At 71.5% G+C, this 55,149-nt stretch carries 50 protein-coding genes, 1 tRNA gene, 2 pseudogenes and 1 riboswitch; of the genes and pseudogenes, 35 read left to right on the top strand and 18 right to left on the bottom strand.

What is annotated here, in order from left to right:
• Positions 1–94: 94 nt before the first annotated feature.
• A complete protein-coding gene (locus tag JL475_RS27520) occupies positions 95–280 on the bottom strand; it encodes an antitoxin (protein WP_202280654.1) in 186 nt (61 codons plus the stop codon).
• 260 nt (positions 281–540) lie between these two features.
• Between JL475_RS27520 and JL475_RS27515 the strand changes: the two genes are divergently transcribed.
• The 3 genes from JL475_RS27515 to JL475_RS27505 all read left to right on the top strand — a co-directional run bounded on the left by JL475_RS27515 (position 541) and on the right by JL475_RS27505 (position 3,663).
• Positions 541–1,290, top strand: coding sequence for an HNH endonuclease family protein (locus JL475_RS27515; protein WP_202280659.1), 750 nt, complete (start codon positions 541–543; stop codon positions 1,288–1,290).
• Between the two features lie 160 nt (positions 1,291–1,450).
• Positions 1,451–2,128 (top strand): hypothetical protein, encoded by a 678-nt coding sequence (locus JL475_RS27510; RefSeq protein WP_202280653.1) that lies wholly within the window; start codon positions 1,451–1,453, stop codon positions 2,126–2,128.
• Between the two features lie 38 nt (positions 2,129–2,166).
• Positions 2,167–3,663 (top strand): serine/threonine-protein kinase, encoded by a 1,497-nt coding sequence (locus tag JL475_RS27505; RefSeq protein WP_272932977.1) that lies wholly within the window; start codon positions 2,167–2,169, stop codon positions 3,661–3,663.
• A 75-nt stretch (positions 3,664–3,738) separates the two neighbouring features.
• Here the strand turns inward: JL475_RS27505 and JL475_RS27500 are convergent, their stop codons facing one another.
• Together JL475_RS27500 and JL475_RS27495 are read right to left on the bottom strand one after the other, a co-directional pair.
• The gene (locus JL475_RS27500) at positions 3,739–3,954 is read right to left on the bottom strand and encodes a DUF397 domain-containing protein (protein ID WP_202280651.1); all 216 of its coding nucleotides are present in this window, start codon (positions 3,952–3,954) and stop codon (positions 3,739–3,741) included.
• A gap of 8 nt (positions 3,955–3,962) precedes the next feature.
• Positions 3,963–4,799 (bottom strand): helix-turn-helix transcriptional regulator, encoded by an 837-nt coding sequence (locus JL475_RS27495; protein WP_202280650.1) that lies wholly within the window; start codon positions 4,797–4,799, stop codon positions 3,963–3,965.
• 230 nt (positions 4,800–5,029) lie between these two features.
• Between JL475_RS27495 and JL475_RS27490 the strand changes: the two genes are divergently transcribed.
• The 12 genes from JL475_RS27490 (at position 5,030) to JL475_RS27435 (ending at position 18,422) form a co-directional block, all read left to right on the top strand.
• Positions 5,030–5,449 (top strand): ATP-binding protein, encoded by a 420-nt coding sequence (locus JL475_RS27490; protein ID WP_202280649.1) that lies wholly within the window; start codon positions 5,030–5,032, stop codon positions 5,447–5,449.
• A gap of 193 nt (positions 5,450–5,642) precedes the next feature.
• Positions 5,643–6,287: a SurA N-terminal domain-containing protein gene (locus tag JL475_RS27485; protein ID WP_202280648.1), complete on the top strand. Its 645-nt coding sequence runs from the start codon at positions 5,643–5,645 to the stop codon at positions 6,285–6,287.
• An 83-nt stretch (positions 6,288–6,370) separates the two neighbouring features.
• Positions 6,371–7,375: a nucleoside triphosphate pyrophosphohydrolase gene (locus JL475_RS27480; RefSeq protein ID WP_202280647.1), complete on the top strand. Its 1,005-nt coding sequence runs from the start codon at positions 6,371–6,373 to the stop codon at positions 7,373–7,375.
• A gap of 79 nt (positions 7,376–7,454) precedes the next feature.
• Positions 7,455–8,735 (top strand): cytochrome P450, encoded by a 1,281-nt coding sequence (locus JL475_RS27475; RefSeq protein WP_202280646.1) that lies wholly within the window; start codon positions 7,455–7,457, stop codon positions 8,733–8,735.
• Positions 8,736–9,070: 335 nt separating this feature from the next.
• Entirely contained in the window at positions 9,071–10,081 is a 1,011-nt protein-coding gene (locus JL475_RS27470) for a transglycosylase family protein (protein WP_202280645.1), read from the top strand.
• Positions 10,082–10,286: 205 nt separating this feature from the next.
• Positions 10,287–10,454: riboswitch (cyclic di-AMP (ydaO/yuaA leader) on the top strand.
• A gap of 4 nt (positions 10,455–10,458) precedes the next feature.
• The gene (locus JL475_RS27465; protein WP_202280644.1) at positions 10,459–11,193 is read left to right on the top strand and encodes a transglycosylase family protein; all 735 of its coding nucleotides are present in this window, start codon (positions 10,459–10,461) and stop codon (positions 11,191–11,193) included.
• Positions 11,194–11,516: 323 nt separating this feature from the next.
• The gene (gene eno, locus JL475_RS27460; protein ID WP_202280643.1) at positions 11,517–12,800 is read left to right on the top strand and encodes a phosphopyruvate hydratase; all 1,284 of its coding nucleotides are present in this window, start codon (positions 11,517–11,519) and stop codon (positions 12,798–12,800) included.
• Between the two features lie 98 nt (positions 12,801–12,898).
• On the top strand, positions 12,899–13,375 hold the full coding sequence (locus JL475_RS27455; protein WP_202280642.1) for a septum formation initiator family protein: 477 nt from the start codon (positions 12,899–12,901) through the stop codon (positions 13,373–13,375).
• A 169-nt stretch (positions 13,376–13,544) separates the two neighbouring features.
• Positions 13,545–14,096, top strand: coding sequence for a DUF501 domain-containing protein (locus tag JL475_RS27450; RefSeq protein WP_202280641.1), 552 nt, complete (start codon positions 13,545–13,547; stop codon positions 14,094–14,096).
• Positions 14,093–15,052 carry a Ppx/GppA phosphatase family protein gene (locus JL475_RS27445; RefSeq protein WP_202280640.1) on the top strand — a complete coding sequence of 320 codons (960 nt, stop codon included), beginning with the start codon at positions 14,093–14,095 and terminating at the stop codon, positions 15,050–15,052. The genes JL475_RS27450 and JL475_RS27445 overlap by 4 nt, the downstream gene beginning before the upstream one ends.
• Positions 15,053–15,473: 421 nt before the next feature.
• Positions 15,474–16,889, top strand: a complete 1,416-nt coding sequence (locus JL475_RS27440) for an NAD(P)/FAD-dependent oxidoreductase (protein WP_202280639.1) — start codon at positions 15,474–15,476, stop codon at positions 16,887–16,889.
• Between the two features lie 234 nt (positions 16,890–17,123).
• The gene (locus tag JL475_RS27435) at positions 17,124–18,422 is read left to right on the top strand and encodes a cyclopropane-fatty-acyl-phospholipid synthase family protein (RefSeq protein ID WP_202280638.1); all 1,299 of its coding nucleotides are present in this window, start codon (positions 17,124–17,126) and stop codon (positions 18,420–18,422) included.
• Between the two features lie 113 nt (positions 18,423–18,535).
• Here the strand turns inward: JL475_RS27435 and JL475_RS27430 are convergent, their stop codons facing one another.
• Positions 18,536–21,064, bottom strand: coding sequence for an ABC transporter permease (locus JL475_RS27430; protein ID WP_202280637.1), 2,529 nt, complete (start codon positions 21,062–21,064; stop codon positions 18,536–18,538).
• Between the two features lie 123 nt (positions 21,065–21,187).
• Positions 21,188–21,985, bottom strand: coding sequence for an ABC transporter ATP-binding protein (locus JL475_RS27425; protein WP_202280636.1), 798 nt, complete (start codon positions 21,983–21,985; stop codon positions 21,188–21,190).
• 452 nt (positions 21,986–22,437) lie between these two features.
• On the opposite strand from JL475_RS27425, the gene JL475_RS27420 reads away from it, so the two are divergent.
• Together JL475_RS27420 and cutA are read left to right on the top strand one after the other, a co-directional pair.
• Positions 22,438–22,522, top strand: a tRNA-Leu gene (locus JL475_RS27420).
• Positions 22,496–22,816: pseudogene (cutA, locus tag JL475_RS40340) on the top strand (divalent-cation tolerance protein CutA); the annotation flags it as partial. The gene JL475_RS27420 and the pseudogene cutA, both read left to right, overlap by 27 nt.
• A gap of 182 nt (positions 22,817–22,998) precedes the next feature.
• On the opposite strand, the pseudogene JL475_RS40335 reads toward cutA, so the two are convergent.
• A pseudogene (locus JL475_RS40335) lies at positions 22,999–23,124 on the bottom strand (HAD family hydrolase); the annotation flags it as partial.
• Positions 23,125–23,323: 199 nt separating this feature from the next.
• On the opposite strand from JL475_RS40335, the gene JL475_RS27410 reads away from it, so the two are divergent.
• Entirely contained in the window at positions 23,324–24,229 is a 906-nt protein-coding gene (locus JL475_RS27410) for a Bax inhibitor-1/YccA family protein (RefSeq protein ID WP_202280635.1), read from the top strand.
• A 58-nt stretch (positions 24,230–24,287) separates the two neighbouring features.
• Here the strand turns inward: JL475_RS27410 and JL475_RS27405 are convergent, their stop codons facing one another.
• Entirely contained in the window at positions 24,288–24,545 is a 258-nt protein-coding gene (locus tag JL475_RS27405; protein ID WP_202280634.1) for a DUF4287 domain-containing protein, read from the bottom strand.
• 100 nt (positions 24,546–24,645) lie between these two features.
• On the opposite strand from JL475_RS27405, the gene JL475_RS27400 reads away from it, so the two are divergent.
• Entirely contained in the window at positions 24,646–24,957 is a 312-nt protein-coding gene (locus JL475_RS27400; RefSeq protein WP_202280633.1) for a hypothetical protein, read from the top strand.
• 25 nt (positions 24,958–24,982) lie between these two features.
• On the opposite strand, the gene JL475_RS27395 is transcribed toward JL475_RS27400, so the two are convergent.
• The 3 genes from JL475_RS27395 to JL475_RS27385 form a co-directional block, all read right to left on the bottom strand.
• On the bottom strand, positions 24,983–25,819 hold the full coding sequence (locus JL475_RS27395; protein ID WP_202280632.1) for a hypothetical protein: 837 nt from the start codon (positions 25,817–25,819) through the stop codon (positions 24,983–24,985).
• A 339-nt stretch (positions 25,820–26,158) separates the two neighbouring features.
• On the bottom strand, positions 26,159–27,379 hold the full coding sequence (locus JL475_RS27390) for an acetyl-CoA C-acetyltransferase (RefSeq protein WP_202280631.1): 1,221 nt from the start codon (positions 27,377–27,379) through the stop codon (positions 26,159–26,161).
• Positions 27,380–27,560: 181 nt separating this feature from the next.
• On the bottom strand, positions 27,561–28,622 hold the full coding sequence (locus JL475_RS27385; protein WP_202280630.1) for an SGNH/GDSL hydrolase family protein: 1,062 nt from the start codon (positions 28,620–28,622) through the stop codon (positions 27,561–27,563).
• 176 nt (positions 28,623–28,798) lie between these two features.
• Between JL475_RS27385 and JL475_RS27380 the strand changes: the two genes are divergently transcribed.
• Positions 28,799–30,187 carry a cystathionine beta-synthase gene (locus tag JL475_RS27380; protein ID WP_202280629.1) on the top strand — a complete coding sequence of 463 codons (1,389 nt, stop codon included), beginning with the start codon at positions 28,799–28,801 and terminating at the stop codon, positions 30,185–30,187.
• Positions 30,188–30,548: 361 nt separating this feature from the next.
• Here JL475_RS27380 and JL475_RS27375 read toward each other — a convergent pair whose 3' ends face one another.
• Positions 30,549–30,986, bottom strand: a complete 438-nt coding sequence (locus tag JL475_RS27375; RefSeq protein WP_202280628.1) for a hypothetical protein — start codon at positions 30,984–30,986, stop codon at positions 30,549–30,551.
• A 218-nt stretch (positions 30,987–31,204) separates the two neighbouring features.
• Between JL475_RS27375 and JL475_RS27370 the strand changes: the two genes are divergently transcribed.
• On the top strand, positions 31,205–32,047 hold the full coding sequence (locus JL475_RS27370) for a MurR/RpiR family transcriptional regulator (protein ID WP_202280627.1): 843 nt from the start codon (positions 31,205–31,207) through the stop codon (positions 32,045–32,047).
• A 116-nt stretch (positions 32,048–32,163) separates the two neighbouring features.
• The gene (locus JL475_RS27365) at positions 32,164–32,745 is read left to right on the top strand and encodes a hypothetical protein (RefSeq protein ID WP_202280626.1); all 582 of its coding nucleotides are present in this window, start codon (positions 32,164–32,166) and stop codon (positions 32,743–32,745) included.
• Between the two features lie 62 nt (positions 32,746–32,807).
• Here JL475_RS27365 and JL475_RS27360 read toward each other — a convergent pair whose 3' ends face one another.
• Positions 32,808–34,193 (bottom strand): diaminopimelate decarboxylase, encoded by a 1,386-nt coding sequence (locus JL475_RS27360; protein WP_307825175.1) that lies wholly within the window; start codon positions 34,191–34,193, stop codon positions 32,808–32,810.
• Positions 34,194–34,433: 240 nt separating this feature from the next.
• On the opposite strand from JL475_RS27360, the gene hutU reads away from it, so the two are divergent.
• The 4 genes from hutU to hutI all read left to right on the top strand — a co-directional run bounded on the left by hutU (position 34,434) and on the right by hutI (position 40,016).
• The gene (hutU, locus tag JL475_RS27355) at positions 34,434–36,140 is read left to right on the top strand and encodes a urocanate hydratase (RefSeq protein WP_202280624.1); all 1,707 of its coding nucleotides are present in this window, start codon (positions 34,434–34,436) and stop codon (positions 36,138–36,140) included.
• Between the two features lie 77 nt (positions 36,141–36,217).
• Positions 36,218–37,420, top strand: a complete 1,203-nt coding sequence (locus JL475_RS27350; protein WP_202280657.1) for an allantoate amidohydrolase — start codon at positions 36,218–36,220, stop codon at positions 37,418–37,420.
• Positions 37,417–38,757 carry a formimidoylglutamate deiminase gene (locus JL475_RS27345; protein ID WP_202280623.1) on the top strand — a complete coding sequence of 447 codons (1,341 nt, stop codon included), beginning with the start codon at positions 37,417–37,419 and terminating at the stop codon, positions 38,755–38,757. The genes JL475_RS27350 and JL475_RS27345 overlap by 4 nt, the downstream gene beginning before the upstream one ends.
• Positions 38,758–38,846: 89 nt before the next feature.
• A complete protein-coding gene (gene hutI, locus JL475_RS27340; protein ID WP_202280656.1) occupies positions 38,847–40,016 on the top strand; it encodes an imidazolonepropionase in 1,170 nt (389 codons plus the stop codon).
• A gap of 9 nt (positions 40,017–40,025) precedes the next feature.
• Here the strand turns inward: hutI and JL475_RS27335 are convergent, their stop codons facing one another.
• Both JL475_RS27335 and JL475_RS27330 read right to left on the bottom strand, forming a co-directional pair.
• Positions 40,026–41,594, bottom strand: coding sequence for an RICIN domain-containing protein (locus JL475_RS27335; RefSeq protein WP_202280622.1), 1,569 nt, complete (start codon positions 41,592–41,594; stop codon positions 40,026–40,028).
• Between the two features lie 206 nt (positions 41,595–41,800).
• Positions 41,801–42,730 carry an RNA polymerase sigma factor SigF gene (locus tag JL475_RS27330; RefSeq protein WP_202280621.1) on the bottom strand — a complete coding sequence of 310 codons (930 nt, stop codon included), beginning with the start codon at positions 42,728–42,730 and terminating at the stop codon, positions 41,801–41,803.
• A 239-nt stretch (positions 42,731–42,969) separates the two neighbouring features.
• Here JL475_RS27330 and JL475_RS27325 point away from each other — a divergent pair, with 239 nt between their 5' ends.
• On the top strand, positions 42,970–43,347 hold the full coding sequence (locus tag JL475_RS27325; protein ID WP_202280620.1) for an STAS domain-containing protein: 378 nt from the start codon (positions 42,970–42,972) through the stop codon (positions 43,345–43,347).
• Positions 43,348–43,655: 308 nt separating this feature from the next.
• Positions 43,656–44,219 carry an ATP-binding protein gene (locus tag JL475_RS27320; RefSeq protein ID WP_202280619.1) on the top strand — a complete coding sequence of 188 codons (564 nt, stop codon included), beginning with the start codon at positions 43,656–43,658 and terminating at the stop codon, positions 44,217–44,219.
• Between the two features lie 113 nt (positions 44,220–44,332).
• Here the strand turns inward: JL475_RS27320 and JL475_RS27315 are convergent, their stop codons facing one another.
• Positions 44,333–45,829: an oligopeptide:H+ symporter gene (locus tag JL475_RS27315; protein WP_202280618.1), complete on the bottom strand. Its 1,497-nt coding sequence runs from the start codon at positions 45,827–45,829 to the stop codon at positions 44,333–44,335.
• Positions 45,830–46,342: 513 nt separating this feature from the next.
• Between JL475_RS27315 and JL475_RS27310 the strand changes: the two genes are divergently transcribed.
• Positions 46,343–47,020 carry a response regulator transcription factor gene (locus JL475_RS27310; RefSeq protein WP_109383624.1) on the top strand — a complete coding sequence of 226 codons (678 nt, stop codon included), beginning with the start codon at positions 46,343–46,345 and terminating at the stop codon, positions 47,018–47,020.
• Positions 47,021–47,058: 38 nt separating this feature from the next.
• Entirely contained in the window at positions 47,059–48,330 is a 1,272-nt protein-coding gene (locus tag JL475_RS27305) for an ATP-binding protein (protein ID WP_202280617.1), read from the top strand.
• Positions 48,331–48,382: 52 nt separating this feature from the next.
• Here the strand turns inward: JL475_RS27305 and JL475_RS27300 are convergent, their stop codons facing one another.
• The gene (locus tag JL475_RS27300) at positions 48,383–48,946 is read right to left on the bottom strand and encodes a GtrA family protein (protein ID WP_202280616.1); all 564 of its coding nucleotides are present in this window, start codon (positions 48,944–48,946) and stop codon (positions 48,383–48,385) included.
• A 214-nt stretch (positions 48,947–49,160) separates the two neighbouring features.
• Between JL475_RS27300 and JL475_RS27295 the strand changes: the two genes are divergently transcribed.
• Genes JL475_RS27295 through JL475_RS27285 form a run of 3 tightly spaced genes read left to right on the top strand, consistent with a single transcriptional unit; the run spans position 49,161 to position 52,050 of the window.
• Entirely contained in the window at positions 49,161–50,324 is a 1,164-nt protein-coding gene (locus JL475_RS27295) for a 5-(carboxyamino)imidazole ribonucleotide synthase (RefSeq protein WP_202280615.1), read from the top strand.
• Positions 50,321–50,851: a 5-(carboxyamino)imidazole ribonucleotide mutase gene (purE, locus tag JL475_RS27290; protein WP_237408437.1), complete on the top strand. Its 531-nt coding sequence runs from the start codon at positions 50,321–50,323 to the stop codon at positions 50,849–50,851. Before JL475_RS27295 ends, purE begins: the two co-directional genes overlap by 4 nt.
• The gene (locus tag JL475_RS27285; RefSeq protein ID WP_202280614.1) at positions 50,848–52,050 is read left to right on the top strand and encodes a dipeptidase; all 1,203 of its coding nucleotides are present in this window, start codon (positions 50,848–50,850) and stop codon (positions 52,048–52,050) included. The genes purE and JL475_RS27285 overlap by 4 nt, the downstream gene beginning before the upstream one ends.
• A gap of 146 nt (positions 52,051–52,196) precedes the next feature.
• On the opposite strand, the gene JL475_RS27280 is transcribed toward JL475_RS27285, so the two are convergent.
• On the bottom strand, positions 52,197–52,556 hold the full coding sequence (locus tag JL475_RS27280) for a VOC family protein (RefSeq protein WP_202280613.1): 360 nt from the start codon (positions 52,554–52,556) through the stop codon (positions 52,197–52,199).
• A 127-nt stretch (positions 52,557–52,683) separates the two neighbouring features.
• Here JL475_RS27280 and JL475_RS27275 point away from each other — a divergent pair, with 127 nt between their 5' ends.
• Positions 52,684–53,199: a CGNR zinc finger domain-containing protein gene (locus tag JL475_RS27275; protein WP_202280612.1), complete on the top strand. Its 516-nt coding sequence runs from the start codon at positions 52,684–52,686 to the stop codon at positions 53,197–53,199.
• 133 nt (positions 53,200–53,332) lie between these two features.
• Here the strand turns inward: JL475_RS27275 and JL475_RS27270 are convergent, their stop codons facing one another.
• Positions 53,333–54,676: a UDP-glucose/GDP-mannose dehydrogenase family protein gene (locus JL475_RS27270; protein WP_202280611.1), complete on the bottom strand. Its 1,344-nt coding sequence runs from the start codon at positions 54,674–54,676 to the stop codon at positions 53,333–53,335.
• A gap of 206 nt (positions 54,677–54,882) precedes the next feature.
• Here JL475_RS27270 and JL475_RS27265 point away from each other — a divergent pair.
• Positions 54,883–55,149, top strand: a 267-nt coding sequence (locus JL475_RS27265) for an acyl-CoA dehydrogenase family protein (protein ID WP_202280610.1), incomplete at its 3' end; no start/stop codon positions are given.

Raw genomic sequence — 55,149 nt, 5'->3', positions numbered from 1 at the left:
CCACACCTACAAGGCCACCATCAGCATCGACATCTTGACGTCGGCTCCCGGACCGTAAACTTCACGGCCTTGGGCTTTTGGCCCGGACGCGCGCCTACGGCTGATCGGGGCGGTCGCGCTTCATACCGAGCCGATCCTCGGCCTGCCGCTGCCCGGCGTCGATCTGCTCCTCGTACTTTCCGCCGGTCCGCTCGTTGAGCTTCTTCTCGGCGGCGTCGGAGGCTTTCCTGGCCTTCTCCTGTGCCGACTTGTTGCTCTTGAACCTGTCGAAGATGCCCATCCGGAGCTCCTTCCGAGGTGACTCAGCATCGACCCTACGCGCGACATGCGAGGAATGCTCCTTTTGTATCGATGTGGTCTGGACCTCTCCCTGGCTACGGTGGACCGGGCGCGATACCGGCCCCTCGCGGGCGGGTAAGAAGAACGTGCAGCACAGAGGAGCAAGGGAGGGGTGCCGTGACGCGGTACTCGACGTGGGACGGGGCGCGACGTGCGGGGCGGGGCGGCGGGCGAATACGCCGCGGCGGCGGACCGGGGCTTTTGCGCCGCACGGGGACCGCGGTGTCGGCGCTGGCCGCCGTGGCGCTCCTCGCCGGCTGCGAGGGTGTGGCGGACACCGGTTCCCCCGCCGGGGACAGCCCGGCGGCAGCGGACGGACACGCCGTCAGCCCCCTGGACAACCCGGACGGCACCGAGCCGGGCCTCGCGCCGCTGACCGGGGAGGCGGACCGGGCGGCGGCCGTCGGCCTCATCGAGAAGGTGACCACCAAGGGCCGCGGACCGAAGACGGGTTACGACCGGGACGAGTTCGGCTACGCCTGGAAGGACACCGCCGACGGCGTCCCCCTCGCGCGCAACGGCTGCGACACCCGGAACGACCTCCTCCAGCGCGACGGTCAGGAGGTGCGCTTCCGGTCCGGTTCCACCTGTGTGGTGGTGGCCATGACCCTGGCCGACCCGTACACCGGCAAGACCATCGAGTGGCGCAAGGAGAACGCCTCCGAGGTCCAGATAGACCACGTGGTCCCGCTCTCCTACAGCTGGCAGATGGGCGCCTCCCGCTGGTCGAAGGGGAAACGGGAGCAACTGGCGAACGACACCCTCAACCTCATCCCGGTCGAGGGCCGCGCCAACTCCGCCAAGAGCGACTCCGGACCCGCCGCATGGCTCCCGCCGAGCAAGCCCGTACGGTGCGCGTACGCGGTCCGCTTCGCGCAGGTCGCCGTCAAGTACGAGATGCCGGTGACCACGGCCGACAAGCGCATGATGCTGGAGCAGTGCGGCGGCTGACCGCCGCCGCGTGAGGGGCGGCGAAGCGATCGGTACGACAACGGTTCGGTACAACCCGGACCGGTTGTCCCCGGTGGCCTATACGCTCGGACTTCCACCCGAGTTCCGCCCCGCGCGGACTCACCCCCGTCCCATCGGCCAAACCGGTCCAGGAGCAGTCATGTACGGCCACGGCGTGGCACCGCCCACCCGCAGCACGGCAACGGTCATCACCCTGCGCGTGCTGTTCGTCGCCGCCGGTTTCCTGTCCTGCGGGCTGCTGGCCTGCGCGCCGCTGTTCCGGGTCGCGCTCCTGCGGGGACGCGCCGCCGACTGGGTGGCGGCCTGGGCGAGCCTGCCCGTGTCCATCTCCCTGCTGATGGTGATCGGTTCGCTGCCGGAGACGGACACCCGTACCGACGTCGCCCTGGCCGGGCTCCTGCTCCTCGGCACCGGCGCCGCCGCGTACTACCTGACCGTGGACATCCGCTTCCACCACAGGCTGCGCCAGTACGGGGTGCACGGCCCGCCGTCGCCCCACGCCACGACGATGCACGCGTCGGGCACCGGTGCCCCCTCCCCGTACGGCTACCCGCAGCCCGCCTCGCCGTACGCGCCCACACCCGTACCGCGGCCCCAGGCGCAGATGCCCGGGCCGTCCGCACCGCATCCCACGCCCGGACCGCACCACCCCGCGCCGTCCACCCCCGTGCCCCCGGTGCCGCAGCAGCGTCCCGGGCAGCCGGCCCGTATCGACCAGGTGCGCGCCGAACTCGACGAGCTCAGCGACTACCTGCGCAGGAGCGACGGGCACGAGGGCGGCGACCAGGGTCACGGCCACGGCCACGGTGGACGGTGAGTGTGACGGCGGGGCGTGTCATCGCCGGCCGCTATGAACTGTCCACGCTCATCGGGCAGGGCGGCATGGGGCAGGTCTGGACGGCCTACGACAAGCGGCTGGACCGGCGGGTGGCGGTGAAACTGCTGCGCCCGGACAAGGTGGCCGGGCAGGAGGCCGAGGAACTGCGCCGCCGTTTCGTGCGCGAGTGCCGGGTGACCGCCCAGGTCGACCACCCGGGCCTGGTCACCGTGCACGACGCGGGCAGCGCGGGCGAGGAACTGTTCCTCGTCATGCAGTACGTCGACGGCGCCGACCTCGGCGACCACCTCGCCGAGCACAACCCGTACCCGTGGCAGTGGGCGGTGGCGGTGGCCGCGCAGCTGTGTGCCGCGCTGAGCGCGGTGCACGCCGTGCCGATCGTCCACCGCGACCTCAAGCCGCGCAACGTGATGGTGAAGCAGGACGGCACGGTCACCGTGCTCGACCTGGGGGTCGCCTCCGTGATGGACAGCGACACCACCCGCCTGACCCACACCGGTTCGCCCATCGGCTCACCCGCCTACATGGCCCCCGAGCAGGCGATGGGCGGCGCGGTCGGCCCCTACACGGACCTGTACGCACTCGGTGTGCTGCTGCACGAACTGCTCAGCGGCGACGTGCCCTTCGCGGGCTCGACAGCGCTCGGCGTGCTGCACCGGCACCTCTACGAGGCGCCGCGGCCGGTGCGCCAGATCCGCCAGGAGGTCCCCGAGGCCCTGGAGGCGCTGGTGCTGCGCCTGCTCGCCAAGGACCCGCAGCACCGCCCCGCCTCCGCCCAGGAGGTCTACGAGCACCTGACGCTGCTGCTGCCGTCGCGGGGCACGCCCACCGGGGCGCCCCTCGACCCCACACGCCCCTTCCTGCGCCCGCACGCCCCCTGGCCGGACCTCGCGCGCACACCCGCGCCCCAACCCGCCCCCGCCACACCGCCCGCACCCGTCGCGGAGAAGGCCGATGTCGCCGCCGCCGTGGACGAGGTCAAGCGGCTGCTCGGCGAGGGCCGTATCACCCAGGCCGTGGACATCCTCGGCAGGATCCTGCCGGTCGCCGCGGAACAGCACGGCGAGCGCTCCCCGGTCGTGCGCACCCTGCGCAAGCAGTACGCGGCCACCCTCCTGGACGACGGCCAGTACCGGCGCGCGCTGCCCGAACTGCGCCGCCTCGCCTCCGAACGCGCCGCCGAGGCGGGCCAGGCCGACCCGGAGTCCCTGCGCCACCGCTACGAGGCCGCCCAGTGCCTGGAGCAGCTCGGCGACCCGGTGGCGGCGCTCGCCGAGTACCGGGCACTGCTGCCGTACTACGAGAACCGGTACGTGGCCGCGGGCGACCCGCAGCTCGCCCATGACGTCCGCCGCCGCATCGGCCACCTCCTGCTCGCCCTCGGCGACCGCCCCGCCGCGCACGAGACCCTGGTCCGGCTGCTGCACGACGTGGAGCGCGCCCAGGGCCCCGGCCACCCGCTCGCCGCCGACATCCGCCGCACGCTGGGCTGGTTGGGACAGATGCGCGGATGACCTGACCGCAGCGGAGACAAGCCCCGGCCCCAGCTCGCCCGAGCCACCGGCGACGACCGGCTGGCGCCGGGCTGATCAGTCTTGGAATCCGGCGAGGTCGGTCCCCGTCGGGCAGTCCTCGCCCTTGAGGGCTTGGACGAAGGTGTTGAAGGCGCCGGCTGGGAAGGTGAGGGTGGCCCTGGACGGGGCCTTTGAGTCGCGGACGGCTATGTGGGTGGGGGAGTTCGCTATCTCGACACACTCGTTGCCGTCACCCGGGCCCGAGTAGGACGACTTCCGCCAGGTGTCCATGGGGTTCCTCACAACTCCTTCGCCAGCCTGTGGACGAATTCACGCGACTGTTCGGGTTCGAGTGACGCGGCCTCCACCTTACGGAAACTCGTTCGGTAGGTGTTGAGCTGAGCCTCGGAATCGATGAAGGCCGAGCCGTGCAGCGCGTCGCGGACCACGGTGTCGAGCTTGGGCAGGGGGCCGCCCACGTACGTCATCGTGCTTGAGGCGCTGGCGAAGCCGTCCAGGTCGAAGGGGATGACGCGCACGGTGATGTGGTCCGCTTCGGAGAGTTCGAGTAGCCGGGTGAGCTGGGCCCTTGAGGTGGCACGGTCGCTGACTCTGATCCGGAGTGCCGCCTCATGGATCACCGCTTCGTACGGGATGGTGAACTCCTGGCGCTCCCTCCGGTGCTGGATGCGCAACTCGACTTCCTCGGGGGTCAGTTCCGGCAGCCTGGACGAGAAGACGGCACGCGCGTAGTCCTCCGTCTGCAGCAGGCCCGGTACGTACAGGACCGCCACATGGCGCAGGAACCGCGCGTGGTGCTCCAGTTCGGACAAGTCCAGGAATGACGTGGGGAGGCGACCCCGGTACTCCTCCCACCAGCCGCGCGTCCGGTCGGTGGCCATCGTCACCAGGGCGTCGATGAACTCCTTGTCGGTGCAGGCGTAGTGGGAGGCGAGGCGACGGAGGCGCTGCTCGCTCACGCCCGCGAGCGCGGACTCGATGTGGGTGATCTGGGCGGGGCTCACGCCGAGCAGCCCGGCTGCCTGGCGGGAGTTGAGGCCCGCGGTCTCACGGAGTCTGCGCAGTTCGGTTGCCAGTCGCATCTGGCGTGCCGTTGGTTCGCGCCTCTTCACCATGGTCCGGCTCCCTGACGTGCTTGTGGACGCGACTCGTTCGGCGTCAGATTACGCGACCGGCTTGCCGCGTCCCTAGATTTAGATCTACCGTCAGTGACGCGACGCACACGCTGCGGCATTCCGGGACCCTGGGAGTGCACCGCTCCGTCCTGCCATGACGGCTGCGGCGATGCCACCGCCCGCACACCGCTGTAGAACCCGACCCCTCCCCCGACGACAGGAGCTGACCCATGTCCGGAACCGGCACCACGGCCGACCCCTGGGAGTACTGCCTCTACATCCCCAACGATCCCCGCGCCGTCACGATCAGCCGCCGGACCCTCCGCCTGATCCTCACCATGCACGGCCTGATCCGTCTCGTCGACATCGCCGAACTGCTCGCCACCGAGCTGGTTTCCAACGCCGTGCGGCACACCAAGGGACCCGCCGCCCTGCGGGTGCGGTGGGCGGCGGGGGTGTTGCGGATCGGAGCGTGGGACGCGGACCCCGCGCCGCCGGAGCCGCCGGTGCCGTTGGAGCGGGTCGTGGACCTGGAGGAGGGGCGCGGGCTGGCGTTGGTCAAGGCCTACGCGGATCTGTGGGGGTGGCAGCCGCTGGCGAGGGAGGGCAACCGGGGCAAGGTCGTCTGGTGTGAGCTGGCCGCCGCCTGACCGGTGGGTCGGTGTGTCACCGGCAGCGCCGCCACGGATCGCGGGCCGCCCCGCCCGGCGGGCGCGGGGCGGCGGTGCCCGAAGTCGCGGTGAATCGTTGGTCGAATGGGTTGGCCAGAGCCCGGCCGCTGCCTACTATCGATCACCGCAGGACTTTGTGCACCGCCGCACAAGCTCTCCTCAGGAGGTTTCCTTGCACCGCCGTCGTCGCACCGCGCTCCTCCTCACCGCCGCCCTCATGGCGACGGCCCCCCTGCTCACCGCCTGCGGGAACGACGCGCATCCCGGCGCGGCGGCCGTCGTGGGCGGCCAGCGGATCACGGTGTCGCAGCTGGAGAACCGGGTCGGCGAGATCCGCGCGGCCCAGCAGGAGGCGGTGCCGGAGGCCCAGTACGAACAGGCCATCGCCCGCACCGGCAGCCTCACCCGCGACACCCTGCACGGCATGGTCCTGGACCGTGTGCTGGAGCGCGCCGCGCGCGACGCCGGGGTGACCGTCACCCCCAAGGAGGTCCAGGGGATGCGGGCCGGCCTGGAGCAGCAGGCAGGCGGAGCCGAGGCGCTGGAGACGGCCTGGCTGCAGCAGTACGGCATCCCGCCGCGGCGCCTCGACGACAACCTCCGCCTCCAGGTCCAGGCGCAGAAGCTCGCCCAGCGGCTCGGCACCGACACCAGCCGGCCCGAGTTCTGGCAGGCCCTGTCCGAGGCGAGCAGGAAGCTCGACGTCGACCTCAACCCGCGCTACGGCACCTGGGACGATGAGAAGAGCAGCCGCGTCGACGCCAGGACCCCGTGGGTCCGGGACGTCACGGTGGACGGAGTCCAGCCGATCGCCTGAGGCGGCAGGCCTACTGTCACACCGCGTCGGCCCCCTGTGGACAACTTTCGGGGGCCGGCGGCACCGTGGGTTAGTTTCGGATCGTGAACGCAACCAGTCCCGCAGCCCCCTCCGCCGCACCGTCCGGCCGCGTCGTCCTGCTCACCACCAGCCACCGTGTCGCGCCCGGCCTGCTGTCCTGGCCCGCCTGGCAGGCCCTGCACGCGGCCGACCGGGTGCTGTGCGCGGACGGCGCCCATCCGCAGCTGCCGTATCTGCGGGAGGCGGGCATAGCCGTCGAGGAGGCGGCACCGGCCGCCCAGGACCTGGTCGATGCCTGCGCCGGCGGGCGGACCGTGGTCGTCGTGGCGACGGGCGAGGGCGAACCCGCCCTGACCGACGGCCTGGCCCGTCTCGCGGGCACCGGCCGCGTGCGGATGCCGGAGCTGGAACTGCTCCCCGCCTCCTACGACCTGCCGGGCGCCCGCCTGCTCGACCTCGTCCAGGTCATGGACCGCATCCGCGCCGAGTGCCCCTGGTCCTCACTGCAGACCCACAAGGGCCTGGCCAAGTACGGCATCGAGGAGGCGTACGAACTCGTCGAGGCGATCGAGGAGGGCGACCGGGACGAACTGCGCGAGGAACTGGGCGACGTCCTCCTCCAGGTCGTCTTCCACGCCCGGATCGCCGAGGAGCATCCGGAGGAGCCCTTCTCCGTCGACGACGTGGCCGGCGGCATCGTCGCCAAGCTCATCCACCGCCACCCCCATGTCTTCGGCGACGAGACGGCGACCACTCCCGAGGAGGTCAAGGCGCACTGGCTGCGGACCAAGGCCGTCGAGAAGCAGCGCACCTCGGTCACCGAGGGCATCCCCATGGGCCAGCCCGGCCTGGCCCTCGCCGCCAAACTGGCCTCCCGCGTCCGCACCGCGGGCCTCGACGTCCCCCTGCCCCGGGTCGAGGGCATCGGCTACGAGCTGCTCGCCCTGGCGGTACGGGCCGAGGCGGAGGGCGTCGACCCGGAGGCGGCCCTGCGCGCGGCGGCCCGCGCGTACCGGGACGCGATACGGGCCGCGGAAGGAACCGGCGAGGAGACGGGCGGCAAGTGACGAGGAAGTAAGGGGGCAAGGGGGGTAAGGGGAGTAAAGGGAGGGCCTTCGAGGAGGAGGGGACAGATACGGTCGGGGCGTGACCGACCAGCACCCGCCCCAGCCCGAGAACATCGCGCCCGAACTCTTCACCTGGGAGTTCGCGAGCAACCCCTACCCCGCCTACGCCTGGCTGCGTGAGCACGCGCCCGTGCACCGGACGCGGCTGCCCAGCGGGGTGGAGGCCTGGCTGGTCACCCGGTACGCCGACGCCCGGCAGACCCTCGCCGACCCCCGCCTCTCCAAGAACCCGGCGCACCACGACGAGCCCGCCCACGCCAAGGGGAAGACCGGCATCCCCGGTGAGCGCAAGGCCGAGCTGATGACGCACCTGCTCAACATCGACCCGCCGGACCACACCCGGCTGCGCAGACTGGTCAGCAAGGCGTTCACGCCGCGCCGCGTCGCCGAGTTCGAGTCCCGGGTGCAGGAGCTCACCGACGGGCTCATCGACCGGTTCGCGGAGCGCGGCTCCGCCGACCTCATCCACGAGTTCGCCTTCCCGCTCCCCATCTACGCCATCTGCGACCTGCTCGGCGTCCCCCGGGAGGACCAGGACGACTTCCGGGACTGGGCGGGCATGATGATCCGGCACCAGGGCGGGCCCCGGGGCGGGGTCGCCCGGTCGGTGAAGAAGATGCGCGGCTACCTCGCCGACCTCATCCACCGCAAGCGGGAGGCACTGCCCGCCGAACCCGCCCCCGGCGAGGACCTCATCTCCGGTCTGATCCGCGCCTCCGACCACGGCGAGCACCTCACCGAGAACGAGGCCGCCGCCATGGCGTTCATCCTGCTGTTCGCCGGCTTCGAGACCACCGTCAACCTCATCGGCAACGGCACCTACGCCCTGCTCACCCACCCCGAGCAGCGTGACCGGCTGCAGAGGTCCCTCGCCGCCGGGGAGCGCGGGCTGCTGGAGACCGGTGTGGAGGAACTCCTGCGCTACGACGGGCCCGTGGAGCTGGCCACCTGGCGGTTCGCCACCGAGGCGCTCACCCTCGGCGGACAGCACATCGCGGCCGGCGACCCGGTCCTCGTCGTCCTGGCCGCCGCGGACCGCGACCCGGAGCGGTTCGCCGATCCCGACGTGCTCGACCTCGCCCGGCGGGACAACCAGCATCTGGGGTACGGCCACGGCATCCACTACTGCCTGGGTGCCCCGCTGGCCCGATTGGAGGGCCAGACCGCGCTCGCCACGCTGCTGACCCGGCTGCCGGACCTCAGACTCGCGTCGGATCCGGCCGAACTGCGCTGGCGCGGCGGGCTCATCATGCGCGGACTGCGGACCCTGCCGGTGGAATTCAGCCCATGGCCGAAGTGATTTCCTGAACGGTCATCGGACATTTGCCGTAGCGACCCGCCGGACGGGCCCGTGACGGCCGCCGGGTTGCCGCCGAAGTGGCTTTTGTGCAGCCTCCGTAGGCTTCCGGCGTGACCGTCGGGACCCCTCCGGACACGGTCCGTCGCCTCGTCGCCGAAGCGGCACAAACGTGACGCCCGCTCAACTCTGTGATCTTCGTGTGATCTGCGCGGCATGAACTTGTGACAAGTGATTGTCTGCGGCTACGTTCACCCCTCAAGCACGGTGCCTCGGTTGCACAGCTGCGCAGTTCGACTCGCCGTGCGGGTAACTGTTGTCCTGCGAAAGGTCTCCGCATGCTCTCCGGGAACGGTCGTCACCGTCGCCCCCGCCAGGCTCCGGCTCTCGTCGTCGCCGCCGGAGTGACCGGCTCAGCCATCGCGATTCCGCTTCTCGGGGCCAGCGGCGCCAGTGCGGCCGAGGGCGCGACCTGGGACCGGGTCGCGGAGTGCGAGTCCGGTGGCTCATGGAGCCAGAACTCCGGCAACGGCTACTACGGCGGCCTGCAGTTGACCCAGGCGGACTGGGAGAAGTACGGCGGCCTCGACTACGCGTCCAGCGCCGACCAGGCCAGCCGCGGCCAGCAGATAACCGTGGCCGAGAAGATCCTCGCCGACCAGGGGGTCGGCGCGTGGCGGGCCTGCGGCCTGCTGTCGGGTCTGAACACCGACTCGGGCAAGGCCGGTGCGGACACCGGCGCGGACGGCGGCTCGTCGTACGACTCGTCCGGTACCGGGAGCTCCGCCACTCCGTCGCCCTCGCAGTCCTCCGACGCCTCGTCGGACAACAAGGGCGACAAGGGCAACAAGGGCGGCAAGGGCGCTGAGGGCAATAAGGGGCAGAAGGCGGGTGAATCGTCCGAGTACGGCAATTCGGACGCCGAGTCCGGCGCCTCTCCCTCCGCTTCCGCTTCTCCCTCCGCCTCGGCCTCCGCCAAGGGGGATGATTCGGGCAATTCGGGGCAGAAGGCGGGTTCTTCGGACGCGTCCGCGAGCGAGGCCCCCACCGGCCGCCACCGCGGCGCCAGTGCCGAGGAGGAGGCGCACGAGGACCGCGAGGCCGGAGCCTCCGGCCGGCACACCTCGCGCGGCGGTCTCGGCTTCTCGCGCGGCCTCGACGTCTCGTCCCCGGCCGACAGGGCGCCCGCGGGTGCCGGGAGTGACTCCTCGGCCGTCTCCGACTCCCTTGCGCTCGGCGGCTGGCTCGCCCAGTACGGCGGGGGTGGCGAGGGTGCGGGCGCGGCGGGCTCCAGTCCCATCCTTCCCGGTCAGGCGCTTGCCTTCGGGTTCGGATCGGCTGAAGGCTGACGTTCGAACGGACGTGTCGATGGCGGCAGTTGAGGTCACATTTCGCGCTGAATGTCCGTTATAAAGGCGATGAGAGATAGGTCTCAGAAGCCCTGATCGTCTTTGATTATCCGCAGCGAGCGTGTCTACCGTCAGGACCGCTCGCCACCGCGGGCCCCGGCTGCCGCCACGCCGAATCCTGCCAGTGGCAGCACGGGAACAGTCGTCGCGTCATGCGCCGTAGGCAGGAGCGGGGGAACCAAGGTAGGTGCCGCATCCGGTGATTGACGCCGGATCGGCTAGGGGTGAAGCCGTGTCCCGTGAGGGACGCGGCCGGGCAACTCAACCGGCCCGAACCCGACAGCTCACCTCGTAGGCGTCGGTGAGGGGATCCTTCCATGCTGTTTTCCGGCAAGGGCAAGCACCGTCGTCCGTCCAAGGCCACCCGGGTCATCGCCGTCGCAGGCGTCACCGGTGCCGCCGTCGCCGCCCCGCTGATGGCGGCCGGCAACGCTTCCGCAGCCACCGCCTCCGAGTGGGACACCGTCGCCCAGTGCGAGTCCGGCGGCAACTGGTCCATCAACACCGGCAACGGCTACTACGGCGGTCTGCAGTTCTCCGCCTCCACCTGGGCCGGCTACGGCGGCACGCAGTACGCCGCCACCGCCGACCGGGCCAGCAAGGCCCAGCAGATCGAGATAGCCGAGAAGGTCCTCGCGGGCCAGGGCAAGGGCGCCTGGCCGGTCTGCGGCAAGGGCCTGTCCAACGCCGCCTACACCGGTGGCGGCGCCGGCCAGAGCGCCGGGAACCAGAACAACGGTTCCTCGCAGAACACCCAGAAGCAGAGCACTCAGAAGCAGAACACCGGCTCCGTCCCCGAGCGCTCCACCGAGCAGAAGGCCTCCCGCTCCGACGAGCGTCCGGCCGCCGAGAAGGAGACCGTCACCACCCCGACCGGCGAGAAGGTCGAGAAGGGCGACGGCGAGTACAAGGTCGTCAAGGGCGACACCCTCAGCTCGATCGCCGAGGAGCACGATGTCAAGGGCGGCTGGAACAAGCTGTTCGAGCTGAACGACGACATCGTCGAGGACGCCGACCTCATCTACCCGGGCCAGCAGCTGCACCTGAAGTAAGGCGGCGGCCGCAGGCTCAGGGCTCCGTCCCCACGGAGCCCCCTCCCCCTCCCCGCCCCGGTGCGTGTTCCCCGTACGCACCGGGGCGGGGCTTTTCCGTACATGGCGGATCTTTTCGGTGTTCGGCGGTCGGTGCCGACCGGAGGGCGCGAGAGTGGTCCCGGTTTCCGGACCCGTCTTTGTTCCGTTCGGAAACAATTTACTTTCGGTTCCGTCCGAGGGGCGGCCGGTCGGATGGCCGATCGCCCGGAGCCGGATAGGCTCGGTCCCGCAGGGCCCCCGTGGTCCGGCTGATCCACGTCACATCCATGAAGGAGATGCTCGTGCCGTCCATCGACGTCGTCGTAGCCCGGGAAATCCTGGACTCCCGAGGCAACCCCACCGTCGAGGTCGAGGTCGGCCTCGACGACGGCAGCACGGGTCGTGCCGCCGTCCCGTCCGGCGCCTCCACCGGTGCCTTCGAGGCCATCGAACTCCGTGACGGCGACCCCGACCGTTACCAGGGCAAGGGAGTGGAGAAGGCCGTCCTGGCCGTCATCGAGCAGATCGGCCCGGAGCTGGTCGGCTACGACGCCACCGAGCAGCGCCTGATCGACCAGGCGATGTTCGACCTGGACGCCACCGACAACAAGGGCTCCCTCGGCGCCAACGCCATCCTCGGTGTCTCCCTGGCCGTCGCCCACGCCGCCTCCGAGGCCAGCGACCTGCCCCTCTTCCGCTACCTGGGCGGACCCAACGCGCACCTGCTGCCGGTGCCGATGATGAACATCCTCAACGGCGGCTCGCACGCGGACTCCAATGTGGACATCCAGGAGTTCATGATCGCCCCGATCGGCGCGGAGTCCTTCTCCGAGGCCCTGCGCTGGGGCACCGAGGTCTACCACACCCTGAAGAAGGTGCTGAAGAGCCGCGGCCTGTCCACCGGCCTCGGCGACGAGGGCGGCTTCGCCCCGAACCTCGGCTCCAACCGCGAGGCCCTCGACCTCATCCTCGAGGCCATCAAGGAAGCCGGTTACGCCCCGGGCGAGCAGATCGCCCTCGCGCTCGACGTCGCCGCCTCCGAGTTCTACAAGGACGGCTCGTACCTCTTCGAGGGCAAGGAGCGCTCCGCCGCCGAGATGACGGAGTACTACGAGGGACTCGTCGCGGACTACCCGCTCGTCTCCATCGAGGACCCGCTGTTCGAGGACGACTGGGCGGGCTGGAAGGCCCTCACCGACAAGCTCGGCGACAAGGTCCAGATCGTCGGCGACGACCTGTTCGTCACCAATCCGGAGCGCCTGGCCCGCGGCATCGAGGACGGCGCCGCCAACGCGCTGCTGGTGAAGGTGAACCAGATCGGCTCGCTGACCGAGACCCTGGACGCCGTCGAGCTGGCCCAGCGCAACGGCTTCAAGTGCATGATGTCGCACCGCTCCGGCGAGACCGAGGACGTCACCATCGCCGACCTGGCCGTCGCCACCAACTGCGGCCAGATCAAGACCGGCGCCCCGGCCCGCTCCGAGCGCGTGGCCAAGTACAACCAGCTGCTGCGCATCGAGGAGATCCTCGACGACGCCGCGGTGTACGCGGGCCGCAGCGCCTTCCCGCGGTTCCGCAACGCCTGACGACGCCGCTCAGCCAGTCGTCCGTACGTCCCCGGACACGGTCCCGTACCGTGTCCGGGGACGTACGCGCGTATGAAATGTGAACGGGAGACGGGGACATGGCCGTGAAGGACCGGGACCGCTTCTCCACCGCGACCAGGATCCGGCTGATCGGTGAGCAGACCGCGGCCCGGGTCTACCGCTCGCAGACCAGACGCCAGGCCCGCCGTTCCCGGCTGACCGGCCGGGCCGCGCTGCTCGCCCTGGTGGTCTGCTCGCTGATCGTGGCGCTCGCCTACCCCATGCGGCAGTACGTGTCCCAGCGCGCCGAGATCGCCGACCTCCGGCAGGAGCAGGAGGAGGCCCGCCGGCGGGTCGAGCAGCTGCGCGACCTCAAGGCGCGCTGGCAGGACGACGCCTACGCCGAGCAGCGGGCCCGCGAGCGGCTGCACTACGTCATGCCCGGCGAGACCGGCTACATCGTGATCGACCCGGGCACGGCCGAGAAGTCGCGCACCGACCTCGGAGCGGCCGACCGCCCCTGGTACGCGAACGTCTGGGACGGGGTCGACAAATCGGACGCCGCCGCGCGGTGAGCTCCCGGGTTTAGCCTTATTACCCTCAGCCGTCGTTCCGGGCCAACCACCTTCCGGAGCCCCTTTCGGAGCCCTCTGGGCCCCTGAAGCCCTTCGGAGTCCTTCAGGAGCCCTTCGGGAGTCCGGAAAAGGCCGCACGCCCCGTACAGAGACCCGCAGAAAGACACGCATGGACACCCTCCCGCCCACGACCCCGCGCACCGAGCCGACCGACGCGGACGTCGAGGCCTTCAAGCAGCAGCTCGGACGACCCCCGCGCGGGCTGCGCGCCATCGCGCACCGCTGTCCCTGCGGACAGCCCGACGTCGTCGAGACCGCACCCAGGCTGCCCGACGGCACCCCCTTCCCGACGCTGTACTACCTGACGTGCCCGAAGGCGAACTCCGCGATCGGCACGCTGGAGGCGAACGGCGTGATGAAGGAGATGACGGACCGGCTGGCGACGGACCCGGAGCTGGCGGCCGCCTACCGCGCGGCGCACGAGGACTACATCCGGCGCCGTGACGAGATCGAGGAACTGAAGAACTTCCCGAGCGCCGGCGGAATGCCGGACCGGGTGAAGTGCCTGCACGTCCTGGTCGCCCACTCGCTGGCCGCCGGCCCCGGCGTCAACCCGCTGGGCGACGAGGCGCTCGCGATGCTGCCCCAGTGGTGGCGCAAGGGCCCCTGCGTGACCCTGCCCGGCGACGCGGCGTCCACCTCGAAGGAGGACGCGCAGTGAGCGCGGGGTCCCGGGTGGCCGCCATCGACTGCGGTACGAACTCCATCCGGCTCCTGGTGGCCGACGCCGACCCGCGGACGGGTGAACTCGTCGACCTGGACCGGCGCATGACGATCGTCCGGCTCGGCCAGGACGTCGACCGCACGGGTCGGCTCGCCCCCGAGGCGCTGGAGCGGACGTTCGCCGCCTGCCGCGAGTACGCGGAGATCATCGAGAAGCACGGTGCGAAGCGCCTGCGCTTCGTGGCCACCTCAGCCTCCCGCGACGCCGAGAACCGGGACGAGTTCGTGCGCGGGGTGCTGGACATCCTCGGCGTGGAGCCCGAGGTCATCTCCGGCGACCAGGAGGCCGAGTTCTCCTTCACCGGCGCCACCAAGGAGCTGACGGGGCGTGCGGACCTGCGCCGCCCGTTCCTGGTCGTGGACATCGGCGGCGGCTCCACCGAGTTCGTCGTCGGCGACGACCGCGTGCGCGGGGCCCGGTCCGTCGACGTGGGCTGCGTGCGGATGACCGAGCGGCACCTGGTGCGGGACGGAGCGGTGGCGGACCCGCCGACCGAGCGGCAGATCGCGGCGATGCGTGCCGACATCGAGGCCGCACTCGACCGGGCCGAGGAGACGGTCCCGCTGCGCGAGGCGCGCACCCTGGTCGGCCTGGCCGGATCGGTCACCACGGTCTCGGCGATCGCCCAGGAGCTTCCCGCGTACGACTCGACCGCCATCCATCACTCCCGGATCTCCCGGGAGCGCGTCCGCGAGATCACCGAGTGGCTGCTGCGTGCCACCCACGCGGAGCGCGCGGCGGTCCCGTCCATGCACCCGGGCCGCGTCGACGTGATCGGTGCGGGCGCTCTGGTCCTCCTCTCGGTCATGGAACGGATCGACGCGAAGGAGGTCGTGGTCAGCGAACACGACATCCTGGACGGCATCGCGTGGTCCGTCGCCGCCGGCGAGTAGCACTCTGCTGAGCAGTGCGGATACCGGTTGAGCGGTGATCGGAAGGGGCCGATGGGCCCCTTCCGGCGGGTGGCGGCGGGAAAGTTCGTGAAGTTCTTCACAAGGAATCGACCCCGGTGGGCCGAAGAATGGGCTCCGGTTGATCCTTTCGAGCCCCCAAACACCCTTTGAACACGTTCAGAAGGGGTGGACGGGTGCCCCCGAGCCGGTCGCCGCAGAAGCCCCCTTCATGGCCTCGTGGTGCCCGGAAATTCAAAGAGATGCAGCTCACGAGGTATTGACAACGGATCACGTCGAGTACTCGTTCCCGTTCCCCGGCATGGGCTTGATCACAAAAGTCGGGAAGTGTAACACAGGCACTGGTTGAGCTTGTGAAGGGGCGCACGAGCCCACCCCCGGGGGCGGGGGGATACTCGATGGCATGAGCACCACGGAGCGTCCCAGGATCCTCGTAGTAGGCGGTGGGTACGTAGGCCTGTACGCAGCTCGGCGCATCCAGAAGAAGATGCGTTACGGCGAGGCGACCGTCACCGTCGTCGACCCGCGGTCGTACATGACCTACCAGCCCTTCCTGCCCGAAGCCGCCGCCGGCAACATCTCCCCGCGGCACGTCGTCGTCCCCCTGCGACGCGTGCTCCCCAAGGCGGAGGTCCTCACCGGCCGGGTCACCACCATCGACCAGGACCGCAAGGTCGCCACGGTCGCGCCGCTGGTCGGCGAGGCCTACGAACTGCCCTTCGACTACCTGGTGATCGCGCTCGGCGCGGTCTCCCGTACCTTCCCGATCCCCGGCCTCGCCGAGCAGGGCATCGGCATGAAGGGCATCGAGGAGGCCATCGGCCTGCGCAACCACGTCCTCGAGCAGCTCGACAAGGCCGACTCCACCACGGACGAGGAGATCCGCCGCAAGGCGCTCACCTTCGTCTTCGTCGGTGGTGGCTTCGCGGGCGCGGAGACCATCGGTGAGGTCGAGGACCTGGCCCGGGACGCGGCCAAGTACTACAAGAACGTGTCCCGTGAGGACATGCGCTTCATCCTCGTCGACGCCGCCGACAAGATCCTCCCCGAGGTGGGTCCGAAGCTCGGCAAGTACGGCAAGGAGCACCTCGAGGGCCGCGGCGTCGAGGTCTACCTCTCCACTTCCATGGACTCCTGCGTCGACGGCCACGTCGTGCTGAAGAACGGCCTCGAGGTCGACTCCAACACCATCGTGTGGACGGCGGGCGTCAAGCCGAACCCGGCCCTGGCCCGCTTCGGCCTCCCGCTGGGCCCGCGCGGCCACGTCGACACCCAGCCGACCCTCCAGGTCACCGGCAGCGACTACATCTGGGCCGCGGGCGACAACGCCCAGGTGCCGGACCTCGTGGGCCGCAAGGCCGGCAACGAGAACGCCTGGTGCCCGCCGAACGCCCAGCACGCGCTGCGCCAGGCCAAGGTGCTCGGCGACAACGTGGTCTCCGCCATGCGGGGCTTCCCGCAGAAGGAGTACAGCCACGCCAACAAGGGCGCGGTGGCGGGCCTCGGCCTGCACAAGGGCGTCGCGATGATCGTCGTCGGCAAGATGAAGATCAAGCTCAAGGGCCGTCTCGCCTGGTACATGCACCGGAGCTACCACGGCATGGCGATGCCGACGTGGAACCGCAAGATCCGGGTCTTCGCCGACTGGACGCTCGCCATGTTCCTCAGGCGCGAGGTCGTCTCGCTGGGCGCGATCCAGTCCCCGCGCGAGGAGTTCTACGAGGCCGCGAAGCCGGCCCCGGTGCCCGCGGCCGCCGAACCGGTGAAGACCGAGAAGACCGAGAAGACCGGGGAGAAGGCCGAGGCCAAGGCTTCCTGAGTCGCCGGTCTCCGGTCCCGGGCCCGTCCGGTCCCGGGCCCATCGGTCACCCGAAGGGGTCGCCCGCCATCCGTGGTGCGGGCGGCCCCTTCGGTGCTTTTGTCCGGTCCTGGCGCGCGCCGGGTATTGTCCGGCGGCCCGCAGGTGCTTACGTGGTGAGGACATTCCGGGACTGCCTTCCCCGAGCTCTCGACCTCGCTCGAGCAGGGGACGCACCTAGCGGAGGTGTACACCATGAGAGACGCCGCTCCGCGGCTGAAGGGCCTCGTCGAACAGTTGCTGGGCACACCCGTCCCCCTGCGCATCCGCGCCTGGGACGGATCACAAGCCGGCCCCCCGGGCGCACCGACACTCGTCGTACGCAACCGCCGGGCCGTGCGCCATCTGCTGTGGAAGCCGGGCGAACTCGGCCTCGCCCGCGCCTGGGTGACCGGCGACCTCGGCCTCGACGGCGACCTCTACACCACCCTCGACCTGCTCTCCGGCCTCCTCTGGGAGCGCGGTGAGGACGCCCCCGCCCCGGCCCGGTCGCTGCGCGACCCCGAGGTCCGCTCCGCCGTCCGCGGCCTCCTCGCGCTGGCGGGCCCGCCGCTGCCGCCCGGCCCGCCTCCGGAGGAGGCCCGCAGGCCCCGCCGCGGCCTGCACACCAAGCGCAGCGACCGACGCGCCATCAGCCACCACTACGACGTCGGCAACGACTTCTACGAGATCGTCCTCGGCCCGTCCATGGTGTACTCCTGCGCCTACTGGCCGGCCCCGCCCCCGCAGGGCACCCTCGAGGAGGCCCAGCGCGACAAGCTGGAACTCGTCTGCCGCAAGCTCGCCCTGACGCCGGGCCGGCGCCTGCTGGACGTCGGCTGCGGCTGGGGCTCCATGGCGGTCCACGCCGCCCGCGAGCACGGCGTGAGCGTCGTCGGCATCACCCTCTCCCAGGAACAGGCCGCCTACGCCCGCAAGCGCGTCGCCGACGAAGGACTCACCGACCGCGTCGAGATCCGGGTCCAGGACTACCGTGATGTTCCGGACGGCCCCTACGACGCGATCTCCTCGATCGGCATGGCCGAACACGTCGGCGCCCAGCGGTACCTGGAGTACGCCACGGCCCTGCACCGCCTCCTGAAGCCCGGCGGACGGCTGCTGAACCACCAGATCGCGCGCCGCCCGCAGCGGGACGAATCGGCGTACCGCCTGGACCCGTTCATGGACGCCTACGTCTTCCCCGACGGTGAACTCGCCCCCGTGGGCAGCACGGTGTCCCTGCTGGAGCGGGCCGGCTTCGAGACGCGTGACGTCGAGTCGCTCCGCGAGCACTACGCCCTCACCCTGCGCCGCTGGGTGGCGAACCTGGAGGCGGGGTGGGGCCGGGCCGTCGCGCTCGCCGGCCCGGGACGCGCCCGCGTCTGGCTGCTGTACATGGCCGCCTCCGCGCTCGCCTTCGAACACGGCCGCATCGGCGTCAACCAGGTGCTGGCCGTGAAGACCCCCGACTCCGGCACCTCCGGCCTCCCCCTGCGCGCCCGCACCTGGAACTGACCCGCTCACCCCGGGTCCCGACGCGAAGGGGCGGGCCCCGTTGCGGTGACCGGTCGTCGGTCACCGCCCCGGGGCCCGCCCGCGCGTGCTGTTCGACTGTGCGTACCGTTCGGCTACTCGGTCTTGATCGCCTGCAGCACGTTCAGCCGTGCCGCCCGCCGGGCCGGCCACAGCGCCGCCAGCACGCCCACGACACCGGCCAGCAGCAGGAAGACCGCCAACCGGTCCCAGGGCAGGACCAGTTCGTACGTCGACATCTTGGTACCCAGGAGCCGGCCGGCCGCCCAGCCGAAGAACACGCCCAGCCCGATGCCGAGCACCCCGCCGAACAGGGAGATCACCAGGGACTCCAGGCGGACCATCCGCTTGACGCCCCTGCGGTCCAGGCCGACCGCGCGGAGCATGCCGATCTCCTGGGACCGCTCGAACACCGACATGGCCAGGGTGTTGATGACCCCGATCACCGCGACGAGCACGGCCATGGCCAGCAGCCCGTAGACCATGTTCAGTATCAGCGTGAACATCTGCGCCAACTCGTCGGAGAGGTCCTGCTTGTCCTGGACCTTGATCGCGGGGTTGCTGCCGAGGGCCTTCTCCAGACTGTCCTTCGCCGAGTCGGAGGCGCCGTCGGAGGTCTTCACCAGGACCAGCATGTCGCCCGGGTCCGACTGGTGCGGGGCGAGCGTCGCGGTGTCGAGCATGATGCCGCGGAACATCTCGTTGCCCTCGTAGACACCGGCGACCGTCAGCTTCTGCTTCTTGCCGTCCTCGTAGGCGACGGTGAGACCGGACCCGGCCTTCCAGCCGCGGCGCTCGGCCGTCTCGTGGTCGACGACGATCCGCGTGCCGCCCACCTCGAAGGCGCCCTCCCGGACCGGGAACTCGGTCAGCTCGCCGATCGCGGCGCCGTCGACGCCGGTCAGGAAGGCGGTCTTCCCGTCGATGCGGGCCGCCGCGTTGCGCATGGGGCTGGTGGCGGCGACGCCGTCGGCCTCCCGCAGCGTGCGCCCCACGTCCGGCGCCAGCCCGTGGCCGTTCGCCATGGACACCACGTAGTCGGCCTTGATCGAGGAGGCCGCCATCTTGTCGATGGACTTCTGCAGGCTGCCCGCCACCACCGTCATGCCGGTGATCAGGGTGAGCCCGATCATCAGCGCGGAGGCGGTGGCTGCGGTGCGGCGCGGATTGCGCACCGAGTTCTGCCGGGCCAGTTTCCCGGACACCCCGAAGACGCGGAGCACCGGAGCCGCGGCGGCGATCAGCGGTCGGGACAGCAGGGGCGTCAGGACGAACACACCGATGATCAGCAGCACCGCGCCGAGCCCCATGGGGGCCTGGCCGTCCGAGGCGTCCATCGTCGTGGCCACGAGGACCACCGCGACACCGGCCCCCGCGAAGAGCGCGCCGAGCGTGTTGCGCAGTACCAGCGACTTGGTGGTCGCCTGGGTGTGCACCGAGCTCATCGCCGCCACCGGCGGGATCTTCGCGGCCCGGCGACCGGGCAGCCAGGCGGCGAGCATGGTGATCAGGATGCCGACCGCGAACGCGGTGCCGACGGTGCCCGGCGTGACCACCAGGGGGCCGTCGGGCATGGTCGCGCCCAGCGACCCCACCAGGGACCGCAGCCCGGCGCCGATGCCGACACCGGTGAGCAGCCCGACCACGGCGGCGACCGCCCCCACCAGGAACGCCTCGATCAGCACCGACCGCGTGACCTGCCGGCGGGAGGCGCCGACCGCGCGCATCAGCGCCAGTTCCCTGGTGCGCTGGGCGACCAGCATGGTGAAGGTGTTGGCGATGATGAACGTACCGACGAACAGCGCGATACCGGCGAACACCAGCAGGCCCTGCTTCAGACCGCTCATCGACGAGGCGATCATCTCCGCCTGCGCGTCGGCGAGTTCGCCGCCGGTCCTGGTGCTGACGGCGCCGTCGGGCAATGCCTTCTCCAACTGCGACTGCAGTGTGGCCTCGGAGACGCCGTCCTTCGCCTTGACGGCGATCTCGTCGAACGTGCCCGCCTTGCCGAACAGCTTCTGCGCGGTCGCGGTGTCGAACAGGGTGAGGCTTCCGCCGGCCGCGACATTGCCGTCGTCCGTGGTGAAGACACCCGTGACGACCGGCTCCAGTACGGGACCGTCGACCGACATCCGTACGGTGTCACCGACCTGGTAGCCGGTGCGCTTCGCGGTCTCGGAGTCGATGAGGATCTCGCCGGCGCCCTTGGGCGCGCGTCCGTCGGTCAGCGGGTAGCGGGGGTCGTCCTCGCCCCAGTAGTTGCCGCCCTGCGACTGGAAGCCGTCGCCGATCAGCTTGCCGTCCTTGTCGGCGAGGGCGGTGAACCCCTGGACGATCCCGATGGCCCGCGCGGCACCCGGCACCCCGGCGCTGTCGTCGACCATGGCCGGGGTCAGCTCGTGGTACTCGCCGACCTTGTCGCCCTCGGGCTCCTTCCACTCGGCGGTGACGGCGACGTCGATGTGGTCGAAGCCCTTGGCGGACTGCTTCTGGAGAGCGTCGGAGATGGTGTTGGTGAAGACCAGGGTCCCCGACACGAAGGCCACGCCGAGCATCACGGCGAGCACGGTCATCAGGAGCCGGGCCTTGTGCGCGAGCACATTGCGCAAGGCGGTACGGAACATTGGGTGTCTTCTCGGGTCCAGAGGTACGAGGGCGGGGGGTGCGGGACGTGCGGCGGAGTCGTCGGGACGCCGACGGGTGACGCGGTATCGGTCAGCGGCGGACGTGCAACCGATGACGCCGCCTCAGCTGGTGCGGCCCTTGGCGTCGAACTTCTTCATGCGGTCGAGCACCGAGTCGGCCGTCGGCCCGTGCATCTCGTCCACGATCCTGCCGTCCGCGAGGAACACCACCCGGTCCGCGTAGGCCGCGGCGACCGGGTCGTGGGTCACCATGACCACCGTCTGCCCCAGCTCGCGCACGGAGTTGCGCAGGAAGCCGAGCACCTCGGCGCCGGAACGCGAGTCGAGGTTGCCGGTGGGCTCGTCGCCGAAGATGATGTCGGGCCGGGAGGACAACGCCCGTGCCACGGCGACCCGTTGCTGCTGACCGCCGGACAGCTGCGCGGGCCGGTGGCCCAGCCGGTCGGACAGGCCGACCATCCGGATCACCGTGTCCAGCCACTCCTTGTCCGGCTTGCGCCCCGCGATGTCCATCGGAAGGGTGATGTTCTCCAGGGCCGTGAGGGTCGGCAGCAGGTTGAACGCCTGGAAGATGAAGCCGATCTTGTCCCGGCGCAGCTTGGTCAGCTGCTTGTCCTTCAGGGAGCCCAGCTCGGTGTCGCCGATGCGCACGGAACCGGACGAGAACGTGTCGAGACCGGCGACGCAGTGCATGAGCGTGGACTTGCCGGAACCCGACGGGCCCATGATCGCGGTGAACTCCGCCTGCCGGAAGCCGACGGAGACCTGGTCGAGGGCGACCACCTGGGTCTCGCCCTGGCCGTAGATCTTCGACAGGTCCGTGGCGCGCGCGGCCACGGCGGTGGTCCGGTCGGCTGGGGGTCCCCCCGGACGGAGTCCGGGGGAGGGTGCGGTGGTCACGGGATGGGCACTCCTGTCGGGACGACTGTTTCGCGGCGACGTCTTTCACGACGACGCGCTGCGCGGGAACGGGGACGTGCTCCATCGTTTCGCGTGCTCACCGCCGTGTAGTCAGCCGCTGCTCCGGTTGTGGGGGGAGACTCGGGGCTTACCGCCGGGGCCGCCGTCATACCTGGGTATGACGGCCCACCTGACCCCAGGGGGGAGACGGTTCGGGCGGCGGACATCGTCAGAACAGGTGGAGTGCCCTTGTTCATACGGTGAAATTCCGTCATTCCGCATGCGCGGCCGGCCCCCGTCCGCAAGGCTGGTGGCAAGTGCTGATGGCGTTTTCCGTGGCCTGATGCCCCCTCAGGCGCCAATAAAATAAGACAACATGGGGCTACCGCCCTGCTGTGGGGGAGAGGGGTCCCGATAGGCTCGTCGTGTGCCCGATGCGGAGCCCATGGCCTGCCCGGATGGTGGAATGCAGACACGGCGAGCTTAAACCTCGCTGCCCCGGCGAGGGGCGTGCCGGTTCAAGTCCGGCTCCGGGCACTTCCGCTTCTACGGCGTCTGGAGCACGCGCGACTGCCGGCACCCTGCCTGCGGCTCTCGACCGCTACGCCCTCCCGTGGGCAAGCCGTCAGCCTGGCCCAAGCGGTCGTCAAGACGCGGCTCGCTGCGGGCTCGCAGAGCATCGGCCCCGTCACGTCGGTGTTCCGGCATCTCGGGGAGTTCGGCGAAGGCGAGGAGTGGCGGCTGCTCCTCACGGCGACGAGCGAGCGGTACCCGGAGCGGTACCTCCTCGATGCGCACCCGTGGGACAGCCCTGAGTTGATCGCCACGCCGGTCACGGGGGTGCCCCGCTGCCTGGATCGGATCAGGGACAACGTGCGCCCCGAGGAGTCCTGGGCGCCGGCGTGCTCCAGTACGTTTCGTACGGCCGGGACGTTCTTGTGTCGGTGGGGTGACCCCCGCGGGCTGCCGGACCGCTCCCCTGCCGTGCAGGACGGCTTACGGACTCCTCGGTCCTGCTCCTCACCGAGGGCTGCGTGGAGCCAGTCGAGTGAACCGGTCTTGAGCACGGCATCCGCGAGGGCTTGACCGCTCTTGGTGACGATCCGGCCGCGGCTGTCGTCGATCCACCGCTGAGCGTTGCTCGAGGTCTCCGGCCGGTTCCGGACAGGTTCCGGATCCGTCATGGTTCGGGCCCCTGGGGTGAGGGGAATCACGCAGCCGCGTAGCGTGTTGCGCAAGATGACAGGGGAAAGATCCTCCCGAGGTAGGGGGGTCTTTCCTTTGCCTACCCATTACTCTTGAGCCCAAGGCCATGCTGTGTGGCCATGGAGGAGTGAAATGAGGAGCAGAAACCCGGTCTTCTCGCGACGGGGGTTCAGCCGCGACAACGGCTACGCGGGCTTCAACACCGCGCCGCAGGCCGGGGGTCCCGCTGTCGCCACGCAGGGCAACCCGTACGCGCAGCCCACCGGCAACCCGTACGCGCAGAACCCCTACGCGCAGAACCCGTACGGACAGCAGGACCTGCAGCACGGTGCGCCGCAGGCGCCGGCCGCGACCGGCCGGATGACCATCGACGACGTCATCATGCGCACGGCGAGCACACTCGGCCTGCTCATCGTCGCCGCGGCCCTCTCCTGGGCCCTGCTGCCCGTCGACGAGGCCAACATCAGCCGGTCCTACGGCATCGGCATCGGCGCCGCGCTGCTCGGCATGGTCCTGGCGCTCGTGCAGTCGTTCAAGCGCAAGGCCTCGCCCGCGCTGATCCTGACGTATGCCGCCGTCGAGGGTGTCTTCCTCGGCGTCATCTCCAACATCGTCGACACCCACGTCGCCAACGGTGCGGCCATGCAGGCCGTGCTCGGCACCATGGCGGTCTTCGCCGCCGTGCTGGTGGCGTACAAGGCGGGCTGGATCCGCGTCAACCGCCGTTTCTACGGCTTCGTGATGGCGGCCGCGCTCGGCTTCATCCTGCTGATGGGCGTGAACCTGCTGTTCGCGGTGTTCGGCGGCGGTGACGGCCTCGGCTTCCGCAGCGGCCCGCTCGGCATCGTCTTCGGCGTCGTCGGCATCATCCTCGGTGCCTGCTTCCTCGCCCTGGACTTCAAGCAGGTCGAGGACGGCCTCGCCTACGGTGCCCCGCGCGAGGAGGCCTGGTTCGCGGCCTTCGGTCTCACGCTGACGCTGGTGTGGATCTACCTGGAGTTCCTGAGGCTCATCTCGATCCTCAACAGCAGCGACTGACGCCGCGCCACGGTGGTGGCACGTGCAGGCGAAGGGCCCCGGGGTCTCCCCGGGGCCCTTAGCCGTGGTGCGGACGGGGGCGCACCTGGAGCAGCTTGCGCGCGGCCCTTCTCAGGTCGTACTCGTGGACGATCGCCTTGGCGTGGCCGTACGCCAGGTCGTATTCGTGGCGGAGCCGGCTGACCTTCTCCTCGAAGCGGAAGAGGGACGGGCCTTCTTCGACGGTGCGCAGCCAGTCGGAGATATCACGACCGGTGCAGTGCGGGATACGGGCGAGCAGGTTGCGATGGGTCTCCTCGGAGAAGACTTGGGACATCGGCGCCTCCAGCGCAGGGGTGTGAGCCGGTCCTTCAGGTGGCCGTGCCCGAGTGTTCGTCCGTTGGCAACAGCCCTACCACGCCGCGTACGCTCACCGCGTGCTTGATACGACGCCCCTCACCCGTGCCGTGGACCATTTCGCCGACCGCCTGCGGGCCGCGCCGCAGAGCCGGCTGCAGCGGGGAGCCGCTGCCGAGGCACTCGCCCTGGCCAGGGAATTGGCGCGGTGGACCCAGCGCGTCGAGGAGCCGGGCACCGAGCCCCGCGAGATGCCCGACGCGGGCATGTTCGCCGCCGCCGACCAGATCTCCGTCGCCGGCCACGACCTGGCCCTCGTGCTGAAGGACGAGAGGGAGGTCGAGGAGGCGGTGCGGCTCGTGGAGGAGGCGCAGAAACGCGCCGGGGTGTAGGCGCCCGCGGGGGAGGCGCCCCGGGTCAGAGGGACGCGATGACGCGGTCCGCCAGGATGTAGACGTTCTCCTCGCCGCAGGCGAAGGTCAGCGTGTACGCGCCCGAGACGCCGGAGCCGCCGAGCAGGAACGGGGTCTCGCCCTCGCGCAGGGCTGCGGCCAGGCGCTCCGCGGTCTCGCGGTGCCCCGGTGTCATGCACAGCGTCGTGCCGTCGGCGAAGACGTAGACGTCCAGCGTGCCCAGCGGGCCGGGGCGGACGTCGGTCAGTTCCACCTCGGAGGCGGCCAGCTCCTCCAGCGTGGACACGGTGCGCTCGTCGTCGGCGACGGCCGGGACCGGGTGGGGCACGAAGTCCGGGTGCGAGGGGTGCCGACGGCGGGCCGCGGCCAGCTCGGGGGAGTCCGCGGGGGTGCCACCCTGGACGGAGTCCTTGGGGTCCCTGGAGCCCTTGGCGTCCTTCGGGGCGTACGTGTCGGCGTCGGCGCCCGGCTCGCTCACCGGCTCCAGACCGACGAAATCGGCCTGCCGCGGCAGGAACAGCTCACTGTCGGCCAGGCCCAGCAGGGTCGGCGCGTCGGAGCTGTCACGGGCCTCCTGGGCGGCCCAGAACGCCCGCGCCTCGGCGAGTTCCCGCTCCCGCTCCTCCGCGAGTGCCTCGGCCACGGCCGCGCGTATCTCGTCGGCGTGGGCCGAGCGGGCGGCGGGCAGCAGCGCGCGCAGGGCGGCGGCGTTGTTCCTGGCCAGCTCGGTGTGCAGAGCCGCGACCTGTCGGCGCAGCACCAAGATGCTGCGCAGGACGGCGACGCCCACGGCGCCGGTGGCGGCCGTGGTGACCAGCAGGGCGATCGGCATGGCGCTCACTGACGTACTCCCGGTTCAAAGTCGACCCCCGACTTCCTACATCAGCTTGAAGGGCGGACTAACCATCTGTCAGTGCGTAACGTCACGAAACGGACAGAGTGTGGTTTCCGGACTGGGCGGGGGCAGGGCTCTGACCTGCTTGAATCTCCTCGGTGAGGGAGATAGGTCACATCCTGGGGGCGATTGGATCACGGAACGGCCCGGAACCCCGGTGGTTCAGGGGTTCCGGGCCGTTGTCTCACCGACCGTGCCGCTCCGGCTACTGTGCGGCTCGCCGCGGCGGTCGGCCGAAGAGGCCGGCGAGGAGGACGGTCGGGGCGGTCGGTCGGGTCGAGCCGGTCAGCTGAGGCGCTCGATGACCATGGCCATGCCCTGGCCGCCGCCGACGCACATCGTCTCCAGGCCGAACTGCTTGTCGTGGAACTGCAGGGAGTTGATGAGTGTGGCGGTGATGCGGGCGCCGGTCATGCCGAAGGGGTGGCCGACGGCGATGGCGCCGCCGTTGACGTTCAGCTTCTCCAGGGGGATGCCGAGCTCGCGGTAGGAGGGGATCACCTGGGCGGCGAACGCCTCGTTGATCTCGACCAGGTCGATGTCGTCGATGGTGAGACCGGCACGGGAGAGGGCCTGCCTGCTCGCCTCGACCGGGCCGAGGCCCATGATCTCGGGGGAGAGGCCGGAGACGCCGGTGGAGACGATCCGGGCGAGCGGGGTCAGGCCGAGCTCACGGGCCTTGGTGTCGCTCATGACGACCAGCGCGGCGGCGCCGTCGTTGAGCGGGCAGCAGTTGCCGGCGGTGACCAGGCCGTCGGGGCGGAAGACGGGCTTGAGGCCGGAGACGCCCTCCATGGTGACTCCGGCGCGCGGGCCGTCGTCCTTGGTGACGACCGTGCCGTCGGGCAGCGTCACCGGGGTGATCTCGCGCTCCCAGAAGCCGTTCTTGATGGCTTCCTCGGCGAGGTTCTGCGAGCGGACGCCGAACTCGTCCATGTCCTGGCGGGTGACGCCCTTGGCGCGCGCCAGGTTCTCGGCGGTCTGGCCCATCGCGATGTAGGCGTCCGGGACGAGACCGTCCTCGCGCGGGTCGTGCCAGGTGGTGCCCTCCTGCTCCGCGACGGCGGCGGTACGGGCCTCGGCCTCGGCGAAGAACGGGTTGCGGGTGTCGGGAAGGCTGTCGGAGTTGCCCTTCGCGAACCGGGAGACCGTCTCGACGCCGGCCGAGATGAAGACGTCGCCCTCCCCGGCCTTGATGGCGTGCAGCGCCATGCGGGAGGTCTGCAGGGACGACGAGCAGTAGCGGGTGATGGTGCAGCCGGGAAGGTGGTCCATCCCCATCTGCACGGCGACGATGCGGCCGAGGTTGTTGCCCTGCTCGCCGCCGGGCAGGCCGCAGCCGAGCATCAGGTCGTCGATGTCCTTCGGGTCCAGCTCGGGGACCTTGGCGAGGGCGGCCTGGATGATCGAGGCGGTCAGGTCGTCCGGGCGCACGTCCTTCAGGGAGCCCTTGAAGGCGCGGCCGATGGGGGAGCGGGCGGCTGAGACGATCACGGCTTCGGGCATCACGGCTCCTGAGAGGTGGTGGTCGGGCGACGGAACGGAAAGGGGCGGCGCGCGTGGCGCCTCGTGGAGAGGGTCGGGCGGCGGGAGGGCGGACCGGGCGGTCGGGCAGGGCTGCTTGGGAAGCTACCCGGCCGTAGTGGCGGGGTCACGAGGGGCGCGGTGTGACTCTGACCGCAGTTTACTAAGCGCTTGCTTTGGCCTGGGATCCCCCGGAATCCGCCGCCGGAGCGGATTCCGGCTCGAGCTCCGGTTCCGGCACCCGGCGGCGCCTGCGGCGCTTGAGGAGGGCCCAGGGCCCTCGGAGGCCCGTCGACGCGGCCGCGGTGACCTCGGTGCCAGCCTCCGAAGCGGCCTCGGCCGCCGCCCGGGCGACGGGGAGGAAGCCCTCGCGGCGGGCCGCGTCGGGACGCTCCTCCAGCGCGGGCCACAGTCCGAGCACGGCGCAGACGGTCGGCAGGACGGCCATGGCGGCCGTGGCGTACCCCTCGGCGGAGGGGTGATAGTTGTCGGGACCGAAGAGCTCGCGGGGGTTCGCCGCGAACTCGGGGCCCAGCAGATCGCCCAGTGACACCGTGCGCCCGCCCTGCTCGACCGTGCCGATCGTCTGGGCCGCCGCCAGCTGCCGGGAGGCCCGCCGGGCCAGCCAGCGCAGGGGCTGCCAGACCGGCTCGATCGTGCCCAGGTCCGGACAGGTGCCGACGACGACCTCCGCTCCGGCCGTCCGCAGCCGGCGTACCGCCGAGGCCAGGTGGCGGACGGAGAGAGCGGGCGACAGGCGGTGCGTGACGTCGTTCGCCCCGACCATGATCACGCAGATGTCGGGCACCCGGGCCGGATCGGCCAGGGCCCGGCTCACCTGCCGGTCCAGGTCGTCGGAGCGGGCTCCGGGCACCGCCACCGTGCTCAGCCCCACGGGCCGTTCCGCGATCGCCGCGACGCCCGACGCCAGCAGCGCGCCCGGGGTCTGCCCGGCCCGGTGCACCCCCTGACCGGCGGCCGTGGAGTCGCCCAGCATCGTCAGCCGCAGCGCCGGTTCACCGGGCACCGTGTAGGCGGCGCCGTACAGGCCGTCCGCGTTCGGTACGTGAGGAGTCGCGCCGTTGCCCACCCGCCGCCGCGCCAGCTGGGCCTCGGCCAGCAGCAGCCCGACGGCGGCCGCACCGGCCAGCCCGACGCCCCCGCCGCCGTACGCCGCGCCCGCCGCGATCCGCCGGGCCGCTCTCGCCCTCGACATGCGTGTCATGCCTCGCCGCCACCTCCTCGAAGCCGTACACCCAGTGCTTGCCCCGTACGGACCGTGTTCCAATCTCGACGGTGGGTGAACGACCCGGCCGGGTCGTGGCGGACAGTGACTCAGGAGCAGGCTCTAGGCTGGCAGCACCACGACAACCACACCTTTTGCAGCATCCGGAGACAACGGTGCAATTCCACGACTCGATGATCAGCCTCGTCGGCGACACCCCGCTCGTGAGGCTCAACAACGTCACCAAGGGCATCGGGGCGACTGTCCTGGCCAAGGTGGAGTACTTCAACCCCGGCGGATCGGTGAAGGACCGCATCGCCCTGCGCATGATCGAGGCGGCGGAGAAGAGCGGAGAGCTGCAGCCGGGCGGCACCATCGTCGAGCCGACCAGTGGCAACACCGGGGTCGGTCTTGCCATCGTGGCCCAGCAGAAGGGCTACAAGTGCATCTTCGTCTGCCCCGACAAGGTCTCCCTGGACAAGATCAACGTGCTGCGGGCGTACGGGGCGGAAGTGGTCGTCTGCCCGACCGCCGTCGACCCCGAGCACCCCGACTCCTACTACAACGTCTCCGACCGGCTGGTCCGTGAGACGCCGGGAGCCTGGAAGCCGGACCAGTACTCCAACCCCAACAACCCGCTCAGCCACTACGAGTCCACCGGCCCGGAGCTGTGGGAGCAGACCGAGGGGAAGATCACCCACTTCGTGGCCGGAGTCGGCACCGGCGGCACCATCTCCGGGACCGGGCGCTACCTGAAGGAGGTCAGCGACGGCCGCGTCAAGGTCGTCGGCGCCGACCCCGAGGGCTCCGTCTACTCGGGCGGCTCCGGGCGGCCGTACCTGGTGGAGGGCGTGGGCGAGGACTTCTGGCCCACCGCCTACGACCGGACCGTCGCGGACGAGATCGTCCCCGTGTCCGACAAGGACTCCTTCCAGATGACCCGGCGCCTCGCCAAGGAGGAGGGCCTGCTCGTCGGCGGATCGTGCGGCATGGCCGTCGTGGCGGCGCTGCGGGTGGCCGAGCGGCTCGGTGAGGACGACGTCGTGGTGGTGCTGCTCCCGGACAGCGGGCGCGGCTACCTCAGCAAGATCTTCAACGACGAGTGGATGGCCGACTACGGCTTCCTCGAGGACGCCGGCCCGAGCGCCCGCGTCGGTGCCGTCCTCGACCACAAGGAGGGCGGGCACATTCCGTCCCTCGTGCACATGCACCCCGACGAGACGGTCGGGCAGGCCATCGAGGTGCTGCGCGAATACGGCGTCTCGCAGATGCCGGTGGTCAAGCCGGGCGCCGGCCACCCGGACGTGATGGCCGCCGAGGTCGTCGGCTCGGTGGTGGAACGGGAGCTGCTGGACGCGCTGTTCAGCAAGCACGCCTCGCTCGAGGACCCGCTGGAGAAGCACATGTCGGCCCCGCTGCCGCAGGTCGGCTCCGGTGAGCCCGTCGCGGACCTGATGGCCGTGCTGGGCAAGGCGGACGCGGCGATCGTCCTGGTCGAGGGCAAGCCGACCGGTGTGGTCAGCCGCCAGGACCTGCTGTCCTTCCTCGCCAAGGACGGGAACTGACGGACGGGAACCGACGGACGGCCGGTGGCGGCCTTCGGCGAAGCGCCGGTGAACCGGCCGTGCACGCCGTGGAGCAGAGCCGTACGCGGTCTCCACACGTGATCTTCGTGTACTTCGCGGAAGTGGTACGCGGGCGTCATGTGCGCGCAGCACGCGCTTAACACCGGTCCGGCAGGGTGAGGGATGTCGGCGTCAAGGACCTCCGGAGCGGCTCCCGGACTCCACGGACGCCAGGACGCGCGGCCCGGCCGGCCCGCGTCCCCGCGCGGGGACCGCCGTCGTCCCGCCCCCCGGTGACGGGGGTGCGGTGGTCCCCGCGTACCGCCTTTCCGCGGTCGCCCTCGGCGGCCGCCGCGGCTGCTCACTCCTCCCAGGCGTCGTCCGGCTCCTGCCGTCGGCGGCGGCCGCCGAACAGGCCCGGCTCGACGCGTGCGGCCTGGACGACGTTCACGCCGACGATGCCCAGCCAGGCGACCACCAGACCGGGCAGGTTGCCCACACCCCCGCCGATCGCGGACAGCGGCACCGCCAGGACCAGGGAGACGATCCCGAAGCCGAAGCGCTCGCCCCAGCTGTCCGTGGCCTTCGGCGCCCGGGAGCCCCGGGCCGTCGTCGTCTGCTGTTCGGCGAGCTGTCGGCGCACCCGGCGCTCCACCGCGCCGTCGATGCGCTGGTCGACCTTCTCCAGGAACGAGTCGACCAGCGCGGACTCGTACTCGTCGCCCAGTTCCCTGCGGGCCTGCAAGGTGGCGTGGAGTTCCTTCTTCAACTCGGCGTCCCGCGCGTCCGTTCGGCTCATACCGATCATGGTAGGCAGGCCGACGGTCCATGGCACTGGGGGTAGCCCCCGTTGTCGGCCGGGGGCCCGCAGGGGCCCGGCGCCCGCTTCGGGCCCGTTCCCGGTCGTGTTCGCCCTCCGTTCGCCTGTATAACGGCATGCAGGAATCGCGGTATGTGAATAGGCAGAGGAACAGGCCGAGCAACAGACCGGGGAACGGATCGAGGGGGAGTCACGTCATGAGCGTCACCGAGGGCCCGGGCGCGCGTCTGCAGGCGCTCTTCGAGGGGCACCGGCTGACGCCCACGCAGCGGCGCATCGCGCACAGCATGGTGCGGCGCGCCGCCGACGTCCCGTTCCTGTCCAGCGTGGAACTGGCCGAGCTGGCCGGGGTCAGCCAGCCCTCCGTGACCCGGTTCGCCGTCGCCCTCGGCTTCGACGGCTACCCCGCGCTGCGGCGGCATCTGCGCGAGGTCGCGCCCACCGGGCCCACGCCGGAGACCGGCCCGTACAACGAGTACCAGCAGGCCGTCGAGGCCGAGATCGAGAACCTGCGGCACCTCGCGGAGGTGCTGGCCGATCCGGAGCCCGTACGGCGGGCGGGACGGATCCTCGCGGACAGCAGGCCGCTGCCCGTGCTCGGGCTGCGCGCGGCGGCGGCGCAGGCCCACGGTTTCGCCTACTTCGCCGCCAAGGTCCACCCCGACGTACGGCTGCTCAACGAGGGCGGCACCATGCTGCACGACCGCATCGACGCCGCTGCCGGGGCCGGGGCCGGGGCCCTGCTGTGCTTCGCGCTGCCCCGGCACCCCCGCGAGGTCGTCGACGCCCTCACGCACGCCAGGGAGACGGGGCTGACCGTCGTCACCGTCGCCGACTCCGCCTTCGCACCGGTCGCCAAGGTCTCCGACCTGCTGCTGCCCGCCGCCGTCGGCACCGGGCTCGCCTTCGACACGGCGTGCGCGCCGATGCTGCTGGGCCGGGTGCTGCTGGAGGCGATGTGCGACGACCTGCCCGACGCGCAGGCCCGGCTGGAGGAGTTCGACACGAAGGCGGCGGCCCGCGGTCTGTTCGTGGACTGACGGCGGGGGCGGGGCGGACAGGGGTGGTGTCTCAGACTTCTCTCAGTTCGGTTCACTACCCTGCGCCCCGGGACCATACGGACGCTCCACTGACGTGGGACGGGAGGCTGGACGTGATGCGCGGAGGACAGGGGCTGGCTCGGGTGGCCGTCGTCGTACGGGCCGGGGCCGCCCCGCTGTGGTGGCTGGGCGTGTTCGCGGCGGGCATCGGGGTGCTGGTGCCGGGGCTGACCGGCCGCCGGATCGGTGTGCTGGCGGGGGCGGCGCTGTTCCTCGTGGCCATGACCGTGGTGGCGCACACGCGGCGGGGGCGGTACCGCGCGCTGGCCCGGCCGGCGGTCCGGGCGAGCAAGCACGACGCGCTCCAGGACCGTGCGGTCAGCGTGCGCAACTGGCGTCGCGGCCACCGCTGGTGGCTGCTGCTCGCCTTCCTCGCCGCCCTGGGCGGCTCGTTCGCGCTGCCCGCGGCGGGCGGCCTGCTGCTCGCCGGGTGCGGGGCCGGCCTGTGGTGGAAGGCGTCCTGGATCGGCCGCCTGGAGGAGGCCGACCAGAGCCTGCTGTGGGTCCGCGTCGACTGGCTGCGCGCGGGCGCGGGCAGCCCGGCCGGCAAGGCGGTCGAGGCGTACCGCACCACCGGCATCGCGGCGGGCGACGCGACCCCGGGCGGGGCCCGCCGCCGCGCCTCGGCCCTGGCCTGATCCGGGCCGGGTGGTCCGGGTGGTCGGATGGTCGGACGGTCGGGTGGTCGGGCGTCGGGGGGTCAGGAGATCAGGGCGTCCAGGTGGGCGCCGCCCGATTCGGCCACGATCTCCTCGACGCTCTGGGCCGGGCGCACGAGCGCGAACGTGACCCCGCCGGGACCGTCGGTGGTGAAGCCGTGGACGGCCGGGCGGGGGAGCGAGTTGTACGCGTAGTGGTGGGCGAAGTAGTACGCGCCCGTGTCCAGCGCCGCCGCGTAGTCGCCCTGCTCCAGCAGGGGCAGCGCCTGCCCCCGGGCGAGCAGGTCGCCCGCGAAGCAGGCCGGTCCCGCCACGTCCTGCACCACCGCGGGGCCCTCCTTCGGCACCCCTTTGGCGTCGTACGCGGCGATCCTGAGCGGCCACGCGGCCGGCGCGTACACCGTCCGGGTCGCCACCTGCACGCCCGCGTGCGTCACCGCGACCGGACGCCCGCCGGCGCTCTTGGCGTACTCCACCCGGGCGACGACCGTGCCGTGCTTGGCCAGCAGTGACCGCCCGAACTCGGTGACCAGCCCGTACCGCCCGTCGAACAGTCCGGGCACGGTCTCCTTCAGCAGCCGCGCGTACCGCGCGTACGTCGGGCTGGTCGCGTCGGAGGCGAAGTTCACCGGCAGGCCGCCGCCGATGTCGACGGTGTCGACCTGCTGCCGCCCCGCGCGCCGGTTGATCTCCTCCGCCAGCGCGTACGTCTCCGCCACACCCCTCGCCATCAGGGGCAGCGCGATGCCCTGGGAGCCGGTGTGCGCGTGCAGCCGGGTCAGCCACGGCCGGTCCAGGTAGGCCCGCACGACCCACTCCCGCGCTCCCTCGTCGCGCAGCGCCACCCCGAACTTCGAGGTCGCCGTGGCGGTGGACAGCGCCTCGATGGCGCCACCGCCGACCTGTGGGTTCACCCGAATGCCGAAGGAGGAGCGGAGACCGGTCGGCCGCGCCGGGGCGTCGGCCAGCAGGGCGTCGACACGCGCCAGCTCCTGTGGGTTGTCCGCGTTGACGGCGATGCCCAGCGCCAGTGCCTCCCGCAGCTCGGCCGGTGTCTTGGCCGGCGAGTCCAGCACCGTCCGCTCCGGGGGCACTCCCGCCGCCCGCGCCAGCGCCAGCTCACCGGGGCTCGCCACCTCCGCCCCGATGCCCTCCGTGTGCAGCAGTCGCAGCACCGGCACCAGCGGGGTCGCCTTCACGGCGAAGGCGTGCAGCACGGATGTGCCGGGCGGTGTCACCGCCGCGAAGGCCGCCCGCAGCTCGGCCGCCGACTCCCGGATGCCGGTGACGTCGAGCAGGGCCGTCAGGGGGCGGCCGGGACCGAGCAGTCCCTGTTCCACCGCGGCCCGCACCGCCTCGTCCCGCCGGGCCGCCCGCCCGGCTCCCGGCCCGGTCCCGCCGTCCGGGCCGCCCTCGTCGCCCGGCACGCTCTCGTCATGAGCCACCGCTTCCCTCGCCTCCTCGGTGTTTCCAGTGCTTCCCGGTGTTCTCGGTGTTCCTGGTGTTCTCGGCGTTCGCGGCCTTCTCCATGCCACTGCCCCGTACGTCCAGCCCGACACCGCCCGGCGGCCCGCACCGACACACCGGCCGTATTGACTAGCTCTATTCAGGCTGCGAATGTGTGAATATCTGCGGTAGGGCGGGAGCACGTCACCAGGAGGCGGACCATGTCAGGACCCCGAGTCGTCCGAGCGCCGCGCGGCACCGGACCGAGCGCCCTGGGCTGGCCCCAGGAGGCCGCTCTGCGCATGCTGCAGAACAACCTCGACCCGGAGGTCGCCGAACACCCCGACCGGCTCGTCGTCTACGGCGGCACCGGGAAGGCGGCCCGCGACTGGCGCTCCTTCGACGCCATGGTCCGCACCCTCAGGACCTTGAAGCAGGACGAGACGATGCTCGTCCAGTCCGGCCGTCCCGTCGGCGTCATGCAGACCCACGAATGGGCCCCGCGCGTCCTCATCGCCAACTCCAACCTCGTCGGCGACTGGGCCAACTGGGAGGAGTTCCGCCGCCTGGAGGCCCTCGGCCTGACCATGTACGGGCAGATGACCGCCGGCTCCTGGATCTACATCGGCACCCAGGGCATCCTCCAGGGCACCTACGAGACGTTCGCCGCCGTCGCCGCCAAGAAGTTCGGCGGCACCCTCGCCGGGACCATCACCCTGACCGCCGGCCTCGGCGGCATGGGCGGCGCCCAGCCGCTCGCCGTCACCATGAACGACGGCGTCGCGATCTGCGTCGACTGCGACCCCCGGGCCATCGACCGCCGCATCGAGCACCGGTACCTGGACGTGCGGGCCGACTCCCTCGACCACGCCCTGCGGCTGGCCACCGAGGCCCGCGACGCCCGCCGACCGCTGTCGATCGGCGTCCTCGGCAACGCCGCCGAGGTGCTCCCGCAGCTCCTCGCCCTGGGCGCCCCCGTCGACATCGTCACCGACCAGACCTCCGCCCACGACCCGTTGGCCTACCTGCCCACAGGGGTCGCCTTCGAGGACATGGCCGACGCCGCCGCCAAGGACCCGGCCGGCTTCACCGCCCGCGCCCGCCGGTCCATGGCCCGGCACGTCGAGGCGATGGTCGGCTTCATGGACGCCGGGGCCGAGGTCTTCGACTACGGCAACTCCATCCGCGGCGAGGCCGAACTCGCCGGATACGACCGGGCCTTCGCCTTCCCCGGCTTCGTCCCCGCCTACATCCGCCCGCTGTTCTGCGAGGGCAGGGGCCCCTTCCGCTGGGCCGCCCTGTCCGGAGACCCCGCCGACATCACGAAGACCGACCGGGCCGTCCTCGAGCTGTTCCCGGAGAACGAGTCCCTGGCCCGCTGGATCCGACTGGCCGGTGAACGCGTCCGCTTCCAGGGCCTGCCCGCGCGCATCTGCTGGCTCGGGTACGGCGAGCGGGACAAGGCCGGTGAGCGGTTCAACGAGATGGTCGCGAGCGGCGAGCTGTCCGCCCCCGTGGTCATCGGCCGCGACCACCTCGACTGCGGCTCCGTCGCCTCCCCGTACCGCGAGACCGAGGCCATGCTCGACGGGTCCGACGCGATCGCCGACTGGCCCCTGCTCAACGCCATGGTGAACGTGGCGTCCGGGGCCTCCTGGGTGTCCATCCACCACGGCGGCGGCGTCGGCATGGGCCGTTCCCTGCACGCCGGCCAGGTGACGGTCGCCGACGGCACCCGCCTGGCCGGCGAGAAGATCCGGCGCGTGCTGACCAACGACCCCGCGATGGGCGTCATCCGGCACGTGGACGCCGGGTACGACATCGCGGACTCGGTGGCGTCGGAGCGAGGGGTGCGCGTGCCGATGCGCGAAGGCCACGAGGGCCACGAGGGCCACGAGGGCCGCGAGGGTGAGGACGAGAGCGCGTGACCCACGACGAGAGCGGGACCCACGGCACCGCACCGGCCCCACCGAGCCCACCGGCCACACCCCCCACCTTCCAGGCGATGTGGCGCGAACTGCTCCCCCTCGGCCGCCACCCCGGCACCGGCGGCTACCGGCGATACGCCTGGACCGGCGCCGACGCCGAATGCCGGGCCTGGTTCGCCACGCAGGCCGGACTGCGGGGGCTGCGCCACGAAGTGGACCGGAACGGGAACCAGTGGGCCTGGCTGGGCGACCCCGCCGACGGGGACGCCGTCGTCACCGGGTCCCACCTGGACTCCGTACCGGACGGCGGCGCCTTCGACGGGCCCCTCGGAGTCGTCTCCGCCTTCGCCGCCCTCGACGAACTGCGCCGGAGGGGGACGTCGTTCAGCCGTCCCCTCGGCATCGTCAACTTCGGCGACGAGGAGGGCGCCCGCTTCGGGCTCGCCTGCGTCGGCTCGCGGCTCACCGCCGGCCGGCTCTCCCGCGCGCAGGCGCACCGTCTCACCGACGGCGACGGGACCACTCTGCCCCGGGCGATGGAGGCCGCCGGACACGACCCCGACGCCATCGGCCCCGATCCCGAACGGCTCGCCCGCATCGGAGCCTTCGTCGAACTGCACGTCGAACAGGGCCGGGCCCTCGACCTGTCCGGCGACCGGGTCGGCATCGCCGGCGCCATCTGGCCGCACGGCCGCTGGCGGTTCGACTTCCGAGGCGAGGCCAACCACGCCGGCACCACCCGCCTCGCGGACCGTCGCGACCCCATGCTGCCGTACGCCGAGACCGTCCTCGCCGCCCGCCGTGAGGCCGAACTCGCCGGTGCGGTCGCCACCTTCGGCAAGATCGCCGTGGAACCGAACGGCGTCAACGCCATCCCCTCCCTGGTGCGCGGCTGGCTCGACTCCCGCGCCGTCGACCAGCCGAGCCTGGACGCCGTGGTCGCCGCGGTGGAGAAGGCGGCCCGTGAGCACGCCGTCGTCCACGGCGTGGAGCTGGACGTGGTCCGCGAGTCCCGCACGCCCGTCGTCGAGTTCGACCACGCCCTGCGTGACGAACTCGCCCGCATCCTGGGCCGCGACCGCGCGACGCCCCTCCCCGTCCTCGGCACCGGTGCCGGACACGACGCCGGAATCCTCTCCGGAAGCATCCCGACCGCCATGATGTTCGTGCGCAACCCCACAGGCGTCTCGCACTCCCCGGCCGAGCACGCCGAGGAGGACGACTGCGTGGCCGGGGTGCTCGCCCTAGCCGACGTACTGGAAGGACTGGCCCGCACGTGACCACCCGACGGACGTACTGGTTGGAGCACGCCTGGCTCGGCACCCATGTCGAGCCGGGTGTCGCCGTCGAGGTCGCGGACGGGCGCATCACCGCCGTCCGCCCGGGGACACCCGCCCCGCCGCACGGCGCCGAGGCGTTGCGCGGCCTGACGCTCCCCGGCCTGGCCAACACCCACAGCCACGCCTTTCATCGCGCGCTGCGCGGCACCGTCCAGGTGGGCTCCGGAACCTTCTGGACCTGGCGCGAGGTCATGTACTCGGTCGCCGACCGACTCACCCCCGAGAACTACCACCGGCTCGCCCGCGCCGTGTACGCCGAGATGGCCCTCGCCGGCATCACCGCCGTCGGCGAGTTCCACTACGTCCACCACGCGCCCGGCGGCACCCGCTACGCCGACCCCAACGCCATGGGCGAGGCCCTCATCGCGGCTGCCGCCGAGGCCGGCATCCGCATCACCCTCCTCGACACCGCCTATCTGTCCGCCGGCTTCGGCGAGCCGCCGGACACCCACCAGCTCCGCTTCTCCGACGGCACCGCCGAGGCCTGGGCCGAACGCTGTTCAGTTCTCAAGGAACGGGATCACGCGCGGATCGGTGCCGCCATCCACTCCGTACGGGCCGTGCCCGCCGGTCAGTTGGCGACCGTGGCACGCTGGGCCGAGGAGCGGAGGGCCCCGCTGCATGTGCACCTGTCGGAGCAGACCGCCGAGAACGAGGCCTGCCAGGAGGCGCACGGCCGCACCCCGGCCCGCCTCCTCGCCGACCACGGCGTGCTCGGACCGCGCACCACCGGCATCCACAACACACACCTCACCGACCAGGACATGACGCTGATCGGCGGCAGCGGCACCGGCACCTGCATGTGTCCCACCACCGAACGCGACCTCGCCGACGGCATCGGCCCCGCCGCCTCCCTCCAGCGCCGGGGCTCCCCGCTCTCCCTCGGCTCGGACAGCCACGCCGTCGTCGACCTGCTGGAGGAAGCGCGCGCCCTGGAGCTCAACGAGCGCCTGCGCACCCGCACCCGCGGCCACTGGACGGCGAGCGCCCTGCTGCGGGCGGCCACCGCCGACGGCCACGCCGCACTCGGCTGGGAGCGGGCGGGCACCATCGAGCCCGGAGCGCTCGCCGACCTGACCACCCTCACGCTGGAGTCGGTCAGAACCGCGGGGCCGCCGACCCGACTCGGCGCCGAGACGGCCGTATTCGCCGCGACGGCGGCCGACGTACGGCACACGATCGTGACCGGACGGCACGTCGTACGCGACGGGGCGCACACCCTCGTCCCCGATGTGCCGCACGCCCTCGCGCAGGCGATCGAGGCACTGAACGCCTGAACGTCGGGCGCTTGAACGTCGAGCGACTGAACATCGAGCGCCCGAGCACGCCCCTCGGCCCCGCAACCGCCGCCACCCACGAGGACGCCATGAGCAGCACCGCCATCGTCAACATCGCCACGCTGGTCACCAACGACCCCTCCCTCGGCGCCTCCCCCCTCGGCCCGGTCCGGGACGCGGCCGTCGTCATGGACGGCGACCGCATCGTGTGGACCGGTGAAACAAGCAAAGCACCCGCCACTGACAATCGGGTCGACGCCGAGGGCCGGGCGGTGATCCCGGGCTTCGTCGACTCGCACTCCCACCTGGTCTTCGCGGGCGACCGCACCGAAGAGTTCAACGCCCGCATGTCCGGCCGCCCCTACGGTGCGGGCGGTATCCGCACCACCGTCGCCGCCACCCGGGCCGCGAGCGACGCGGAACTGGAGGCGAACCTGACCCGCCTGCTCACCGAGGCGCTCCGCCAGGGCACCACCACCCTCGAGACCAAGTCGGGCTACGGCCTCACCGCGGAGGACGAGGCCCGCGCCCTGCGGCTGGCCGCCCGCCACACCGACGAGGTCACCTACCTCGGCGCCCACATCGTCGCCCCGGAGTACGCCGACGACCCGGCCGGCTACGTCGCCCTGGTCACCGGCGCGATGCTGGACGCCTGCGCGCCGCACGCCCGCTGGATCGACGTCTTCTGCGAGAAGGGCGCCTTCGACGGCGACCAGGCGCGCGCCGTCCTCACCGCGGGCAGGGCGAAGGGCCTGCACCCGCGCGTCCACGCCAACCAGCTCTCCCACGGTCCCGGCGTCCAGCTCGCCGTCGAACTCGACGCGGCCAGCGCCGACCACTGCACCCACCTCACCGCCCCGGACGTCGACGCCCTGGCCAACAGCCGCACGGTGGCGACCCTGCTGCCGGGCGCCGAGTTCTCCACCCGGGCCGAGTGGCCGGACGCCCGCAGGCTGATCGACGCGGGCGTCACCGTCGCGCTGTCCACGGACTGCAACCCGGGATCGTCCTTCACGTCCTCGGTGCCGTTCTGCATCGCGCTCGCCGTGCGGGACATGGGGATGACGCCCGACGAGGCCCTCTGGTCGGCCACCGCGGGCGGCGCCGCGGCCCTGCGGCGCACCGACATCGGCCGTCTCACCCCCGGCGCCCGCGCCGACCTCGTCCTCCTCGACGCCCCGAGCCATGTCCACCTGGCCTACCGCCCCGGCGTCCCGCTGGTCGGCGGGGTGTGGCGACACGGCGTCCGCGTGCTCTGACCGGCGGGCTCAGGCCCCGGCCCGCCACCGCTGGTCCGCCCGCCCCGCCTCCCCGGCCAGGGAGACCGAGCCGCCCCCGCTCGGCGTCACCGCATGGTCCGGCGCGATGGCCGGGCGGATCACTCCACGGGCGTCGACGGCGAAGCGCAGGTTCTGTCCGTTGCGCCCGTCCACCGAGGCGCACTCCCAGATGCCCACCCCCCGGCCCACCGCGCCACGACTGTCCAGGCAGTAGTCGGAGTCGGCGTAGGACTGCAGCACACCGCGCTCCGCGTCGACCCGCCACCGTTGGGAGCGGGAGGAGTCGCAGGGTGCGGTGACCACGTCCGTGCGGTTCTCCAGGTCGCCGTCGATGTCCAGGCACAGGCCCGATGCCAGATTCACCACCTGCGCGTACCCGCCGCCCGGCGGCGGGTACGCGGGTGTGGCGGACGGGGTGGGAGGCGGTGTCGGGGACGGTGTGGGGTGCGGGGTGTCCGACGGGCTGGGCTTCCCGGTCTTCGAGGGGGACGGCGCGGGGGAGCGCGTCGCGGACGCGGTGGGGGGCGGCGAGGGGGTGGCCGTCACGGTCACCGGCGGTGGGACCGTCAGGGTGGGGCCGGGTCGTGAGGCGTGCTCGGTCGGCGTGCCGGCCGGTGACAACAGCAGGAGCAGCAGCGGCACCACGGCCACGCCGAGTGCCGTCGAGGCCAGCACCAGACGCCGGGACAGCGGCCACGTCCCGACCGCGGTACCGGGGCCGGCGGACGGCTCGGCGGGCCCCGGCAGGGGTGCGGCGTACGACGTGCCCGCCCACGGCAGCAGCCCCTCGGCCAAGGTGCTGCGCGGTGTCTCCCGCAGGGCGAGCTGTTCCTCGTACGCCGCGGCGCAGTGCCCGCAGCGGGCCATGTGGGTGTTCAGGTCGGTGCTGTCGCGGGGGCCGTCGGGCCGTACCGCCTCCTCGATGAGCCGGCGGAAGTCGACGCACCGGGGATCGTCCGAGGCGGCCAGCCGGGACCGCAGACAGGCCCGGCCCAGTGACTGCAGCGCGGGCTGGGTGTCGTAGGCCACGTCCTGGGGGGCGAGGCCGAGAAGCGTCGCCGTACGGTCCGCGGGTTCCTGTTCCACGACGCCGTACCAGATGAGGCCCTGCGCCCGGTACGGCAGCGTCCGGAAGGCGGCGAGCATGGACGGGACCGGGCCGTCGGGACCGGACGAACTCAGCACGAGATGCAGTCCCGGGTCGAGCCCGCCGGCCCGTCCGTCGGCGGCCCAGGCCGCTGCCACCCGGGCGGTCAGCAGCAGGAGTCGGTGGCGCAGGGGGCCGCCGGGGTCGGTACCGCGAGCGGTCTCGCGGGCGGCGTCCGTGAAGGCCTGCGCGGCGAGTTGACGCGCGCCGGAGTCGCCCGTGGTGCACTGGCGGGCGTAGGCGAGCACGGACGGGCCGTGCCGGGCGCGGAGTTCCTGAAGCGCCGAGTACGCGGCCGGGGTGTCGGCGCGCAGCGATTCGGTCAGCCGGATGTCGGACGCGCCCGCGTGCGTACCCGGGTGTCCGTCGCCGAGCCCGTCACCGTTGACGGCCTCCTCGCCCCGATCCATGCACCGCCTCCTAGCCCTGGCCGTCGGACCCGTCGTCCTGACATACCAGCCGGTCTGGGCGTGCCCATAGTGGAGGAAGAAGGCCCGCGGGAAAAGGGGTGACCGCAGGTAACGCGTCGCGCCCCGTGCCCTGTCGGCGCCGGACGCCCCTCGCGGGTACCGGGCGCCGACAGGGCACGGGGCGCGGCCCCGTCGATCCTCGACCGTCATTCCTCCACGGTCAGCCCCTTGCGCAGCCGCACCAGCGTGCGCGACAGCAGCCGGGAGACGTGCATCTGTGAAATGCCCAGCTCCTCGCCGATCTCCGACTGGGTCATTCCGGCGACGAAGCGCAGCGAGAGGATGGTGCGGTCGCGCGGCGACAGTTCGGCGATCAGCGGCTTCAACGACTCGACGTACTCGATGCCTTCGAGTCCGTGGTCCTCGTAACCGATCCGGTCCGCCAACGCGCCCTCGACGTCGTTCTCCTCCGGCTGTGCGTCCAGCGAGGAGGCGGTGTAGGCGTTCGACGCCGCCATGCCCTCGACGACCTCGTCCTTGGAGATGCCCAGGCGTTCGGCCAGTTCGGCCACGGTCGGGGACCGGTCGAGCTGCTGGGCCAGCTCGTCACCGGCCTTGGCCAGGTCGAGCCGGAGTTCCTGCAGCCGGCGCGGTACGCGCACGGACCACGAGGTGTCACGGAAGAAGCGCTTGATCTCGCCGATGATGGTCGGCATCGCGAAGGTGGGGAACTCCACCCCGCGCGAAAGCTCGAAGCGGTCGATCGCCTTGATCAGACCGATGGTGCCGACCTGGATGATGTCCTCCATCGGCTCGCTGCGCGAGCGGAACCGGGAGGCGGCGAACTTGACCAGGGCCAGGTTCAGTTCGACGAGCGTGTTGCGTACGTACGAGTATTCGTGGGTGCCTTCCTCCAGCGACTCCAGCCGCTCGAAGAGGCTCTTGGACAACGCCCGCGCGTCGACCGGGTCCACCTCGTCATAAGGGGGGATCTCCGGGAGGCCGGCGAGGAGGCCGTCGTCCGGGACGACACCCATGTCGTCCTGCTCGATGGGAGCCAGATGTTCCGGAGGGAGTGTCGACGTCGCTTTCTGGGTACGCGATTCGTCGAGCCGGGGTGACATGATGTCCTCCATCGTTCTCGGCATATGGCTGCCGATGCCGTTACGTGCACTGCGGTGTGCGGCGCCTCCAAAGCCGGCCGTGTCGGGTGCGTGTCCTTACTAGCCCTACCCGTTTCCACGAACTCATCGCAAGTGGGTTCTGTTGCCATATGTCCGCTTGTGGCTGATTGTTCGGCTGTCGAAGTGCGGCGGTAGGGCGTAATGTTCGACAGCGTCAGTAGCAGTCACGACCGGTGGGAGAGAGAGTCGGCATGGACCGCGGGACGGTCGGCAGCGCACAGTCGGGCCGGCTTCTGGTGGAGGTTCGGGAAGAGGGCCCCAGTGCCGTCGTGACCCCGGCGGGTGAGTTGGATCACCACACCGCCGATCTTTTGCGTGAGCCGCTGGAGGAATGCCTCGCCAGGGGATTCAACCGGCTTGTCATCGACTGCTCCGGACTGGAGTTCTGCGACTCCACCGGGCTCAATGTGCTGCTCGGTGCCCGGCTGAAGGCGGACGCCGCGGGGGGCGGGGTGCACCTCGCGGGGATGCAGCCCGTGGTCGCGCGCGTGTTCGAGATCACCGGGGCGGAAGCGGTGTTCACCCTTCATGACAGCCTCGAGGCGGCCCTCGCCGACGATTCCGGATGACCGCGCGGGCAGGCCGGCGCCACCCCGGGGCGGGTCCCGGGGGCGGCGTTCTCCTTCCGGCGCGTTTTTCTTCGCGCCCCGCGACGCGTCCCTCCCCGCGTCACCCTTCGGGTCACCTGCCTGCCCTCGCGCCTTCCTCGTGCGAACGCGGAAGTGTTCCCTGGGGCGCCCCGGGCAGGAGACATGCTGGATGCGTCCGCTGCCATGGTCGCGGGGATACCGGGAACCGGACGATCCCGCACCGTGTGACCGACTGAAAACGGATTATTTGAAACCATGAACTGGTGAATCGGTGAGGTGAAGCGCTGATGAGCACCACCCGGCCCTACCCGCCGGGCGACCGCGGTCCGGAGCCCAGCGGCGCTCCCGGGGGCGGCGCGCCGACGGCGAGCGCGTCCGGAGAGGTGGCCGTGCCGTCCGGGCCGACGGGGCCGTCGCCCGGCTCACCGGGTTCGCCGGGAGGGCGTCAGGTCCGTCGACTGAGTTTCGACGACCAGAGCGGCGTCGTGCCCCTCGCCCGTGACTTCACCCGCCAGGCGCTGCACGCGTGGGGCTGGCTGCCCGCCGCCACCGCCGACCGGCGGGCCGCCGCCGAGGACGTCCTGCTCGTCGTGTCCGAACTGGTCACCAACGCCTGCCTGCACGCCGAGGGGCCCGACCACCTGGGCATCGTCTACGACAACAAGATGATCCGGCTCGAGGTCACCGACCGGGGCACCGGCCAGCCGGCCCCGCGCACCCCGCACCGGTCGGGCCGGCCCGGCGGCCACGGGATGTTCATCGTCCAGCGGCTCTGCCTCGACTGGGGGGTCGTACGCACCCCGGGCATCGCGGGCAAGACCGTGTGGGCGGAACTCGGCGCTCCCGCCTGACCGGCGGCGTCCCTCGCCCGTGCAAACGCCCGGAGGGCCCCGCGTCCACGAGTACGTGGACGCGGGGCCCTCCGTCGCGAGACGGTGGCCGGCGAGCCGGCCGGCTCAGCGGGTCAGCGGATGTCGCCCATGAGCGACTTGACCTTGCTGCGGTACATCCACACCGCGACACCGGCGACCACGGCGAGGGTGGCCTCCATCGCGACGACGCCCGACCCGTTCAGGTCGACGCCGGCGATGGAGAGCAGGCCGGTCGTGGCGTCACCGGCGGTGACGGCCAGGAACCACACGCCCATCATCTGCGAGGCGTACTTCACGGGCGCCATCTTCGTGGTGACCGACAGGCCGACCGGGGAGAGCAGCAGCTCACCGACGGTCTGCGTGAAGTAGATCGCCACCAGCCACATCGCCGCCGCCTTGTGACCGCCCTCGGCGATGGACAGCGGGGCGAGGAACAGGAAGAAGGACGCGCCGACCAGCACCAGACCGGAGCCGAACTTCACGATCGTGCTGGGCTCCTTGCCGCGCCGGTTCAGCGCCAGCCAGAACCAGGCGAAGACCGGGGCCAGCGCCATGATCAGGACCGGGTTGACCGACTGGTACCAGGAGACCGGGAACTCCCAGCCGAAGACGCTGTTCTCGGCCGACGAGTCGGCGAAGATCGCCAGGGTCGAGCCGCCCTGGTCGTAGATCATCCAGAAGACGGCCGCGGCCACGAAGAACCAGATGTACGCGGACATCTTCGACTGCTCGGCCTGGTCCAGGCTCCGGTCGCGCTTGATCCGGACCAGCACCAGCACCGGGATGATCAGGCCGAGCAGCGTCAGCGGGACCAGGACCCAGTTCAGCGTGTAGTTGCCGGAGAGACCGACGATGGCGTAGGCGACGACGGCGATGCCGGCCCAGAGGGCGGCCTTGCGCAGCGTGGAGGACTTCTCCGCGGCGGACAGCGGCTTGGGCACGACGCTGGAGTGCGCGGCGAGGTGACGGCTGCCCAGCAGGAACTGGAGCACACCGAGCCCCATGCCGACCGCGGCGAGCGCGAAGCCCAGGTGCCAGTTGACGCTCTCACCGACGGTGCCGATGATCAGCGGCGAGAAGAAGGCACCGAGGTTGATGCCCATGTAGAAGATGGTGAAGCCGCCGTCACGACGCGGGTCGTCCGGACCGTCGTAGAGCTGGCCGACCATCGTGGAGATGTTGGCCTTCAGCAGACCGGAGCCGAGGGCGACCAGGCCGAGGCCCGCGTAGAAGGTGCCGGCGGACGGCAGGGCCAGCGTCAGGTGGCCGAGCATGATGACCGCGCCGGCGACGGCGACGGTCTTGCGCGGGCCCAGAACGCGGTCGCCGAACCAGCCGCCCGGCATCGTGAGCAGGTACACCAGCGACACGTACACCGAGTAGATGGCCGTCGCCGTGCCGACGTTCAGGCCCATGCCGCCCGGGGCGACGAGGTACAGCGGGAGCAGAGCTCGCATGCCGTAGTAGGAGAACCGCTCCCACATCTCGGTCATGAAGAGAGTGGCCAGTCCGCGGGGGTGGCCGAAGAAGGTCTTCTCGGAGCCGGGGGTGCCGGGTGAGACCGAGTCCTTCGTCAGGCTGGACGCCATGGTCGTTCCTTGCTGGTCGGGACGCGTAGCGCAAGCGGGTACGCGCCCGGTGGGGGGGCGGCCGGCACCGGCGGGCCGTGCCGTCCACCCCACGCCCCTGGGGAATCCGCTCCGGATCACGGAGCGGGGGACGGCGACCACCGGGATCCACGCCGCTACGCGCGTCGATGTGCGTAGCGGCCCGGCCATAGGTCATTGCTTACGAGGTCGGCGGGAAGCCGACCGGCACGCAAAAGAGACCTTCAGCGGCAACTGCGCCAAAGGTCCCCGTGGTGCAACAGGCGTTGCTTCACCATACGGCAGGACAGTGCCTGATATGGAAGGACTTGAGACAGGGATCACAGGTTCCGGGGGAACCGTGATCACTCATTCGAAGGTTCTTTTCAGGATCGCACCCCACAGTTCCAGGCCCCTTTCGCGGGGCCCCGAGGTGAGAAACAGGTGTGCGCGCGGTGAGAACCGGCCGCCGTGATCACACCCCGGACCGTGTCGCGGCGGGACTACCATCAGTGCATGACCCGTGTACTGCTCGCCGAGGACGACGCGTCCATCTCGGAGCCGCTGGCCCGCGCCCTGCGTCGGGAGGGCTACGAGGTGGAGGTGCGTGAGGACGGACCCAGCGCGCTCGACGCAGGCCTGCAGGGCGGCATCGACCTGGTGGTGCTGGACCTCGGGCTGCCCGGCATGGACGGCCTGGAGGTCGCCCGCCGGCTGCGTTCCGACGGCCACACGGTTCCCATCCTGATCCTGACCGCGCGCGCCGACGAGGTGGACACCGTCGTCGGTCTGGACGCCGGCGCCGACGACTACGTCACCAAGCCGTTCCGGCTCGCCGAACTGCTCGCCCGGGTACGGGCCCTGCTGCGGCGCGGTGCCACCGAGCCGCAGCAGCCGCCCGCGACCCACGGCGTGCGCATCGACGTCGAGTCGCACCGGGCGTGGATGGGCGAGGAGGAACTCCAGCTCACCGCCAAGGAGTTCGACCTGCTGCGGGTCCTGGTCCGGGACGCGGGCCGGGTCGTCACCCGCGACCAGCTGATGCGCGAGGTCTGGGACACCACCTGGTGGTCGTCCACCAAGACCCTCGACATGCACATCTCCTGGCTGCGCAAGAAACTCGGTGACGACGCGGCCAACCCCCGCTACATCGCGACCGTCCGGGGCGTGGGTTTCCGCTTCGAGAAGAGCTGAACCCCGCCACCGCAGGGGGTTCTTTCAGGTAAGAGGTCATGCGCCGCCGACTGATCCAGTCCACGCTCGCCGTGGTGCTCGTCGTGATCGCCGTCTTCGGCGTGTCCCTGGTGATCGTGGAGACCCGCACCATCAGCGACACCGCCAGGGACCGGGTCGAGTCCGAGGCCGTACGGCTGGCCAGCATCGTCGACAGCCGACTGCTCGTCGAGGAGAAGGTCACCGCCGAGGTCCTGAGCGACCAGATCACCGAGGACCGCTACGCCGTCATCCGCATCCCCGGCAGGGCGCCCATCGAGGTGGGCGCCAAGCCGGACGGCGACGTCATCAGCGCCACGGCCCCGGGCGAGGAGGGCGAGACGGTCACCGTCCAGGAGCCGCGCTCCTCGGTGACCCGGGAGGTCGGCCGTACGCTGCTGATCATCGGGCTGGTGGCGCTGCTGGCGGTGATCGCCGCGGTGCTGCTGGCGGTCCGCCAGGCCAACCGGCTCGCCTCCCCGCTGACCGACCTCGCGGAGACCGCCGAGCGCCTCGGCTCGGGCGACCCGCGCCCCCGCCACCGGCGGTACGGCGTCCCTGAGCTGGACCGGGTCGCGGACGTGCTGGACTCCTCCGCCGAGCGCATCGCCCGCATGCTGACCGCGGAACGGCGACTGGCCGCCGACGCCTCCCACCAGCTGCGCACCCCCCTCACCGCCCTGTCCATGCGCCTCGAGGAGATCACCCTCACCGACGACCCGGACACGGTGAAGGAGGAGGCGACCATCGCGCTGACGCAGGTGGAACGCCTCACGGACGTGGTGGAACGGCTGCTGACCAACGCCCGCGACCCGCGCAACGGCTCCGCGGTCACCTTCGAACTCGACGAGGTGATCCAGCAGCAGCTCGCCGAGTGGCGTCCCGCCTACCGCGGTGTCGGCCGCGCCGTCGTCAGCTCCGGCAAGCGGAACCTGCGGGCGGTGGGCACCCCGGGCGCGGTCGCCCAGGTGCTGGCCGCCCTGATCGAGAACTCGCTCATGCACGGCGGCGGCACGGTCGCCCTGCGCACCCGGGTCACCGGCAACCAGGTCGTCGTGGAGGTCACGGACGAGGGCCCCGGGGTGCCCGCCGAACTGGGCGCCCGCATCTTCGAACGGGCGATCAGCGGCCACAACTCCACCGGCATCGGCCTCGCGGTCGCCCGGGACCTCGCGGAGGCGGACGGCGGCCGACTGGAGATGCTCCAGGCCAAGCCCCCGGTCTTCGGCCTGTTCCTGTCCCGTACCCCGCCGCGGAAGTCCCGGGACGAGGACCGCCGCACGGTCAGGTAGCGGACGGTCCGAGGAGGGCGGGGGCAGAAGGGCAGGCCGGGGCCTTCGGCGCCTACGGCACGTGCTGCCGGGCAGGTGGCTTCGCCCCGCCCCTGGCGACGGGACCCGCGCCCGCTCCCGCCGCCGCGCTCCCGGTGCCCGGCTCGCGGGCCGGCAGCGCGCGGAACACCCAGGTGCGGTAGGACCAGAAGCGGAACAGGGTGGCGACACCGATGCCGAGGAACTTGAAGACGTTGCTCTGCAGCCGGCTGTCCCAGCCGAACCCGTACGTCGCCGTGTACAGCAGGCCGTTCTCGATCACCAGCCCGACCACGCTGAACAGCAGGAACAGCGACATCTCCTTGGTGCGTCCGGATCTGTCGCGGTCCCGGTAGGTGAAGTAGCGGAAGCCCAGGTAGTTGAAGATGATCGCGACGACGGTCGCGATGACGCTCGCTCGCACCACCTGGAGGTCGGTCACCTGCCGGACCAGGTTGAACACGAGGAGATTGACCAGCAGCCCGGCTCCGCCCACCGCGCCGAACTTCACGGCCTCACGGACGAGCTGATCGAGGCGCTGCCGCACGGTGCCGCGCGGGGCCGGGGCTGTCGAAGGCCCCGAGGAACCGCGTCCCATGGTCGTGCCGGCCCCCGTCCGTAGTGTGGCGTCAGAGTGGCGTCAACCACACCATGCTAACCACCCCTTCTCGTGATCTTCCTGCGGACGGCCCTCTCGGCCGCAGACCGTCCGGGAATGGCCGGTGAAAGGCCGGAGGGCACGGGCTGATCACCAAGGGGGCCGGAAACCGCCGTGGAACCGGCCACCGTGGCTCGACCGATACCCTGGGGGTGTGACGTTCCCGGTAGTCGGCATGGTCGGCGGGGGGCAGCTCGCTCGTATGACACACGAGGCGGGCATCCCGCTCGGCATCAGGTTCAAGCTCCTCAGTGACACTCCGCAGGATTCCGCGGCGCAGGTCGTCAGCGATGTCGTCGTCGGCGACTACCGCGACCTGGACACGCTGCGCGCCTTCGCGCGCGGCTGCGACGTGATCACCTTCGACCACGAGCACGTGCCCACCGAGCACCTCAGGGCCCTGGAGGCCGACGGCATTCCCGTCCGCCCCGGCCCCGACGCGCTGGTGCACGCCCAGGACAAGGGCGTGATGCGGGCGAAGCTCGACGCGATGGGCGTGCCCTGCCCGCGGCACCGCATCGTCACCGATCCGGAAGACGTCGCCGCGTTCGCGGCGGAGGGTGCGGCCGCGTTCGCGGCGGAGGGCGACGGTTTCCCGGTGGTCCTCAAGACCGTCCGCGGCGGCTACGACGGCAAGGGCGTGTGGGTCGTCGACTCCGCCGAGGAGGCCGCCGAGCCCTTCAAGGCCGGCGTCCCGGTGCTGGCCGAGGAGAAGGTCGACTTCGTGCGCGAGCTGGCCGCCAACGTGGTCCGCTCCCCGCACGGCCAGGCCGTCGCCTACCCGGTCGTGGAATCCCAGCAGGTCGACGGCGTCTGCGACACGGTGATCGCCCCCGCCCCCGACCTCGACGAGGCCCTCGCGCTGCGCGCCGAGGAGATGGCGCTGAACATAGCCAAGGAACTCGGCGTCGTCGGCCATCTCGCCGTGGAGCTTTTCCAGACCCGCGACGGGCGCGTCCTCGTCAACGAACTCGCGATGCGTCCGCACAACTCCGGGCACTGGTCCATGGACGGTGCGATCACCTCCCAGTTCGCCAACCACGTCCGTGCCGTCCTCGACCTGCCGCTCGGCGACCCGCGCCCGCGCGCCAAGTGGACGGTCATGGCCAACGTCCTCGGCGGCGACTACCCCGACATGTACTCCGCGTACCTGCACTGCATGGCCCGCGACCCCCAGCTGAAGATCCACATGTACGGCAAGGACGTGAAGCCCGGCCGCAAGGTCGGTCACGTCAACACCTACGGCGACGACCTGGACGACGTGCTGGAACGCGCCCGTCACGCAGCCGGCTACCTGAGAGGCACGATCACCGAATGAGCCCCAGCCCCGTAGTCGGCATCGTCATGGGATCGGACTCCGACTGGCCCGTCATGGAGGCCGCGGCCAAGGCCCTCGACGAGTTCGAGATCGGCCACGAGGTCGACGTCGTCTCCGCGCACCGCATGCCCCGCGAGATGATCGCGTACGGCGAGCAGGCCGCCGACCGGGGACTCAAGGTGATCATCGCGGGCGCGGGCGGCGCCGCCCACCTGCCCGGCATGCTGGCCTCGGTCACCCCGCTGCCGGTCATCGGCGTGCCCGTGCCGCTGAAGCACCTCGACGGCATGGACAGCCTGCTCTCCATCGTGCAGATGCCGGCCGGTGTCCCGGTCGCCACCGTCTCGGTGGCCGGCGCCCGCAACGCGGGCCTGCTGGCGGTCCGCATGCTCGCCGCCCACGACGAGGAACTCCTCGGCCGGATGCGGGAGTTCCAGCAGGACCTCAATGACCAGGCCACGGAGAAGGGCAAGCGCCTGCGGGCCAGGACCGAAGGCTCCGGCAACGGCTTCGGTTTCGGGAAGTGAGTCCCGTGACCACTCCCGACGGTGCCTCACTCGACGTCGCCCGCGCCCTCCTCGCCGACTTCCCCGTCGTGGACGGGCACAACGACCTGCCCTGGGCGCTGCGCGAGCAGGTCCGCTACGACCTCGACGCCCGGAACATCGCCCACGACCAGGCCGCGCACCTGCACACCGACATCCCCCGGCTGCGCGCGGGCGGCGTGGGTGCCCAGTTCTGGTCGGTGTACGTCCGCGCGGACCTGCCCGACGCGGTGCCGGCCACGCTGGAACAGATCGACTGCGTGCGGCAGTTGCTGGCCCGACACCCGGAGGACCTGGCGCCCGCGCTGACCGCCGCCGACATGGAGGCCGCCCGCGGACAGGGCCGTATCGCCTCGCTCATGGGGGCGGAGGGCGGCCACTCCATCGCCAACTCCCTCGGTACCCTGCGCGGGTTGTACGACCTCGGCGTGCGCTATCTGACCCTCACCCACAACTACAACGTGGACTGGGCGGACTCGGCGACGGACGAGCCCGGCGTGGGCGGCCTGTCGGCGTTCGGCCGCGAGGTGGTCCGCGAGATGAACCGGCTCGGCATGCTGGTCGACCTCTCGCACGTCGCCGCCACGACCATGCGGGACGCGCTGGACGCCACGTCCGCGCCGGTGATCTTCTCCCACTCCTCCGCCCGCGCGGTCTGCGACCACCCGCGCAACATCCCGGACGACGTACTGGAGCGGCTGCCCGCCAACGGCGGTGTCGCGATGGTGACGTTCGTCCCGAAGTTCGTGCTCCAGGCGGCGGTCGACTGGACGGCCGAGGCCGACGAGAACATGCGCGCCCACGGTTTCCACCACCTGGAGACCACCGCGGAGGCGATGAAGGTGCACGCCGCCTTCGAGGAGCGCTGCCCCCGCCCGGTCGCCACGGTGGCCACGGTGGCCGACCACCTGGACCACATGCGTGAGGTGGCCGGCGTCGACCACCTCGGCATCGGCGGCGACTACGACGGCACCGCCTTCACCCCGGACGGCCTGAACGACGTCTCCGGCTACCCGAACCTGATCGCCGAGCTGCACGACCGCGGCTGGTCCAGGTCCGACCTGGCCAAGCTGACCTGGCAGAACGCGGTACGGGTACTGGGCGCCGCCGAGGACACGGCCCGGGATCTCAGGGCGACCCGCGGACCGTCCCACGCGACCATCGAGTCGCTCGACGGCTGAACGCCCCGGCGCACCCGTGCGGTACCCGTGAGGGTGTTGCACGGGTGCGGCCAGGGCTGTTCGATCCGACACCGGCGGAACGGACGCCCCGCCGGATCGCCGTACACCCGAAAGCCCTTCTCGGGGCCCTCCCGGGCCCTTTCGGTTCAGCAGGCGCACAGGCAGAACGGGTGCCCCGCCGGGTCCGCGTACACCCGGAAGGTCCGCGAGCGGTCCTCCGTCTCCAGCGGCTTCGCACCGAGCGCCAGCACCTCCTTCTCCGCGGCGTCCAGGTCCTCGACGGTCAGGTCCAGATGGAACTGCTGCGAGTGGTCGGGCGCCGGCCACCGAGGCGGTACGTGTCCGGGGGCCGCCTGGAACGCGAGCGTGGGTCCACCGGGCACCCGGAGGTCCACCCAGTCGCCCTCGTCCACGATCGTGCCGCCCACCACCTCGGCGTAGAAACCGGCCAGCGCACGCGGATCGGGGCAGTCCAGGACGACGGCGCCCACCTTGGCAACGGACATGGCTTCCTCCTCGAATCCCTCGGTTACCCATAGAGGCGGGTACCCGGTAACCGTTACTGCATGCTGCCGCACAGGAGGTAACGTCGCAAGGGGAAACGCACGGGGACGCGAGAGGTACCGTCCGGACATGAGTGAGAGATCGGCTGCGCCCGGTGGGCTGGTCCTGGTCGAGGGCCTCGTCAACACGCTCGACCTGGAGACGGGTGCCGACGCCCTGGACACGGCGGACGGCCGCGCCCGCTTCGGACTCGCACAGGACGACACGGCAGGCGTCGAGGCGGCACGCGAGCTGCGCGAGGCGCTGCGCGCGACCCTGCTCGCCCACGCCGGCCGTCCGCCGCACCGGGAGGTCGTCCCGCTCGGCGCGCTGCTCGCGCGTGCCCCGCTGGTGGTCACCGTCGACCCGGCGGACGGCTCCGCCGCCCTCGCAGCCGTCGACGAGGGGCCCCTGCTCTCACGGATCGCGGCGGTCGTGGCGGAAGCGGTCACGGCGGGCACCTGGAACAGGCTGAAGGCCTGCGAGGCCGCCGAATGTCACTGGGCGTACTACGACCGCAGTCCCGCCGGACGCGGCCGCTGGTGTTCCATGCAGGTGTGCGGGGCCCGCGCCAAGATGCGCCGCTACCGCGCGAAGGGGGCCTGAAGGGGGAGGAGGGCGCCCTGCGGCGGCCGATGTGGGCCCCAGGAGCCCCGCCCGGTCCACCCCGTGGTGCAGAATGCAGTCAGACGCCGGTTCGGCCGACTGAGCCTCGGCCGAACCGGCGTCATCGGTTCCGTCAGGCGGTGGGGCGGCCCATCGCGCGGTAGCGCCAGCCGGCCCGGCGCCAGGCCTCGGCGTCCAGGGCGTTGCGCCCGTCGAGGACCAGCCGCCGGGCCGCGACCTCGCCCAGCGCCGCCGGGTCCAGTTCGCGGAACTCCCGCCACTCCGTCAGGTGCAGCACGGCGTCGGCACCGCGCACCGCCTCGAGCGCCGAGTCCGCGTATCCCAGGGTGGGGAAGAGGCGCCGGGCGTTGTCCATGCCCTTCGGGTCGTACACGGTGACCTGGCCGCCCTGGAGGTGTATCTGGCCGGCGACGTTCAGCGCCGGCGAGTCCCGTACGTCGTCCGAGTCCGGCTTGAAGGTGGCGCCCAGCACCGCGACCCGCTTGCCCAGGAAGGCCCCGCCGCCCAGCTCCTGCCGGGTCAGCTCCACCATCCGGCCGCGCTGGCGCATGTTGATCGAGTCGATCTCCCGCAGGAAGGTCAGCGCCTGGTCCGCGCCCAGCTCACCGGCGCGTGCCATGAACGCCCGGATGTCCTTCGGCAGGCACCCGCCGCCGAAACCGATCCCGGCCCGCAGGAACTTCCCGCCGATCCGGTCGTCGTACCCGATGGCCTCCGCCAGCCTGGCCACGTCACCGCCCGTGGCCTCGCACAGCTCGGCCATGGCGTTGATGAACGAGATCTTGGTGGCCAGGAAGGAGTTCGCGGAGGTCTTCACCAGCTCCGCGGTCGGGAAGTCGGTCGCCACGAACGGGGTGCCCTCACCGACCGGTGTGGCGTACACCTCCCGCAGCAGCTTCTCCGCCCGCTCGCTGCGCACGCCCGCCACGATCCGGTCCGGGTGCAGCGTGTCCTGGACGGCGAAGCCCTCGCGCAGGAACTCCGGGTTCCAGGCCAGCTCGGCGTCCGCGCCGGCCGGGGCGTGCTCGGCCAGGTAGGCGGCCAGCCGGTCGGCGGAGCCCACTGGCACGGTCGACTTGCCGACGACCAGCACGGGGCCGGTCAGGTGCGGGGCCAGCGAGGCGAACGCGGAGTCGACGTACGACATGTCGCAGGCGTACTCGCCGTGCCGCTGCGGAGTGTTCACACAGACGAAGTGGACGTCGCCGAACGCCCCGACCTCGGCCCAGTCCATGGTGAACCGCAGCCTGCCGGTGGACCCCTCGATCCCCGCCACATGCCGGCGCAGCAGTTCCTCGAGCCCCGGCTCGTACATCGGGACCTCGCCCCGCCGGAGCATGTCGATCTTCTCCGGCACGACATCGAGGCCCAGTACCTCGAACCCGAGCTCCGCCATGGCCGCGGCGTGGGTCGCACCGAGATAACCGGTGCCGATCACGGTGATCCTGAGGGCCATGCGTGCTCCAAGGGGTATACGGCAGGTAGTGCGGGCCTGAGCATAACCGGGGGCGGCGAGCGCGCCGCAGCGGGCGAGCCCGCCGTTGTCGGCAAACTCACGTACGTCCGCGCGGACGGGAGTTCTACTATGGGAGTTACTTAACGGTAGTTAGCATCATCAGAGCGTCGCCCTCGTCGCCCTCGTCGTCTTTGGAGTGAGAGACCTTGGCCGGATCGGCTGACTTCGACCTGTACCGCCCGTCCGAGGAGCACGACATGCTCCGCGACGCCGTCCGCTCGCTGGCCGAGGCGAAGATCGCGCCGTACGCCGCCGCGGTGGACGAGGACGCCCGCTTCCCGCGGGAGGCGCTCGACGCGCTGGTCGCCAACGACCTGCACGCCGTCCACGTGCCCGACCAGTACGGCGGCGCGGGCGCCGACGCGCTCGCCACCGTCATCGTGATCGAGGAGGTGGCCCGCGTCTGCGCGTCC

This window comes from Streptomyces sp. M2CJ-2 (genome assembly GCF_016757295.1).
Lineage (GTDB): Bacteria > Actinomycetota > Actinomycetes > Streptomycetales > Streptomycetaceae > Streptomyces.
This window is presented reverse-complemented; position numbering and strand designations above follow the sequence as displayed.

Excerpts from the sequence above, each read along its gene's own strand:
- JL475_RS27440 (WP_202280639.1), top strand. The coding sequence starts at position 15,474 with ATGAGCACCACGGAGCGTCCCAGGATCCTCGTAGTAGGCGGTGGGTAC.
- JL475_RS27300 (WP_202280616.1), bottom strand. The coding sequence starts at position 48,946 with ATGGGACGCGGTTCCTCGGGGCCTTCGACAGCCCCGGCCCCGCGCGGC.
- JL475_RS27470 (WP_202280645.1), top strand. The coding sequence starts at position 9,071 with ATGCTCTCCGGGAACGGTCGTCACCGTCGCCCCCGCCAGGCTCCGGCT.
- JL475_RS27330 (WP_202280621.1), bottom strand. The coding sequence starts at position 42,730 with ATGGAGGACATCATGTCACCCCGGCTCGACGAATCGCGTACCCAGAAA.
- JL475_RS27520 (WP_202280654.1), bottom strand. The coding sequence starts at position 280 with ATGGGCATCTTCGACAGGTTCAAGAGCAACAAGTCGGCACAGGAGAAG.
- JL475_RS27305 (WP_202280617.1), top strand. The coding sequence starts at position 47,059 with ATGCGCCGCCGACTGATCCAGTCCACGCTCGCCGTGGTGCTCGTCGTG.
- JL475_RS27450 (WP_202280641.1), top strand. The coding sequence starts at position 13,545 with ATGGACACCCTCCCGCCCACGACCCCGCGCACCGAGCCGACCGACGCG.
- JL475_RS27315 (WP_202280618.1), bottom strand. The coding sequence starts at position 45,829 with ATGGCGTCCAGCCTGACGAAGGACTCGGTCTCACCCGGCACCCCCGGC.
- JL475_RS27310 (WP_109383624.1), top strand. The coding sequence starts at position 46,343 with ATGACCCGTGTACTGCTCGCCGAGGACGACGCGTCCATCTCGGAGCCG.
- JL475_RS27280 (WP_202280613.1), bottom strand. The coding sequence starts at position 52,556 with ATGTCCGTTGCCAAGGTGGGCGCCGTCGTCCTGGACTGCCCCGATCCG.
- JL475_RS27495 (WP_202280650.1), bottom strand. The coding sequence starts at position 4,799 with ATGGTGAAGAGGCGCGAACCAACGGCACGCCAGATGCGACTGGCAACC.
- JL475_RS27365 (WP_202280626.1), top strand. The coding sequence starts at position 32,164 with ATGCGCGGAGGACAGGGGCTGGCTCGGGTGGCCGTCGTCGTACGGGCC.
- JL475_RS27390 (WP_202280631.1), bottom strand. The coding sequence starts at position 27,379 with ATGCCCGAAGCCGTGATCGTCTCAGCCGCCCGCTCCCCCATCGGCCGC.
- JL475_RS27455 (WP_202280642.1), top strand. The coding sequence starts at position 12,899 with ATGGCCGTGAAGGACCGGGACCGCTTCTCCACCGCGACCAGGATCCGG.
- JL475_RS27370 (WP_202280627.1), top strand. The coding sequence starts at position 31,205 with ATGAGCGTCACCGAGGGCCCGGGCGCGCGTCTGCAGGCGCTCTTCGAG.
- JL475_RS27410 (WP_202280635.1), top strand. The coding sequence starts at position 23,324 with ATGAGGAGCAGAAACCCGGTCTTCTCGCGACGGGGGTTCAGCCGCGAC.
- JL475_RS27350 (WP_202280657.1), top strand. The coding sequence starts at position 36,218 with ATGTGGCGCGAACTGCTCCCCCTCGGCCGCCACCCCGGCACCGGCGGC.
- JL475_RS27375 (WP_202280628.1), bottom strand. The coding sequence starts at position 30,986 with ATGAGCCGAACGGACGCGCGGGACGCCGAGTTGAAGAAGGAACTCCAC.
- JL475_RS27270 (WP_202280611.1), bottom strand. The coding sequence starts at position 54,676 with ATGGCCCTCAGGATCACCGTGATCGGCACCGGTTATCTCGGTGCGACC.
- JL475_RS27510 (WP_202280653.1), top strand. The coding sequence starts at position 1,451 with ATGTACGGCCACGGCGTGGCACCGCCCACCCGCAGCACGGCAACGGTC.
- JL475_RS27335 (WP_202280622.1), bottom strand. The coding sequence starts at position 41,594 with ATGGATCGGGGCGAGGAGGCCGTCAACGGTGACGGGCTCGGCGACGGA.
- JL475_RS27430 (WP_202280637.1), bottom strand. The coding sequence starts at position 21,064 with ATGTTCCGTACCGCCTTGCGCAATGTGCTCGCGCACAAGGCCCGGCTC.
- JL475_RS27500 (WP_202280651.1), bottom strand. The coding sequence starts at position 3,954 with ATGGACACCTGGCGGAAGTCGTCCTACTCGGGCCCGGGTGACGGCAAC.
- hutU (WP_202280624.1), top strand. The coding sequence starts at position 34,434 with ATGTCAGGACCCCGAGTCGTCCGAGCGCCGCGCGGCACCGGACCGAGC.
- JL475_RS27405 (WP_202280634.1), bottom strand. The coding sequence starts at position 24,545 with ATGTCCCAAGTCTTCTCCGAGGAGACCCATCGCAACCTGCTCGCCCGT.
- JL475_RS27320 (WP_202280619.1), top strand. The coding sequence starts at position 43,656 with ATGAGCACCACCCGGCCCTACCCGCCGGGCGACCGCGGTCCGGAGCCC.
- hutI (WP_202280656.1), top strand. The coding sequence starts at position 38,847 with ATGAGCAGCACCGCCATCGTCAACATCGCCACGCTGGTCACCAACGAC.
- JL475_RS27275 (WP_202280612.1), top strand. The coding sequence starts at position 52,684 with ATGAGTGAGAGATCGGCTGCGCCCGGTGGGCTGGTCCTGGTCGAGGGC.
- purE (WP_237408437.1), top strand. The coding sequence starts at position 50,321 with ATGAGCCCCAGCCCCGTAGTCGGCATCGTCATGGGATCGGACTCCGAC.
- JL475_RS27490 (WP_202280649.1), top strand. The coding sequence starts at position 5,030 with ATGTCCGGAACCGGCACCACGGCCGACCCCTGGGAGTACTGCCTCTAC.
- JL475_RS27385 (WP_202280630.1), bottom strand. The coding sequence starts at position 28,622 with ATGACACGCATGTCGAGGGCGAGAGCGGCCCGGCGGATCGCGGCGGGC.
- JL475_RS27465 (WP_202280644.1), top strand. The coding sequence starts at position 10,459 with ATGCTGTTTTCCGGCAAGGGCAAGCACCGTCGTCCGTCCAAGGCCACC.
- JL475_RS27435 (WP_202280638.1), top strand. The coding sequence starts at position 17,124 with ATGAGAGACGCCGCTCCGCGGCTGAAGGGCCTCGTCGAACAGTTGCTG.
- JL475_RS27325 (WP_202280620.1), top strand. The coding sequence starts at position 42,970 with ATGGACCGCGGGACGGTCGGCAGCGCACAGTCGGGCCGGCTTCTGGTG.